Below are 56013 nucleotides of genomic sequence, written 5' to 3'. Positions count from 1 at the left end.
CACGGACGGCGGCGCGGGCATGCTCACCGCACTGGGGGCCCGGTTCCTGGACGAGGACGGTCGACCGGTCGGCCTCGGCGGCGGCGGACTCGCCCGCATCGCCGAGGCCGACCTCTCCGGACTCGACCCGCGCCTCGCCTCCGTGGACCTCGTCCTCGCCAGCGACGTCGACAACCCGCTGACCGGCCCGAAGGGCGCGCCCGCGGTGTACGGACGTCAGAAGGGGGCCACCGACGAGGACATCGCGGTCCTGGACGCCGCGCTCTCCCGTTACGCGGCGGTACTCGGCCCCGAGCGGGCGGCGCTGCCCGGCGCCGGTGCGGCCGGTGGCATCGGTTACGGCGCGCTGGTCGGGCTGGGAGCCAGGTTCCGTCCGGGTATCGAGGTGATGCTGGACGTGCTGGGGTTCGCCCCCGCGCTCGCCCGCGCCACCCTGGTCATCACCGGCGAGGGATCGCTGGACGAGCAGACTCTGCACGGAAAGGCCCCGGCCGGTGTCGCGGCCGCGGCCCGTGCGGCCGGTGTCCAGGTCGTCGCGGTGTGCGGCCGACTGGCCCTCGAACCTGAGGAGTTGGAGAAGGCGGGCATCGCGCGCGCCTATGCCCTCGCAGAGCTGGAACCCGACCCCGCCGTCTCCATGGCCCAGGCCGGGCCCCTGCTCGAACGGGCCGCGGAGGCCATTGCCCGCGACTGGCTCGGCTGACCGGCGTCGCGCCTCACGGCCTGGCGCCCACCGGCCGTTCACCGTGGCGAGGGCGCCAGCCGGAGCGCGTCCAGCGCCAGGGTCAGTTCGACCAGTTCGCGCGGCCAGGACAGCGACCTCGCGGTCAGCCGTTCCAGTCGGCGCAGCCGGTTGAGCACCGTGTTGCGGTGGCAGTACAGCCGGACCGCCGCCCGCCCGGCGGATCCGCCGCACTCCAGCCAGACCTCCAACGTCCCTACCAGCACGTCGCGTTCGGCCTCAGGAAGGGTCAGTAGCGGACCCAGTACGCCGGTTACCAGGCGGTCCGCCAGCTCCGGCTGACTCACGACCAGCGCTGCGGGCAGGCACCGTTCCAGTGCCACGACCGTGGTCCCGTCCGCCGGACAGGTCAGCAGCGCCACCTCGGCCAGCCTTCGGCCCGTGGGCAGTTCGGCCAGGCTTGCGACGGCGGAACCGACGCCGCCCCGCCCGACGCGCATGTCGTTCAACCTCCGCACCAGGGAAGCGGGTTCGCCATCCCCGAGAGCAGCGACGGCGAAGTCGCGCTCGGGCCCGGGGTACCAGAGGAGGCGGTCCGGGCCACTACCCCAGTCGCCGCCGGCTCCGGCCGGCAGCGCCACGACGGCGTACCGCCCGTCCTCGGGCAGGTCCAGGGCGGCAGCCGCCCGCCCGGCCAGATCAGGCGTCACGGGCCCCGCCAGCAGGACGCCCAGCAGCGCCCGGGCCCCCTCGTCCCCGCACCTCTGCATCGGCTCCCCCTTCCCCGCGAGCCGAGAGGCCGCGCCGTGGCGAGGATGACACCGGCCCCGCCTCTCCCGGACCGGAGCACGCCGCCTCTGTGCACGCGCACAACGCGGTGCCTTCCTCACTGGTCGCCCGCATCGAGTCCGCCGCACGCCGTGGACGCGAGGCGGGCACCGGTGCTGGTGTGTGGACCCCGGGGAACGGGTGCGCCGCACCGCGGCCACCCGGCCGGGGCGCCTCGGCGCCGGTCAGCACAGGGCCGGCCGACAAGGCGGCGCACCCCCGATCGCCACGGATCCGGCCGGAAACGGCATCGGGCGGCCCGTACGACGGCCCGGGGACACCACGACGAACAGGCGGAAGGAGGAGGACGCATGGCAACACTGGAGATCCGCTCGCTGTCCGTCGGCTACGGCCCGGTACGGGCCCTGCGGGACGTCTCGGTCGACGTGCCGGCCGGCACCATCACCGCCGTGCTCGGCGGCAACGGCGCGGGCAAGACCACGCTGCTGCGGGCCGTCTCGCGGACCCTCGGCTTCCACCGCGGAAGCGGCACCGGCACGATCCATTTCGACGGCCGTCCCCTGGACGGGCTGCGGCCCGCACAGGTGGTCGCCGCCGGAGTGGTCCAAGTACCGGAAGGGCGACAGGTGTTCGCCCGGATGACGGTGGCCGACAATCTGCGGGCCGGGGCCCTCGGAGCCCGTGGCGGACGCAAGGAAGTGGCAGCGGCACTGGCCCGCGTCCACGAGTTGTTCCCGGTGCTCGCCCAGCGCGCGCACCAGCGGGCCGGACTGCTCTCCGGCGGCGAACAGCAGATGCTGGCGATGGGGCGGGCCCTGATGGCCGGCCCGCGCCTGCTGCTGCTGGACGAGCCCTCCCTCGGCCTCGCCCCGCTGATGGCGGCGAAGATCGCCGAGACCGTCCAGGAGATCAACGCGGGCGGCACCTCCGTCATGCTGGTCGAGCAGAACGCGGCCATCGCTCTGCGCCTCGCCTCCACCGCGTACGTCCTCGACGTCGGCGAGGTCGCCCTCGGCGGACCGGCCGGTGAACTCGCCGCCTCCGACGAGGTGCGCCGCCGCTACCTCGGCGTGGTGGACGAGACGGCGGCCGAGGACGCCGGTGCGGCGGCCACCGCCTCCCGCACCCTGCGCAGGTGGTCGGCGTGACCACCGCACCCGTCCCCGCCGCCGCTCCACCGGGCACCACCTCGCCCGCCCCGCTCACCGTCCGTGACGTGACGGTCAGGTTCGCCGGCCTGACGGCCCTCGACGCGGTCTCCTTCACCGTCGAACCCGGCAGCGTGCACGCCGTCATCGGCCCCAACGGGGCAGGAAAGTCAACGACGTTCAACGTCCTCTCCGGCGTCTACCGGGCCACCTCCGGCACCGTGCACCTCGGCACCACCGAACTCACCGGCCTCCCCGCGCACCGGATCGCCGCCCTCGGCGTCGCACGCACCTTCCAGAACCTCGCGCTCCCCCCGCACGCCACCGTCGCCGAGAGCCTGCTGCTGGGGCGGCACCGGCTGATGCGCTCCGGATTCCTCGCGGCCGGACTCCGGCTGCCGTCCGCCGCCCGGGAGGAGCGCCGCCACCTCGACCGGGTCCGCGAGATCGCCGAGTTCATCGGCATCGAAGCCGAGTTGGACCGCCCGGCGGGAGATCTTCCGTACGGGGCACAGAAGTTGGTCGAACTCGGCCGGGCTCTCTGCATGGAGCCCGAAGTGCTGCTCCTGGACGAACCCGTCGCGGGAATGACCGCCGACGAACGCCGACGAACGGCCGCCGTGGTGGCCGGAGTCCGCGACAGCCTGGGCATCTCCATCGTGCTCGTCGAACACGACATGGGCGTGGTGATGCGACTCGCGGACGCGGTGACCGTACTCGACTTCGGACGCAGGATCGCCGACGGCACCCCCGCCGACGTCCAGAACGACCCGGCCGTCGTCCGCGCCTACCTGGGAGAAGAACAGGAATGACCACCTTCATCGAACTCCTCCTGGGCGGCCTCTCCATCGGATCGGTCTACGCCCTCATCGCCCTCGGATTCGTCGTCATCTTCAAGGCCACCGAGGTCGTCAACTTCGCCCACGCCTCCCTGCTGCTCGCCGGCGGATACGTGACGGCGGTACTCCACGACGACATCGGCTTCTGGCCCGCGCTCGCGGCGGGCGTCGCGGGCGCGGCCGTCGTCGGAGCCGCCGTCGAGTTCCTCGTCATGCGCCGCTACCGGGGCAGTGACCACAGCGTGCTGGCCATCGTCACCATCGGCGTGGACATCCTCCTCACCACCGAGCTCACCCGGCGCATGGGCACGGACGTACTGCCGCTCGGGGACCCCTGGGGGAGCGGAGTCGTCACCGTCGGCGGGGTCACCCTCGCGCAGACACGGATCGCCGCCTTCGTCGCCGCCGCACTGCTCATCACCGTGTTCCTGCTCGCGTTCCGCTTCACCTCCTGGGGCGTCTCGATGCGAGCCGCCGCGGAGAACCCGCAGACCGCCGCCCTCATGGGCATCAGGCTCGGCCGGGTCTCGCTCTCCGCGTGGGCGGTGGCCGGGGCGCTCGCCGCCGTCGCCGCCCTCTTCCTCACCGTGTTCCCCACCCCCGGACTCGAACGGGCCACCTCGCTCGCCGCTCTCAAAGCGTTCCCCGCGGCGATCCTCGGCGGCCTCGACTCGACCACCGGAGCCCTCGCCGGTGGACTCCTCGTCGGCGTCACCGAGTCCTTCGCCACGGGCTACCAGAGCGATCTCTCCTTCCTCGGAAGGGGAATCGGCGATCTCGCGCCCTACCTGGTGATGCTGATCGTCCTGCTGATCAGGCCCGCCGGACTCTTCGGCACGAAGGAGCTGGCCCGTGTCTGAGACCACGCCGGACGCCGCGCGCGACCGGGCACCCGTCCCGCCCACCGTGCCGGGCGCGAAGCCCCGTCCGGCCGGCGCCCTCCTCGACCGCCTCCGCGGCCCGCGCCCGTACCTCTGGTCGGCCGGATCGCTGCTGCTCCTGGCGTTCCCTTTCTACCTGGACCGTTTCTGGCTCCAGGCCGGACTGTTCGCCATGGCCGCCGCGATCGGGGCGATCGGGATCAACCTGCTGACCGGTTCGACCGGCCAACTGTCCATGGGGCACGCCTTCTTCCTCGCCGTCGGCGCGTACAGCTACTGCGTCCTGGCCGGGGAGTCGAGCGACGAGAACGGCCACAACCTGAGCGGACTCGGCCTGCCGACCTGGCTCGCGGCGATCCTGGCCGTGGCCCTGGCCGGGCTGGCGGGCGGGATCTTCAGCCCGATCGCGGGCCGGCTGCGCGGCGCCTACCTCGGCATCGCCACCCTGGCCCTCATCTTCATCGGCCAGCACGTGCTGTTCAACGCGGGCTCGCTGACCGGCGGTTTCAACGGCCGTGCCGTGCCCCCGCTGTCGGTGTTCGGGTTCACCTTCGACGACTCCGAACTCGTCGTCGCCGCCGTGCCGTTCGAGTCCTCCGAGAAGCTCTGGTACCTGGCCCTCGCCGCCCTCCTGCTCAGCGGACTGTTCGCCCGCGGCGTGCTGCGCGGCAGGCCGGGCCGTGCACTCAACGCCATCCGGGACCACCGGATCGCCGCAGGGGTGATGGGTGTCCCGGTGGCCCGGTACCGCGCCGGGGTCTTCGTCCTCTCGTCGATGTACGCGGGCCTCGCCGGCGTACTGCTCGCCCTGGTCTTCCAGCGGACCGTTCCCGAGTACTTCGGCATGGTCCTCTCGCTCGAATTCCTGGCCATGATCGTCATCGGCGGTCTCGGGACGGTCGCCGGCGCGGTGGTCGGCGCCGCCTTCGTCTCCCTGCTCCCGCAGGTGCTCACCCACTACAGCGAGTCCCTCCCGCTGGTCTCCGCCCCCGGTACGGGCGGAATCGCACCCGGCGAGGCGTCCCGCTATCTCTACGGCGCCGCGGTCGTCGCGGTGGTCCTGTTCATGCCCGGTGGCCTTACGCGTCCGAAGAAATCAGGGGAGAAGAAATGAGAAAGCGTGTTCTCGGAGCCGTCGTCGCGGCTCTCGCCCTCACCCTCGCGGGGTGCAGCGGAAAAGCCACCGAAGGGAAGGAAACCGAGGCGGACAAGGGCGGCATCAAGACCGGCCAGGGCGTCACCGACTCGGCCATCACCCTCGGCTCGCTGACCGACATGACCGGGGTGTACGCCTCGCTCGGCAAGAGCGTCACCCAGGCCCAGCAGCTCTGGGTGAAGCAGACCAACGCCGCCGGCGGCATCTGCGACCGCAAGATCGAGCTGACCGTGCGCGACCACGGCTACGACCCGCAGAAGGCCATCGCCGCCTACACCGAACTCGAACCCGAGGTCCTGGGCTTCACCCAGTTCATCGGCTCCCCGTTCGTCGCCGCCGTCGAGCAGCGCGTCGACGGTCAGGACCACGGGCTGGTGCTGCCGCAGGCGTGGTCGGCCAACCTGCTCGGCTCCCCCTACGTCCGCGTCATCGGCGCCACCTACGACGTCGAGACGATCAACCTGATCGACTACCTGCTCACCGAGAAGCGCATCGCCAAGGGCGACAAGATCGGCCAGGTGTACTTCGAGGGCGACTACGGCGAGAACGCGCTCGCCGGGGCGAAGTACGCGGCCGAGCAGTCCGGCCTCACCGTCGTCGAGCAGAAGATCAAGCCCACCGACAACGACATGACGGCGCAGGTCTCCGCGCTCAAGCAGGCCGGCGTCAAGGCGATCATCGTCAGCGCGGGCCCCCGCCAGGCGGCCTCACTCGTCGGCGTCGCCGCCGCGACCGGCTTCAAGGTCCCCGTCGTCGGTAACAACTCCGCCTTCGCACCGCAGCTGCTCGCGACCCCGGCAGGCCCCGCTCTGCTGGGCGACTACTACGTCGCCGCCTCCACCCTGCCCATCGGTGACCCGGGCGCGGGACCCTCGAAACTGGCGAAGGAGTACGCCGCCGCGTACCCGAAGGACGGCCTCGACAACGGCGTCGTCGCCGGGTGGACCGCCGCCTCCGTCTACGGCGAGGCGCTGAAGAAGGCCTGCGACGCCAAGGACCTCACCCGCGAGGGCGTCGACGAGGCGCTGCTCACCATCAAGGGCTACGGCGCCGACTTCGGTATGTCCCACGACTTCACCGACCCGAAGGCGCCCTCCACCCGGCAGAGCGTCATCATGAAGCCCGACACGAAGGTCCCGGGCGGCCTCAAGGTGATCCGTCCGGCGGCGGTCTCGCCGGCGGCCGAGTCGTACACCGTGAAGTAGCCCGCCTCGCGAAAAAGCCCGCGGCCCCCGGCCCGGCGCACGGCACGGGGCCGTGCGCGGGTCGGGGGCCGCGGGCTGCTCCGGGTGCGGCGGGGCTACCCGTTGACCTCGGCCCGCGCGGGCTTCGGGATCAGGAACGAGACCGCGAGAGCGATCACGATGAGCACGATTCCGGCGATCATCGCGGTGGAGTATCCGGACGTCGAGGTGGCCGAGGACGGGTGGACCGCGCTCTGCACGGCGTCCAGGACGACGAAGCTGAGGCCCGCGCCGAGGTTGAACGCACCCGCGTTCAGGCCCGGCAGGAAGCCCGGGTTCTCGTCGGGGGACAGGACGATCCCCAGCCCGTTGAGGATGATGTTGCCGATGCCCGCGTAGGTGATGCCGACCAGCAGGGAGCCGATCAGCAGCCAGGCGCGCGAACCGGTGTGCAGGGTGCTCGCGAGGACCGCGACCGATATCACGGAGCCGATCAGGCCGACCCGCAGGATCCGGCCGTAGCCCCAGGTGGCCGCGGCGCGGCCGGCCAGCGGGCCCATGGCGAATCCGGCGAGGGCGTAGGGGGTGAGCGTCCACCAGGCCGAACCGGTGGCGGACATCCCCAGGCCGGCCTCGGCGTTCTGGGCGAAGGCGGGCACCAGGCCGTTCATGACGGCGAAGACACCCGTCATGGTGAGCAGGGTGCAGGCCAGCAGCGACCAGGTGGCCCGGCGCCGCAGGTGGTGCAGGGCGACCAGCGGGTGGGCGGCCCGTCCCTCGTTGCGCCAGAAGAGAGCGAACGCGGCGACCGCGACGACCGCCATGATCACGGCGTAGGCCCAGTTCGCGTCGGACAGCTTGCCGGCCTCGTCGAGGGCGAGCAGCAGGGTGCCGACCGAGACCGCGAGGAACAGGGCTCCCGGCCAGTCCATGCGGGTGTTGCCCGCGGTGGCCTTCGACTCGGGGGTGAGGGTGGCGACGAGTACGGCGCCGAGCGCGGCGACCACGGCCATGGTCCAGAAGACGGAGCCGAAGCCGAAGTGGTCGGTGAGCGAACCGCCGGCCACGGAGTCGATGCCGGCGATACCGCCGTTGACCGCGGTGATGACGCCGAGCAGGGTGCCGTACAGCTTCGGCTCCCGGACCTCGTGGCGCAGCATGATCAGACACAGCGGCACGACCGGCCCGCTGACGCCCTGGAGCACACGGCCGACGAACAGCACCGGCACGTTCGTGGCCAGGGCCGAGATCACGCAGCCGATGACCATCAGCGCGAGCATGCCCGTCAGTACCCTGCGGCGGCCGATCAGGTCGCCCAGACGCGGCAGGAACAGCGAGAAGACGGCCGCGGAGGTGAAGAACGCGGTCTGGGTGCTGCCGATGGACACCGACGTGGTGTGCAGCGACTCCGCCATGTCCGTCAGGGCGGGGCTGAGCATGCTCGCGTTGAGCTGGAAGGCGAAACAGGCCACCAGCAGGGCGACCATCAGCGCGCCGACGCGCGCCGGGCGGCCGGGGACGGCGCCCTTCGCGTCGAGCGTGACGGGGTGGGCGGAGACGTTCACGCCTGCTCACCCTCCGGGGCGGAAGCGGGCTTGTCGCCGTCGGGGTCGCCGCCCTCGCCGATGCGCTCCAGCGCGTCGACGACCAGGCCCCAGAAGCGGTCGTGGTCGAGCGTCACGGCGACCTGGGTGCGGCAGTCCTCGGGGGCAGGCCGGCGGAAGTCCGCGACGGTCATGCCGAGGGTGAGCGAGCCGTGCAGTTCGATGTCGACCGGGACCCTGCGCGTGGTCATGACGTCGGGGTCGATGACGTAGGCGACGGCGCACGGGTCGTGCACGGGCGGGTGCTCGAAGCCCTGCGCCTCCAGGTACATGTCGCCGAAGAAGTCCAGCAGCTCGCCGACGAACCGGGCCGGACGGGTGCCGACGGCGGAGATCCGCTCACGGACCTGCGGGGTGGCCAGCGCCTGGTGGGTCAGGTCGAGGCCGACCATGGTGACCGGCCAGCCCGCGTTGAAGACGATGTGCGCGGCCTCGGGGTCGATGATGATGTTGAACTCGGCGACCGCGCTCCAGTTGCCCTCGTGGTAGCCGCCGCCCATCAGGACGACCTCGCGGACCCGCTCGGCGATGCGCGGCTCCTTGCGGACCGCCATGGCGATGTTGGTCAGCCCCGCGGTCGGCACGAGGGTGATCTCGCCCGGCTCGTGCGACATGACGAGGTCGATGATCAGGTCCACCGCGTGCCGTCGGTCCAGCTCGGTCCGGGGCTCGGGCAGGACAGGGCCGTCCAGGCCGGACTCACCGTGGATGTCCGGGGCCGTCTCGATCTCGCGGACCAGGGGACGGGGGTTGCCCGCCGCGAACGGCACACCGGTGATACCGGCGATCCGCGCCACCGACAGGGCGTTGCGGGTCACCTTCTCCAGCGTCTGGTTGCCGACCACCGTGGTCACGCCGACCAGCTCCACGCCCGGGCTGCCGTGGGCCAGCAGCATGGCGATCGCGTCGTCGTGTCCGGGATCGCAATCGAGAATGATCTTCCTGGTCAACATGAGCCCCTTTGCTCGGCTGTGACGGTGTGCGGATGCGCGCCGGACGGACCGACGGCAGAACCTCGGGAACGCTTCCCACCCGTCCCGGGCACCCGGCCGGCAGCGGCTCGGACGCCCGTCGCACGGCCGGCCCGTGAAGCGCCGCGCGCCCGCCGTCGTCCGTAACGGTCGAGCGGGACGAGCGGTGCGCGGCCCCTCGGCATGTCGCCGGCGCCGGGTCGGCGGATCCGCGGCGCCCATGGGAAGGACGCGGCGCGGACCCGGTTCGCAACGTCGGGAGGACGTTGGGAAAACGTTCTCCCAAGAGATTGCTCAATCCCGCCCCGGATTGTCAATGCATGAGGCACGCATCACAGTCAGTCCTGTTCAGAGCGGTGCTGAGGACATTTCAGCAGCCCTTCACCCGGGCATTTTCGAGTGATAACGTTTGCCCTCGTCAAGGATGACGGGTTCGCCGCGGGGCGGGCCGTGGCAAGCGAGGAGGCTGCCCGGTGGGCGAAGTGACCCTGAGGGACGTCGCGGCGCTGTCCGGCTGCTCGGTGGCGACGGTCTCCCGCGTCATGGCCGGTACACGGCCGGTCGGCGAGGAGATCGCGTCCCGCGTACGCGCCGCCGCCGAAACCCTCGGCTACGTGCCCAATCAGGTCGCGCGCTCCCTGCGCAGCCGGTCCACGGGCACCGTCGGCCTGGTGCTGCCGCAGATCACCAACCCGTTCTACCCCTCGCTGGTGCGGGAGCTCACGTACGCCCTGCACGGCCACGGACGGGCCGCGCTGCTCGCCGACTGCGACGACGACCCCGGGGTGGAAGCCGGCCGGATCGCCGACCTCCTGGGCCGACGGGTCGACGCCATTCTGGTGGTCCCCGTCGACGAACACCTCAGCCGGCCCGCGGTGGCCGACGCGGCCGACAGAGTGCCGCTGGTGCTGCTCGACCGCGGATGCGGACCGGGCGTCGCGGACCTGGTCGCGGTCGACAACACGGCGGGCATCGCCCTGGTCCTGGACCACCTGGCGGCCACCGGCAGGCGCCGGCCCTGTTTCATCGGCGCCGCCGGTACCGACTCGGCCGCTGCCGAGCGCCGGGCCGCCTTCGAAGCGAACGCCGGAGCGCTCTTCCCCGGCGGCGAGCGGGCCCCGGTGGAACTCGGGGACTTCTCCGTCGCCTGGGGCCGGACCGCGGTCGACCGGCTGTGGCCGTCCCGTCCGGACGCCGTGGTCTGCGCCAACGACCTGATCGCCATCGGGGCCCTGCAACGCCTGCGCGAGCTGGGCGCCGACGTGCCCGGGGAGGTCGCGGTGACGGGCTTCGACGATGTGCCGATGGCCTCCCTCACCGCCCCCGGACTGACCACCGTCCGCCAGCCGGTCCACGAACTCGCCGCCGAGGCCGTCGCGTTACTGGCCAAGAGGCTGGACACCGGACGCGCGGGCGGACCGGCCGACAGGTCGGCCATCGGTGCCCGGAAAGTGCGCACGGTGCGACTCGCACCCGAGCTGGCGGTCCGGGCCTCCAGCGTCCAGCAGGCCATCGGCACGCCCCCGGTGGCCACAGCCCGCTCGCCGCACACGCCCAGCCCCGCCGCGGCACCGGACCCACGTCCGGCGAGCCCCGTGCCCCCGCAGCGGCCCCGTGACCGCAATGCCCCAACAGCGTGAGGAACCAGCAGTGATCGCCGTCGTCGGAAGCCTGAACCTCGACCTCGTCGCCCCCGTACCGCGGCACCCCGTGCCCGGGGAGACCGTGCTGGGCGGGGACATCGCCCAGCACCCCGGTGGGAAGGGCGCCAACCAGGCCGTCGCCGTGGCCCGCCTCGGTGCCGAGGTCTCCTTCGTCGGCCGGGTCGGCGACGACGACGCCGGCCAGGTGATGACCGGCGCCGTGGGCGGCCAAGGCGTCGACATCACGCACGTGCGCACCACCGCCGGCACCGCGACAGGCAGGGCGATGATCGCCGTCTCCCCGGCCGGGGAGAACAGCATCATCGTCAGCCCCGGAGCCAACTTCCGACTGGGCGCGGCCGACTGCGAGGCCGCCGCCGACGTGCTGCGCCGGGCGGCCGTCACCGTCCTCCAGCAGGAGGTTCCCGACGAGGCCAACCACGCCGCCGCCCGCCTGGCCGGCGGGACGGTGCTGTACAACCCGGCGCCGGTGACACCGGGCACCACCCCGCCGCCCCACGTCGACCTGCTGGTGCCCAACCGCACCGAGCTGGCCGCGCTCACCGGGACGGCCGTCCCCCGCACCATCGACGAGGTCGTCGCGTCCGCCCGCCGACTGCGCGGGGCCGGCGCGGTCGTCGTCACCCTCGGCGGCGACGGCGTCCTGCTGCTGGAGGGCACCGCGCATCTGCACCTGCCCGCCTTCCGCGTCGACCCGAAGGACACCACCGCGGCCGGCGACTGCTTCTGCGGCGCGCTCGCGGTGGGGCTCTCCGAGGGCCGCTCCCTCGCGGAGGCCGCCCGTTGGGCGTCGGCCGCCGCGGCGCTGAGCACCACGCGGGCCGGAGCCCAGTCCTCCCTCCCGGTACGGGGCGAGGTCGAGGAGTTCCTCAGCCGCCAGAAGTGAATCGCCACCGATCGCAGGGGAGCCCCGACCGCCACGGGCCGGGTGCCCGGCTCCCCGCCCTGCCGTCCGGCGGACCCGGTCGTACGCTCGGCACATGGCCCTCTGCGACGATCTGGACCGGGCGAGCCGGGACACGACCCCCGCCCCTCCCGCCGACGCCTGCGCCGACTGCCTGGCCGTCGGCAGGGACGACTGGGTGCACCTGCGGCTCTGTCTGAGCTGCGGCCGGGTGGCGTGCTGCGACAGCTCGCCCCTGCGGCACGCGACCGCCCACTACGAGGCGTCCGGGCACCCCGTCATGCGCTCCCACGAGCCGGGCGAGGAGTGGCGCTGGTGCTTCCGCCACGAGGTGCTCGGCTGACCCTGCGGCCCTGCGGCCCTGCGGCCCTGCGGCCCTGCGGCCCTGCGGCCCTGCGGCCCTGCGGCCCTGCGGCCCTGCGGCCCTGCGGCCCTGCGGCCCTGCGGCCCTGCGGCCCTGCGGCCCTGCGGCAGGACACCCGGAGGCAGTCGTTCCGGGTGCGCCCGGGGTGCGCGCACCGAAGACTGGGCGCATTCCCCGAGGAGGAACCCATGGCCACGCAATTCGAGGCGATCGTGGAGATCGACCGTCCGATCGACGACGTCTACGCCTATCTCGCCGACGGCGAGAACGACCGGGACTTCAGCCCGCGCGTGCAGAAGATCGAGAAGTCTCCGGTGGGCCCCACGGTCGTCGGCACGACGTTCCGCTCGACGGTCAAGGACGCCGGAATGACCACTCAGCGGGAATTCGCCATCACGGAACTGGTGGCTCCGACCCGGGTCCGCTGGCAGGAGAAGTCGAAGAACGTGGTCACCGCGGTGGACGGCGGCTACGACCTGGAGCCGACCGGAAACGGCGGGACCCGGGTACGGATCCACAACGTCCTCGAAGGCCACGGCATCGGCAAGCTGCTGGTCGGCTTCGCCGTCAAGGCCGCTCGCAAGGACGCGCCCGCCTTCGGTCTCCGTATCAAGAAGGCCGTGGAGGCCGCCCTCCCGAGCCGCTGAGCCGCTGACGTTCCAGGGCCGGGACCGCAGGAGCCGCCCGGCGGGTGACGAGGGTCCCGGACGGTGACGGCAAGCCCGGACGTACGAGAGCCGGACGTGCGCGAGAGCCGGACGTGCGAGAGGCCCGGATGCTCATGGCATCCGGGCCTCTCGGTGTTCCGTGTACGGCGGGGCTACGGCAGCTGGGCCGCGCGAGCCTCTCGCCGGTTGCCGCGGAAGGTGTTCACGCGCCGCGCGGTCGCGAAGAGCGGGATCACCGCGCCCAGCACGACCTGGAGCGCGCAGCCGGTCTGAAGGAGCAGCTGACCGCCCGGCGCGTCGAACGCCCAGGCGACGAGGAGCCCCATCGCGGCCACGATCCAGCCGAGCATCGCCACCGCCAGCACTCCGCGCGGCTTCGGGTACTCGACCCGGCTGACCATGAGCCACGCCACCCCGACGATCGCGAGGAGGGTGGGCACGAAGGGCAGCTCCAGGAGCACGATCGAGACGACCGTCAGCGCTCCGAAGGGGCTCGGCATGCCCTGGAACATGCCGTCCTTCAGCGTCACGCAGGAGAACCGCGCGAGCCGCAGCACCACCGCCAGCAGCACCACGATCGCCGCGAGCGCCGACACCCGCTGGTGGGCGTCGTCCGCGACCATCCCGTAGACCAGGACGAAGTACGCCGGCGCGAGACCGAAGCTGATGAGGTCGGAGAGGTTGTCCAGCTCCGCGCCCATCGGCGACGAACGCAGCTTGCGGGCGACCAGGCCGTCGAAGAGATCGAAGACGGCCGCCATCAGCATCAGGATCACCGCGGTGGCCGCGGAGTGACGCGCCATGCCCGACTCGTCACTGCCCGTGAGATGCGGGATCAGAATGCCCGTGGTGGTGAAGTACACCGCCATGAACCCGCAGGTGGCGTTGCCGAGAGTGAGGGTGTCCGCTATCGACAGGCGCAGTGAGAGGGGCATGTCCTGGGCGTCGTCCCCAGCACCGTCCTCAGCCGCCTCGGGCACCCAGTCGGCCTGGGTGTCCGGATCAATCACGGTCAATTCGAGTCACCCCCGCGGTGGTGGTCTGGCCGACCTCGACCGCGACCTCGACACCTTCCGGCAGATAGATGTCCACGCGCGAGCCGAACCGGATCAGACCGATGCGCTCACCTTGCTCGACCTTCGTGCCCCGGGGGATGTAGGGCACGATGCGGCGCGCGACGGCGCCGGCGATCTGGATCATCTCGATGTCGCCGAGCTCGGTGTCGAAGTGCCAGACGACGCGCTCGTTGTTCTCGCTCTCCTTGTTGAACGCCGGGACGAACCCACCCGGAACGTGCTCGACCGACGTCACGGTACCGGCCAGCGGAGCGCGGTTGACGTGGACGTTGAGCGGGCTCATGAAGATCGCGACGCGGGTACGCCCGTCCTTCCACGGCATGATGCTCTGCACCACGCCGTCGGCCGGGGAGACGACCCGGCCCTGCGTGATCTCGCGCTCGGGGTCGCGGAAGAACCACAGCATGCCCGCCGCGAGCGCGGTGGTGGGCACGGCGACGGCCGCCCAGCGGCCGGACTTGCGCGCCCGGGCCAGGCTGAGGGCCGCGGTGGCGACGGTCGGGAGGAGCCACGGCGATGCTCCGCGAGCGATGCGGACCCCGCCGCGGTTTGCGGAGGTAGGGCTGTCGGGCATGAATGACCTTCGTAGCGGATGATGCCGCGCTGGCAACGGGGGGACGGCGGCTTTCCGCCGATGCTATCGGGTGGTGGCCACAACTGGGCAAGCCAGCAGCCGAGTCGGACCGCTGAAAGACCCCGCCCCAGGATCACTGGATGTGATCTTCTTCGCGGTCAAATCGCCCGTTAGGGGACGATCAACCCTGCAGGCGGTACTCCTCCAGGAGTCGGCGGCCAATGATCATTTTCTGGATCTCGGCGGTACCCTCACCGATCAGCAGCATCGGTGCCTCGCGGTAGAGGCGCTCGATCTCGTACTCCTTGGAGAAGCCGTAGCCGCCGTGGATGCGGAAGGCGTCCTCGACGACTTCCTTGCAGTATTCGGAGGCGAGGTACTTCGCCATCCCTGCCTCCAGGTCGTTACGTTCCCCGGAGTCCTTTTTGCGGGCCGCGTTTACCATCATCGCATGCGCCGCTTCGACCTTGGTGGCCATTTCAGCCAATTTGAACTGGATGGCCTGGTGCTGGGCGATCGGTTTTCCGAAAGTTTGACGCTGCTGGGCGTACGAAACGCCCAATTCGAATGCACGCTGAGCGACTCCGCAGCCACGTGCCGCCACGTTGACCCGTCCGACCTCGACTCCGTCCATCATTTGGTAAAACCCTCGGCCGGTGGCGCCGCCCAGGACCCGATTGGCCGGAATGCGTAGTCCGTCCATGATGAGCTCGGTGGTGTCGACGCCCTTGTAGCCCATCTTGTCGATCTTCCCCGGGATGGTGAGACCCGGCCTGACCTCCCCGAAGCCGGCCTCCTTCTCCACCAGGAAGGTCGTCATCGACTTGTGCGGCGGCGTCCCCTCGGGGTGTCCTTCGTCACTCCGGCAGAGAACGGCCACCAGGGTCGACGTCCCCCCGTTGGTGAGCCACATCTTCTGGCCGTCGAGGACGTACTCCTCACCGTCCTTCACGCCCTTGGACGTGATCGCCGACACGTCCGAACCCAGGCTTGGCTCCGACATCGAGAAGGCGCCGCGCACCTCGCCGAGCGCCATGCGCGGCAGGAAGGTGTCCTTCTGCTCCTGCGTGCCGTGCTGCTTGAGCATGTACGCCACGATGAAGTGGGTGTTGATGATCCCCGACACGCTCATCCAGCCGCGCGCGATCTCCTCCACGCAGAGCGCGTAGGTGAGGAGCGACTCGCCCAGTCCGCCGTACTCCTCCGGGATCATCAGCCCGAACAGGCCCAGTTCCTTGAGCCCTTCGACGATCTCTGTCGGGTACTCGTCGCGGTGCTCCAGGGAGGTCGCGACCGGGATGATCTCCTTGTCGACGAAGTCCCTTACGGTGGAGAGGATTTCCTCCTGGACGTCGGTCAGACCTGCGGTCCGGGCGAGTCGGCTCATGACGGCTTCTCCTGTGGCTTCGCTCTGGTTGGCGGGTCGCTCTGGGCCGTGTGTCGAAAGTGGCGCCCTCCGGACGGACGGCGCCACTTTCGACACACGCCCTAGTCGGGGGCCGGGCGGCCGGGCTGCTCGCCGCCGCGTGCCTCGATGTACTCCTGCGTGGGGACCATCACCTTGCGCCGGAAGACGCAGACGACAGTCCCGTCCTGCTTGAAGCCCCGGGTCTCGACGTACACGATGCCCCGGTCGCTCTTCGACTTCGACGGCGTCTTGTCGAGCACGGTGCTCTCGCCGTAGATCGTGTCGCCGTGGAAGGTGGGCGCGATGTGCCGCAGCGACTCCACCTCCAGGTTGGCGATGGCCTTGCCCGAGACGTCCGGCACCGACATGCCCAGCAACAGCGAGTAGACGTAGTTGCCGACGACCACGTTCTTGCCGAAGTCGGTCGTGTTCTCCGCGTAGTTGCTGTCCATGTGCAGCGGGTGGTGGTTCATGGTCAGCAGGCAGAACAGGTGGTCGTCGTACTCGGTGACCGTCTTGCCCGGCCAGTGCTTGTAGACCGCGCCGACCTCGAACTCTTCGAAGGTGCGTCCGAACTGCATGATCAGGCCTCCGGCGCTTCGAACTTCGAGGTGCGCCGCATCCCGGCAGCCCGTCCCTTGCCCGCGATGACCAGCGCCATCTTGCGGCTGGCCTCGTCGATCATCTCGTCGCCGAGCATCGCCGAGCCCTTCTTGCCGCCCTCCTCGGAGGTACACCAGTCGTAGGCGTCGAGGATCAGCTCGGCGTGGTCGTAGTCCTCCTGCGACGGCGAGAAGACCTCGTTGGCCGCGTCGACCTGGCCCGGGTGCAGCACCCACTTGCCGTCGAAGCCCAGCGCCGCCGCCCGGCCGGCCACCTCGCGGTAGGCGTCCACGTCACGGATCTGCAGGAACGGCCCGTCGATCGCCTGGAGGTCGTGCGTACGGGCCGCCATCAGGATGCGCATCAGGATGTAGTGGTACGCGTCGGCGCCGTAGCCGGGCGGCTGCTGGCCGACGACCAGGGTCTTCATGTTGATGGACGCCATGAAGTCGGCGGGTCCGAAGATCAGCGTCTCCAGCCGGGGCGAGGCCGCCGCGATGGTGTCGATGTTCACCAGGCCCTTGGCGTTCTCGATCTGCGCCTCGATGCCGATCCGGCCGACCTCGAAGCCCATCGTCTTCTCGATCTGGGTGAGCAGCAGGTCCAGCGCCACGACCTGCTCGGCGTCCTGGACCTTCGGCAGCATGATGCAGTCGAGGTTCGGCCCGGCGCCCTCGACGACCGTGATGACGTCCCGGTACGTCCAGTGCGTGGTCCAGTCGTTGACCCGCACCACCCGGGTCTTGCCCGTCCAGTCGCCGTTGTTGAGCGCGTCGACGATGGTGTGCCGCGCCCCCTCCTTGGCGAGCGGCGCGCAGGCGTCCTCCAGGTCGAGGAAGACCTGGTCCGCCGGGAGGCCCTGGGCCTTCTCCAGGAAGCGCGGGTTGGAGCCGGGCACGGCCAGACACGAGCGGCGGGGGCGCAGCCGGTTCACGGGCGTGGGCGTGGTCATGCGGGGACCTCCAGAGGGTCGAGCTTGTTGGCTTTGCGGATCTCGTCGACGATACGGCCGATGATCTCCGTGATACCGAAGTCCTTCGGCGTGAAGACGGCGGCGACCCCGGCCCGGACGAGAGCGGCGGCGTCGGCGGGCGGGATGATCCCGCCGGCGATCACCGGGACGTCGTCCGCGCCGGCCCCGCGCAGCCGGTGGAGCACGTCGGGGACGAGTTCGGCGTGGGATCCTGAGAGGATCGACAGGCCCACGCAGTGCACGTCCTCGGCCAGTGCGGCGGAGACGATCTGTTCGGGCGTCAGCCGGATGCCCTGGTAGACCACCTCGAACCCGGCGTCGCGGGCGCGTACGGCGATCTGCTCGGCGCCGTTGGAGTGCCCGTCGAGACCCGGCTTGCCGACCAGCAGCCGCAACCGTCCGCAACCGAGGTCCTCGGCGGTACGGGCCACCTTCGCGCGGACCGCGGCCAGCGGGGTGCCCGGCTCGGCGGTCACGGCCACCGGCGCCGAGGAGACCCCGGTCGGCGCCCGGAACTCGCCGAACACGTCCCGCAGCGCCCAGGACCACTCCCCGGTGGTCACCCCGGCGCGGGCGCACCCGACGGTCGCCGCCATCAGGTTCTCCGTACCGGCGGCGGCTTTCTTCAGGGCGGCCAGCGACTCGGTGGCGCGCGCCTCGTCACGGCCGTCCCGCCAGGCGTGCAGGGCGGCCACCACGCGCGCCTCGTTCTCCGGGTCCACCGTCATGACGGCGCCGTCGAGGTCCGCGGTGAGCGGGCTGGGCTCGGTCGTCTCGTGGACGTTGACGCCGATGATCTTCTCCTCGCCGCTCTCGATGCGGGCCCGTCGGGCGGCGTGCGAGGCGACCAGTTCGGACTTGAGGTAGCCGGACTCGACGGCGGCCATCGCGCCGCCCATCTGCTCGATCCGGTCCATCTCCTCCAGCGCCTCCTCCACGAGCGAGTCCACCTTCGCCTCGATCACGCGCGAGCCGGCGAAGATGTCCTCGTACTCCAGCAGGTCGCTCTCGTGCGCGAGAACCTGCTGGATGCGGAGCGACCACTGCTGGTCCCAGGGGCGCGGCAGCCCCAGCGCCTCGTTCCACGCGGGGAGTTGTACCGCGCGGGCGCGGGCGTCCTTGGAGAGGGTGACGGCGAGCATCTCCAGCACGATGCGCTGGACGTTGTTCTCCGGCTGTGCCTCGGTGAGGCCGAGGGAGTTGACCTGGACGCCGTAGCGGAACCGCCGCTGCTTGGGGTCGGTGATGCCGTACCGCTCGCGGGTGATCCGGTCCCAGATCCGTCCGAAGGCGCGCATCTTGCACATCTCCTCGACGAAGCGGACGCCCGCGTTCACGAAGAAGGAGATGCGGGCCACCACCGCGCCGAACTTCTCCTCGGGCACCTGCCCGGAGTCGCGCACCGCGTCCAGTACGGCGACGGCCGTGGACATGGCGTACGCGATCTCCTGGACGGGTGTGGCTCCCGCCTCCTGGAGGTGGTAGCTGCAGATGTTGATCGGGTTCCACTTGGGGACGCGGTTGACCGTGTACGTGATCATGTCGGTGGTCAGTCGCAGGGAGGGCCCGGGCGGGAAGACGTGCGTCCCGCGCGAGAGGTACTCCTTGACGATGTCGTTCTGCGTGGTGCCCTGGAGCTTGCCGGGGTCCGCGCCCTGTTCCTCGGCGACGACCTGGTAGAGCGCCAGTAGCCACATGGCGGTGGCGTTGATCGTCATCGAGGTGTTCATCTGCTCCAGCGGGATGTCCTGGAACAGGCGGCGCATGTCGCCGAGGTGGGAGACCGGCACGCCGACCCGCCCGACCTCGCCGCGGGCGAGGACGTGGTCGGGGTCGTAACCGGTCTGGGTGGGCAGGTCGAAGGCGACGGAGAGACCGGTCTGGCCCTTGGCGAGGTTGCGCCGGTAGAGCTCGTTGGACGCCTCGGCCGTCGAATGGCCCGCGTACGTCCGCATGAGCCAGGGACGGTCCTTGTGACGCTCGGTCATGGGGAGACCTCAGACGTTCTCGCGGGAAGGGGCGGCGGCGGGGGTGTCGCGGAAGAGGTTGATGGCGTCGATGTGCTTCGCGCGCAGCTCCTCGTCGCGCACGCCCAGACCCTCGCGCGGGGCCAGCGCGAGGACGCCGACCTTGCCCTGGTGGACGTTGCGGTGGACGTCGTGGGCGGCCTGCCCGGTCTCCTCCAGCGTGTACACGCGGGAGAGCGTCGGGTGGATCTTGCCCTTCGCCACCAGCCGGTTCGCCTCCCACGCCTCGCGGTAGTTGGCGAAGTGCGAGCCGACGATCTTCTTGAGCGACATCCACAGGTAGCGGTTGTCGTACTCGTGGGTGTACCCGGAGGTGGAGGCGCAGGTGACGATGGTGCCGCCCTTGCGCGTCACGTAGACGGAGGCGCCGAAGGTCTCGCGGCCGGGGTGCTCGAAGACGATGTCGACGTCCTCGCCGCCGGTCAGCTCGCGGATGCGCTTGCCGAACCGCTTCCACTCGCGGGGGTCCTGGTGGCTCTCGTCCTTCCAGAACTTGTAGCCCTCGGCGCTGCGGTCGATGATCGCCTCGGCGCCCATCCGCCGGCAGATGTCCGCCTTCTGGTCGTTGGAGACCACGCAGATCGGGTTGGCGCCGCCGGCCAGCGCGAACTGGGTGGCGTACGAACCGAGTCCGCCGCTCGCGCCCCAGATCAGGACGTTGTCGCCCTGCTTCATGCCCGCGCCGTTGCGCGAGACGAGCTGGCGGTACGCGGTCGAGTTGACGAGCCCGGGGGCCGCCGCCTCCTCCCAGCTGAGGTGGGCGGGCTTGGGCATCAGCTGGTTGGACTTGACGAGCGCGATCTCGGCGAGCCCGCCGAAGTTGGTCTCGAAGCCCCAGATGCGCTGCTCGGGGTCGAGCATCGTGTCGTTGTGGCCGTCGGACGACTCCAGTTCGACGGAGAGGCAGTGCGCGACGACCTCGTCGCCCGGGCGCCAGGCGTTCACGCCGGGGCCGGTGCGCAGCACGACGCCCGCCAGGTCGGAGCCGATGACGTGGTAGGGCAGGTCGTGGCGCTTGGTCAGCTCGCTGAGCCTGCCGTACCGCTCCAGGAAGCCGAAGGTGGAGACCGGCTCGAAGATCGAGGTCCAGACGGAGTTGTAGTTCACCGAGCTGGCCATGACGGCGACCAAGGCCTCGCCCGGGCCGAGTTCGGGCAGCGGGACCTCGTCGAGGTGGAGCGATTCGCGCGGGTCCTTGTCGCGGGTGGCGCGCCCCTCGAACATCCCCGCTTCGTCCTTGTGCACGGTCACCGCGCGGTAGGACTCGGGGAGGGGCAGCGCCGCGAAGTCGGCTGCGGTGCTTTCCTGCGACTGGATCGCGTCCAGGATTTCCTTCACGGTGATGCCTCCGGCGGGTGGTGTCTCCCCTGCTCGAACGGGCCGAGAGCCAGGGGAACGCTGGTGAGGAACGCTTCGGTGGTCCCTGCGGACAGGGAGCGGTGCGGTCTGGAGGTGTGCCGTCGGTTCGGCGGGTGGTGCTCGGCGTGCTCGGTGGAGCGGAAGGGTGCCTGTGACGCAGGCGTCCGGGCGCGCGGGCACGGTCGGCTCGCGGGGACAGCCGGCGTACGTCAGATCCGGTACGCCGGCCGCCCGGACACCTTCAACGTATGGCACTGCGTGACAGCTGACAAGGCACCGAGTGCCAACAATTTCTCTCAAGTGTCATCCGATGGGCACGCATGAGCAACACCATGGGCGTTCTGGCGCGGTCTGTCCCGCAGGAGAAGGGCTACGACGCGACGCGGTACACGTACGGCGTCGTGGTCGCGAGCGCCGAGAAGCCCAGCCGCGCCAGGATCGGCGCGGAGTCTGCCGACGCGTCGACCTGGAGGTACTCCACCCCGCGCGCGGCGGCCGTCCGTGCCCGGTGCGCCACCAGGGCCCGGTAGATTCCGCGCCCCCGCCACGCCGGGTGCGTACCCCCGCCCCACAGCCCCGCGAAGGAGGTGCCCGGGTACAGCTCCATCCGCGCCGAGCTCACCGGCAGCCCGTCCGCCACCGCCACCAGTCCGAAGAAGTCCTCCGGCGCCGCCGCCGCCAGCCGCGCCAGCAGGTGGTCGCGGAGCCATGAGGCGTCCCTGCCGAACGCCGCCTCGTGCGCGTCGGCCATCATCCGCACCCCGGCCTCGTCGTGCACCTCGCGCACCTCGACCCCGGCGGGCGGCCCGGCGTCGGCCGGCAGGTCGGCCACCGCCGCCACCATCAGCGTCTCCGGCGGCTCCGGGACGAACCCGGCGGCCCGCAGCCGGTCGCCGAGGTCGGCGGGGCGGTCGTGGCTGTACAGCTTCCACTCGAAGTGCGTGACACCGCGTGCCACGCGGAGTGCCTCGTAGTGCGCGACCTGCGCCGCCACGGCCGCCCCGGCGCCCTCCCCGTCGAGCGCCGGGGAAGACCACGCCACACCGTTCCAGTCGTCGGGTCCGCCGCTCCGGCGGACCACCGGCCCGTCCCGCTCCACCTGTACGCCGGGGCCGTCGGGGCAGGCGTGTTCCCGCATCTCGTCGTCGAACAGAGCCAGAAGTTCCTCGTGGGTACGCATCGGCGTACCCGACCACACCCCAAGAGGCCCGACCAGCGAATTTCGGCCGGGTCCGCGTCGATCACCCGTCCCCGGGGCAGACGCCCCCTCAGATGATCTTGTGTCTCGCAGGGCACACCGGCGGGGCAGGGACCCGGCCAGGACGAGGGGTGGAAACGGGATGCCGACAGGGATACGCGGACGTACGCGGACACGCCGCAGGGACTTCAGCCTCCGTCGCACGGCCGTGGGATTCGCCCTCGCGGCCCTCCTGCTCTGGGCCGGCGGCCTGCTCTTCCGCAGCCTCTGGGCCGGCGTGGGCGGGCATCCCGTCCTCTGGGGCGCCCTCGCCCTGCTCGGGTGCGCGGGTACGGTCCTGCCGCTGCGCCGGCGCCACCGGCGCAGGCGGGCCGCACGGCTGGCCGCTGCCGTCACCGAGGCCGCTGAGGACCTGGTGGACACCGCGCTGGCGGAGATCGACGAGGCGGCCGCGACGGTGCGGCAGGACGAGCCGGTGCCCGTGTACGAGCCGGGGTACGAACCGGAGTGCGAACCGGCTCCGGTGGACTTCGCGGCCCTCGATCCGTACGCCTTCGAGGAGGCGGTGGCGGAACTCTGCCGACGCGACGGCTGCCGGGACGCGGAGGTGGTGGGCGGTGCCGGGGACCTCGGCGCCGACGTGCTCGCCACCGCCCCGGACGGCCGGCGCCTCGTCGTCCAGTGCAAGCGGTACGGCCCGGCGAACAAGGTCGGCTCGCAGGATCTCCAGCGGTTCGGCGGGACCTGCTACGCCGTCCACGGCGCCGAGGTGGCGGTCGTGGTGAGCACGGGGGAGTTCACCACACCCGCCGCCGAGTACGCGGCGGCCTGCGGAATCGTCTGTGTCGACGCGGAGGCGCTGGCGGGCTGGAGCGAGGGCACGCTGCCGCCGCCGTGGGAACTCCCGGCCACCGTCGCCGGGCCGGGCCTGCCCGAGCCCGCCTGAGTCCGGGCCCGCGCCCCGGGGCCCGGGTTCAGCGCTCCTTCAGGGCCTGCTGGATCGTCCGCATGACCTCGTCGAGCGGGGCGTCGGTCCGCGCCACCGCGACCAGCACCTCACCGTCCGCCGTCACCGAAGCGGCGGGCGTACCCACGGACTTCGCCGGCTCGGTGCCGGCGATGCGGCCCGCGCCGATCCCGGTGCCGAAGGTCTCCCGGACGATGGCGAACGCGTGGTCCAGCTGGTCCTCCACGTCCCCCTTGCCGTCCGCCCGCAGCCAACGCCGCAGCACGTGGTTGTGGGCGGTCACCACCGCCGACGCGGCGACCTCGGCCAGCAGCGGGTCGTCGTTGCCCACATGGCTGTCGCGCTCGTCGAAGTGGCCCAGCAGGTAGCGCGTGAACAGCCGCTCGTAGCGGGCCACCGAGGCGATCTCGGCCTCACGGAGCGCCGGCACCTCGCGGGTGAGCTTGTAGCGGGCCACGGAGACTGCGGGCTTGGCCGCGTACATCTTCATGACCTCCTTGATGCCCCGGCACACCGTGTCGAGCGGGTGCTCGTGGGAGGGAGCCGCGTTCAGCACCGCCTCCGCACGCACCAGGGTGTCGTCGTGGTCCGGGAAGATCGCCTCCTCCTTCGACCGGAAGTGCCGGAAGAAGGTCCGCCGGGCCACGCCCGCGGCGCCCGCGATCTCGTCGACGGTGGTGCCCTCATAGCCCTGCGTCGCGAAGAGCTCCATGGCGGCAGCGGCCAACTCGCGGCGCATTTTGAGCCGTTGAGCTGCGGCGCGGGTGACTGCCGTGCTCTCCGGGGCGTCGGAGGCGGCGCTGGCACGGGGTGACCTGGCGGGCTGGGACATGGTGTGAACGTACTCCATGGGTGACGCGGAGTGTGCCCGAGGTGGTGTCTTGCGGATCAAGGTCCTTCATGACTGGCCGGACACGTGAGGGGCCGGCATCCGGCCACCTCCGTCCCTGTCCCGCCGGCTACCGGCCCGGGGCGACGACGGTGCCGGCGGAGGAGCCGCCGCTCGCCCTCAGCGCCGCGACCGCGGACACCGGGTCGTCCGCGTGGAAGCGGAAGGCGCGGCCCTCGGCCCGCCCGCCCATGACCCGTGTGTACCGCAGCGGCTCGGTGAGCTCCACGGTGCCGTTCCCGTCCACCGCGGCCGGCCCTCCGCGACCCTTCCCGGGCGCGCGTTCCCTGAGCGGCTCGGCGGCGCCGATGCGGTGGTAGTGCCGCACGGCGCGAGTCGGGACACCGACGGTGCCGCGGCGAGCTCTCCGATTCTCATGACCCCAGGAGAAACCTTGTCGCCGCGACCAGGTCAAGCGTCGTTTGGACAAGCCCCGTGGAGAGCGACAACGGGCCTCCCGGACGGCGGTCCGCCCGCGCGACCGGGCGGACCGCCACCGGGGGGCCGGGCTCAGCGCCGGGCGTGCTCGCGGAAGCCGCGCCCCGTCTTGCGGCCCAGGCATCCGGCCGCGACCAGGTGCTCCAGCAGCGGCGCCGGGGCCAGCCCCGGATCGCGGAACTCCTGGTGCAGCACCTTCTCGATGGCGAGGGAGACGTCCAGCCCGACCACGTCCAGCAGCTCGAACGGGCCCATCGGATAGCCGCCGCCGAGCTTCATCGCGGCGTCGATCTCGTCCAGCGTCGCGTAGTGCTCCTCGACCATCTTGATCGCGTTGTTGAGGTACGGGAAGAGCAGCGCGTTCACGATGAACCCGGCCCGGTCGCCGCAGTCCACCGGGTGCTTGCGCACCTTCGCGCAGACCTCCCGCACGGTGGCGTGCACGTCGTCGGCGGTCAGCACCGTGCGGACCACCTCGACGAGCTTCATCGCGGGCGCCGGGTTGAAGAAGTGCATCCCGATCACGTCCTCGGGGCGCGACGTCGCCCGCGCGACCGACACCACCGGCAGCGAGGAGGTGGTGGTGGCGAGCACCGCGCCCGGCTTGCAGACCTTGTCCAGCGTCGCGAAGAGCTGCTGCTTGACCAGCAAATCCTCGGCGACCGCCTCCACGGCGAGATCGACCCCGGCGAACGCGTCCAGGGAACCGGCCGGGGTGATCCGGGCCAGCGTCTCGTCCCGCGCCCCGGCGGTCAGCCGCCCCTTGGCCACGGAGCGCTCCAGGGAGTTGGCGATCCGCACCTTGGCGGTGTCCGCCTTCTCCTGGGTCCGGGCCGCGAGCACCACCGCGTACCCGGCTTTCGCGAAGACCTCCGCGATACCGGACGCCATGGTGCCCGAGCCCGCCACCCCGACCGCGGTGACCGTGCGCCCCGGGACGCCGGCCGCGTCCGCGCCCGGAGTGAGCGTGTCCGGGACCACGTCCTGGCTGCCCGGCGCCGCGTACGAGTAGAAGCCCCGGCCCGCCTTGCGGCCGGTCAGCCCGGCCGCGCTGAGCTGCCCGAGGACCGGTGCGGGCGCGTGCAGCCGGTCGTGCGAGGCGGCGTACATGGCCTCCAGCACCGTGCGGGCGGTGTCGATGCCGATCAGGTCGAGCAGCGCGAGCGGCCCCATCGGGAGGCCGCAGCCGAGCTTCATCGCGGCGTCGATGTCCTCGCGGGAGGCGTAGTTCGCCTCGTACATGGCGGCGGCCTGGTTGAGGTAGCCGAAGAGAAGGCCGTCCGCGACGAATCCCGGACGGTCCCCGACCGCGACCGGTTCCTTGCCCAGCTCACGCGCCAGCGCGGTGACGGCCTCCACCGCCGGCGGGGCGGTCAGCACCGAGGAGACCACCTCCACGAGCTTCATCGCCGGTGCCGGATTGAAGAAGTGGAGCCCGAGCACCCGCTCCGGACGCAGCGACTCGGCGGCCAGCCGGGTCACGGACAGGGCGTTGGTGCCGGTCGCCAGGATCGTGTCCGGCCCCACCACCGCGTCCAGCTCCCGGATCACCTGCTGCTTGATCTCGTACGACTCCGGCACCACCTCGACGACGAGTTCGGCGTCGGCGGCCGCCGACAGCTCGGAGGAGGTACGGAAACGGGCGAGGACGTCGTCGCGTTCCCGCTCGGTGAGGCGTTCCCGGCGCACGGCGCGGGCGGTGGAGGCCTCCAGCGAGGCGACCGCCCGACGGGCCGCCTCCGGGTCGGTGTCGATGCCGATGACCTCGCGGCCCGCGCGGGCCAGGACCTCGGCGATGCCGGTGCCCATGGTGCCGAGACCGACGACGGCGATGGTGGAGAAAGGGGTGTCCATCACGGGACTCCAGGGTGAGTGACGACTGTGAGGGAGCACGGCGCGCACGAGGGGCGAAGGAGCGCGCGCGTGCGGAAGGCGTGTCGAGGTGTACGGGCCGGGCCGCGGGAAACACGTCCCGGGCCCGAGGGGGACGGACCCTGTCCCGGGTCGCGTCACACGGGGCTTTCGCTGCTCACGAAGACCGCCGAACCGACATGCACTCCGGATGGCTGCGTCACCAGGCCACCGGAGCCTGCGGGGAGTGTGCCCCGCTCACATGAGACTAACCGGCGGGTAACGAGCGCGCCAGCCCGGAACCCTTGTGCTCTGGACCACACGTGGCCGTGTGTGCGAACGTCCGCACCCTCCGCACGGAACGTGTCCGTGGATACGCTGAGCGTCATGGACGAGGAGCCCGGACCACTCACGGCATCACCCACGAATGCGCCTACGGAATCGCCTGCCGAGTCGCTCATGGCCCGGCTGCGGGACGAGGCCGGCACGGCGGGGGAGGCGGAGTGCGCCCGGCTCGCCTCCACCACCGACCAGGAGGAACTCGCCCGGGCGCTCGTCGCACCCGGCCGCCCCCTCTGGTCCCGGGAACTCGCCGCCTACCGGCTCGGCTGCGCCGGGGACCGCCGGGCCTTCGAGGCTCTCGTGCTGCTGCTCAACCACCGGGACCCCGCGCGCTGCGCCTGCGCCGCCCACGCCCTCGCCGAGCTGCGCGACCCGCGCACGCCCCGCGCGGCGGCAGCGCTCGCCACCAACCCCCTGCGCTCCGCGTACGCCCTCCACTCCGTGCGCCTGCTGACCGCGCTGCGCGCCCCGGAGTCCGCACCCGCTCTGATCGCCACCCTGGAAGGGCTGCTCGCACCCGAGGAGCCGCACTGGCGGGTGGCGCTGGCGTGCGTGGAGGGTCTCGGGCAGCTCGGCGACGGCCGGGCCCGGTCCGTCCTGGAGTCGGCGCTGCCCCGCCCCAGGCTCTCCGGCGCCGCGGCCGAGGCCCTCAGCCTGCTGCCCGCGGGGTGAGCGACCGGACGTAGCGGACCTCGGGGACCATCAGGCCGCCCGCCTCGAAGTCCTCTTCCGCCCCGTCCCGGGTGAACCCCGCGCGCTCGTAGAAGCGGCGCGCCCCGGCGTTCTCCCGCAGCACCCAGAGCGCCAGCGTCGGGAACCCGTCCGCGACGGCCCGGGCCGTGACCTCGTCGAGAAGGGCGCGGCCCGTGCCGACCCCCGTGCGGTCGGGCCGTACGTAAAGCGTGTACAGCTCACCGCCCTCGGTCCGGCGCCCGTCGTCCTTGCGGTAGGCGCCGTAGCAGGCCCAGCCGACGACCTCCGGCGCCGGTGGACCGGGCGGCCCGGTCACCGCCACCAGGTTCACCGCGCCGCCCGCGGCGAGCCGCTCGCGCCGCAGCTCCGTCTCCCTGCCGAGGTCCATCGCGTCCAGATACGGCTGCGGCATCAGCCCGCGGTACGCGGACTGCCAGCCGCCCACCCGTATCGCGGCGACCGCCTCGCAGTCCTCGTCGGTCATCTCGCGCAGGTACGGGCCCGGGGCGGGCGCCGGGCGCGGGCCCGGGGTGTGCCGTGTCTTCATGACGGCCATCCTGGGGTACGCCCCGCCCGGGGATCCGGCCGGGCCCGCGCGCGGGTCAGCCCCGGAAGCCGAGCAGCCCGTGCAGGGTTCCGCCGCCGTTGCCCGAGGTGGTCCCGCTGTCGGTGGCGCGCAACGCCTTCTCGGCGGGCAGCGGCTTCGGGTCCGGGCGTGCCGCGCAGACCGCGTCCGGGTGCTCCCCGTCGGTCGCGGCCGGCAGCGCGCCGGTCGCGAGGTACCCCGACAGGTAGCCGTCCAGGCAGGTGTTGCCGCTCAGGGTGATGCCGTGGTTCCCGCCGCCCTGCTCCACGACCAGCCGGGAGCCCTTGAGCTTGCGGTGCATGCTCAGCCCGCCCTCGTACGGGGTGGCCGCGTCCTCGGTCGCCTGGAAGAGCAGCACCGGCGGCACCGCTTCGTTCGCGATCCGGACCGGTCCGAGCGGCTCCACCGGCCAGCTCGCGCACGGCGCGTTGTACCAGGTGTTGTTCCAGGCGATGAAGGGCGCCTTCGCGTCCACCGCCCGCGCGTCGGTGCGCCAGGCGGTCCAGTCCCGGGGCCAGGCGGCGTCGCGGCACTGGACCGCCGTGTAGACGGAGTAGCCGTTGCTGTCGTCGCCGGCCTCGCCGAACCGTTCGTACGCGGCGAGGAGCCCCTTCTCGTCGGCGTCGTTCACGTACGACGCGAACGCCTCGGCGAGGTGGGGCCAGTAGCCGTTGTAGTAGCCACCGGGCAGGAAGGTGTCCTCCAGCTCCCCGGGCCCGACCTTGCCGCCGGCCGGCTTCTCGGCGACCGCCGCCCGCATCCGGTACCAGGCCGCCTCGACGGCGTCGGGGTCCGCACCGAGGCGGTACGTCGCGTCGTTCTTCGCCACCCAGGCGGCGAAGGCCTTGTGGCGGGCGTCGAACGCGTAGTCCTGGGCGATGTTGTCCTCGTACCAGACGCCCTCGGGTTCCACGACGGAGTCGAGCACGAACCGCCGCACCCGGTCCGGGTGGAGCTGGGCGTAGACCGCGCCGAGGTAGGTGCCGTAGGAGTAGCCGAAGTAGTTGATCCGCCGGGCGCCGAGGGCTTCGCGGATCACGTCGAGATCCTGGGCCGTGCTCACGGTGTCCATGTACGGCAGCAGGTCGCCGTACTTGCTTCCGCACGCCTCGGCGAACGAGGCGGCCCGGTCGCGGAGCGCCCGCTCGGCGGTGAGGGAGGCGGGCACCGAACCGGGGCGCACCGGGTTGAAGTAGCCCGGCACGCAGTCGAGTTCCGGGGTGCTCTTTCCGACGCCGCGGCGGGTCGAAGCCGATCACGTCGTACTGGGCGGCGACCTCGGCGGGCAGGGCGGTGGACACGAATCCGGCCAGATTCAGTCCGCTGCCACCGGGGCCGCCGGGGTTGACCAGAAGCGGCCCCTGGAAGGTCTTCGCGGTGTGCGGGACGCGGGTGAGCGCGAGCGTGACCCGGCGGCCGTCGGGGTGGGCGTGGTCGAGCGGCGCCCGGACGGCGGCGCACTGGAGCGTCGGCCGGGCGTCCGTCGCGCACGAGGTCCACTTCAGGGGCGCGGGCGCGGCGCCGGTGTCGGCGGTCGCCGGAGCGGGCACGCCGGTCACCAGACCGGCGACCACCGCACTCGCGGCGACCAGGATTCCTGCACGGTTCGTCATACGGGCTCCCGGGGGCCGGTGCCGCTCCCGGCAGGCTTCGCCCCGTCGGGGGCAGACATCGCCGGTCGCGGCACTGGGGTTCGCGGCTGCGGAGGCGCAGCCTCGGCCGGATGCTCCCCGCGTTCACCCCGGGCCCGACGCGATCGGGCCGGAGTTGACCCGTACGGGCGGCCGGTCGGCGTCGTACCGGCGTCGAACCGCCCGGTGCGCGGGAGCCCCCGGGGGAGCCGCCGCCCCGTGAGCCCGGCTCAGAGAAGGGTGAGCTGGGTGGGCCCCGGCGCCTTGTCCTGACCGGACGCACCGCCCTCCGGCGGGCCGGACGTGCCGATCCGCCGGGCGGCGCCCCGGCCGGACGGGCCGATGCCGAACTCGGCGGCGATCTCGTGCACCTGACGCGTGATCCGCCGCTGGTACCAGGTCGGGGCGTACGACCCGCCCGCGTACATCCGCTCGTACCGGGCGACGAGGTGCGGGTGGTGGCGGCCCAGCCACGCCATGTACCACTCGCGGGCGCCCGGCCGCAGATGCAGCACGAGCGGGGTGACGGAGGTGGCCCCGGCTTCCGCGATCGCCCGGACCGTGGCCCGCAGCTGGTCCGGGCGGTCGCCGAGGAACGGGATCACCGGGGCCATCAGGACCGCGCACCCGATGCCCGCGTCGGTCAGGGTGCGTACGGCGGCCAGCCGGCGTCCGGGGGCGGGGGTACCGGGTTCGACGGTGCGCCACAGCTCGCGGTCGGTGAACCCCACCGAGACGGAGACGGACACCTCGGTCACCGCGGCGGCCTGCCGGAGCAGCTCCAGATCGCGCAGGATCAGCGTGCCCTTGGTCAGGATCGAGAACGGGTTCGCGCGGTCACGAAGGGCCCCGATGATCCCCGGCATGAGCCGGTAGCGGCCTTCCGCGCGCTGGTAGCAGTCGACGTTGGTGCCCATCGCGAGATGCTCCCCGCGCCAGCGCGGGGAGGCGAGTTCACGCCGGAGCAGCTCCACCGCGTTGACCTTGACCACGATCTGCGAATCGAAACCGGCCCCGGTGTCCAGGTCCAGATAACTGTGCGTCTTGCGCGCGAAGCAGTAGACGCACGCGTGACCGCACCCTCTGTACGGGTTGAGCGTCCATTCGAACGGCATCCGGGACGCTCCGGGCACCCGGTTCACGAGCGAGCGGGCGCGGATCTCGTAGAAAGTCATGCCGCGGAACTCAGGTGTGTCGAAGACACGCCTGGTCACCGCGTCCGCGGCGAAGAGCGCGCCGTCGGCGGCGCGGCTGCTCGGGGCGGTCCCGTCGTCGGCGGTGCTCTCGGGGGTCGCGGTGTTCTCGGGGGTCGCGGGTCTCTTGGGGTTCTCGGGGTTCTCGGGGTTCTCGACCAGGTGGTCCCAGCGCATCGGCACCTCCTCGGTGGCTCGATTCCGACAATAGAACATATGTTCCCTTGATCGTGCGGAGTGTCCTTCTGACGAGCTACCGCAGGACTTCCGGCCAGGTCGTGGCCGGCTATGGAGGGGAGGGTCTGGCCGGAGGTTCACCGGCCCGATTTTGAGCGGACCCTCCCGGGGTGGTTGGCTCATCCCGCCCCCCATCAACCGAGTGCTGGAGGAACAGCCATGGCGCAGGTCGAAGCCACGACGGAGCGGACCATCGCGGCGGAAGCGGAGACGGTGTTCGACGCGCTGGCCGACTACAAGGAGGTCCGGGGCAAGGTGCTGCCCGGACACTTCAGCGAGTACGAGGTCCGCGAAGGCGGCGACGGTGAAGGCACCCTCGTCCACTGGAAGCTCCAGGCCACGTCCAAGCGGGTGCGCGACTGCCTCCTGGAGGTGACCGAGCCGACCGACGGTCAGCTGGTCGAGAAGGACCGCAACTCCTCCATGGTCACCACCTGGACCGTCACCCCCGCCGGAGAGGGCCGCTCCAAGGCGGTCGTCTCCACCGTCTGGAACGGTGCGGGCGGCATCGGAGGCTTCTTCGAGCGGACCTTCGCCCCCAAGGGACTCGCCCGCATCTACGACGAGCTGCTCCAGAACCTCGCCGCCGAGGTCGAGAAGACCGGGAAGTAGGTCCCGTCGCCGGACGGTGGGCCCACCGCCACCGTCCGCGCCGGTCCCGTTCCCCCGCGCACCGCCCGCCACCCGGGGGCTCGGGCGCCTCACCGTAACGAGTGGTTTTCCAGGGCAACCTGTTGTGCGCCCCACGCCGCTCTCACCGGGGCATTTGCCTTCGCGCACGCCGTCCGGGCCCTCCGAAGTCGTTTGCCCCGCCTTGCCGCCCGATGCGAGAAATGTGCGGCGCAGTGCGACGAGGGGAGCGTTCCGTGGTGGGTGGCAGCACGCTGGTCGAGGGCGGACCGGACGGGTCGGGGGACCGGGAGGACGGAGCCGGGCACCCGTCCGTACTCCCGCCGGACGACGCCCCGACCGAGGAACTGCCCGTACAGGCCGGGCAGCCCTCCGCCCGCGCGAAGGACGCCGCACCCGGCCCGTCGGCGCGGGACGGCGAGGTGGACGCCCGTCAGGTCCGGACGGTCTTCATCGGGCTGATGCTCACCATGCTGCTCGCGGCCCTCGACCAGATGATCGTCGCCACCGCGCTGCCGAAGATCGTCGGCGAACTGCACGGACTCGACAAGATGTCCTGGGCGGTCACCGCCTATCTCCTGGCGTCCACGATCGTGCTGCCGCTCTACGGCAAACTCGGTGACCTCTTCGGACGCAAGGGCGTCTTCCAGTTCGCCATCGTCGTTTTCGTCGTCGGCTCCGCCCTCGCCGGCTGGTCGCGCACCATGGACCAGCTGATCGCCTTCCGCGCCCTCCAGGGCATCGGCGGCGGCGGACTGATGATCGGCGTCCAGGCGATCATCGCGGACATCGTCCCGCCCCGGCAGCGGGGCCGGTACATGGGGCTCATCGGCGGTGTCTTCGGACTCGCCTCCGTGGCGGGACCGCTGCTCGGCGGCTTCTTCACCGACCACGTCACCTGGCGCTGGTGCTTCTACATCAACGTGCCGTTCGGGCTGGCGACCCTCGCGGTCATCGCCGTGGTGCTGAAACTGCCCCGGCCCGGGGTCCGCCCGAAACTCGACGTGCCCGGTGCCGCGCTGCTCGCCGTCGCCTCCACCTGCCTGGTGCTGCTGACCAGCTGGGGCGGTACCGAATACGCCTGGGGATCGCCGACCATCGTGGCCCTCGCCGCCGGAGCGGTCGTCGCCGCGGTGCTCTTCGTCGCCGTCGAGGCCCGTGCCGCAGAACCGATCATTCCCTTGCGGCTCTTCCGCGACTCCGTCTTCAACGTCAGCGGACTGGTCGGTGCCGTCATCGGTGTGGCGCTGTTCGGCGCGGCGAGCTATCTGCCGACCTACCTCCAGATGGTCGACGGTGTGAGCGCCACCGAGTCGGGGCTGCTCATGCTCCCGATGATGGGCGGCATCGTCGGCGCCTCCATCCTCTCCGGGCAGATGATCTCCCGCTCCGGCCGCTACCGCGTCCACCCCATCGTCGGCAGCGCGCTCTCGGCCGTCGGCATGTGGCTGCTCTCCCGGCTGGAGCTGGGCACCTCCCGGCTGGAGTACAGCCTCGCCCAGGCCGTCCTCGGCATCGGGATCGGGCTCGTCATGCCGGTGCTGGTGCTCGCGGTGCAGAACTCCGTGCGTCCCGCCGACCTGGGCACCGCCACCAGCGCCAACAACTACTTCCGGCAGATCGGCGGCAGCGTCGGAGCGGCGATCTTCGGGACGCTGTTCGCCGGACGCCTCGCGGACGCCCTCGCCGTCCGCCTGCCCACCGGTGCCGGGCTGCCCGACGCGACGTCCGTCACCCCGCAGCTGATCCGCTCGCTGGACCCGGCGCTGCGCGACGCGTACATCCAGGCGTACGTCGACGCGATGCCGCGGATCTTCCTCTACCTGGTACCGGTCCTGCTGACCGGTCTCGCCCTCGCCTTCTTCCTCAAGGAGAAACCGCTGGTGTCCCACCACAGCCCCGAAGCAGCCGCCGAGCCCACCGAGATCCCCGCCGCCCGTACCGCTTCCGGGACCGACCCCGACGCCGTAGCCGTGCCGGTGCCCGTCCCCGCCGCCGCGCCCGTCGTGATCGCCCATGTCGCCGGGGTGCCGGTACGCGGCCGCGTCCAGCACCAGGACGGGACCACGGTGCCCCGGGCGGCTCTCACCCTCATCGACGCCCAGGGGCACCAGGTGGGCCGGGGCGCCAGCGACGGAGACGGGCGGTACGCGCTGAGCGTGCCCGGCTCCGGCAGTTACGTCCTGATCGCCGCGGCGGGAGGGCACCAGCCGCAGGCCGTCAGCGTCACCGTCGGCGAGCGGCCCGTCCAGCTCGACATCGTGCTCGGCGGCGCGGGCCGCCTCGCCGGCCGGGTCCTCACCCCGGACGGCGCGCCGGTCCGCGAGGCGACCGTCACCCTCACCGACGTGCGCGGCGAGGTGGTCGCCGCCACCCGGACCGGCCACGAGGGCGGTTACGTCATCGGGGAACTGGTCGCGGGCGAGTACACCCTCGCCGCCAGCGCCGCCGCCTTCCGGCCCGCCGCGCTCCCGGTCAGCGTGCAGGCCGCCCGTGAGACCCGCCAGGACATCGAACTGGCCGGCGGCGCGGTGCTGCGCGGAGTCGTACGCGCCTCGGGCGGCAGGCTCGTCGAGGACGCCCGGGTCACCCTGCTCGACGCGGCGGGCAACGTCGTCGACACCCTCACCACCGGCCCGGACGGCGCGTTCCGCTTCGTGGACCTCTCGACCGGCGAGTACACCGTGATCGCGGCAGGCTACCCGCCGGTGGCCACCGTGCTCCAGGTCGCCGGCGGCGGCCGTACCGAACGCGACCTCCAGCTCGGACACGAGGACTGACGGACCGCGAGGCGGGGCCCGGAGCCGTTCGGCGCCCGCCCGAGGGCCCGGACCCGGCGCCCCGCTCGGTGCGGGCCCTCAGATCCCGACCAGCTCCATCAGCGAGCGAACGGTGCTGATGACGGGGTCGCCGATCGCGCCCACGGTCGCGGCGATTTTGGCGACGGCCTCCAGCGTGCTCCGCCGTTCCGCAGGTGTCGCGGCGGGAACCGCTGAGACGGCCGGGAGCGAGGCGTCGATGCGCTGGGCGGTCGCCGGTGCCACGTGTGTCCGCAGGTCCCGCAGCAGCTCGATCAGCTCGTGGATCGCTTCCTGCAGCGCCGGATCGACGGGCTGCGGGTCCGGAGCGGGCGCGTGGTTGACCATGCCGGTGTTGTGAGAGCCACCGTGCATGTTGACCACGTTGCCGAAGTTGTAACTGTCTCCGCTCATCCCGATGCCATCCCCGTGTTGCCGGTGCCGCCGTACATGTTCACCGTGTCGCCGAAGTAGTAGTTGCTGGGGTTGCTGATGCTCAGCCGCTCGACGCGGACGTTCAGTTCGGTGTCCGGGTGCTCGATGGCATGCGCGATCTGATGAACGAGCTGGTCGAGGTGGCCGGGGTGGCCCGTGACCAAGGCCGTCGACCGGCCATTGGATTCGACGGCCAGCACGTAGTGCGAGGACGCCGTCAGCACGGCCAGCATGTCCACCAGGTAGTAGACCAAGCCGCCCACGGTGACGAACCAGATGAACCCCATGACCCCGCCGAAGCTCTCGTCGTCCCGCGCGAGAAACGTGGCGATGGTGCCGAACAGCGTGAGGGCCACCGCCACCACGACGGTCAGCGCCGTGCGCTTGAGGAAGAGGAGGACCGCCTCCTTGCGCTTCGGGTGGAGCACGAACGTGTAGACGCGGGCGACGTTCTGGAGCGGGTACGCGGCTCCCCCCACCCACAGCAGCCTCTTCGTGACGCGCAGATCGAGCGCCGGTGAACCAGGAGACTGCGCACGCACGGGTGGCGCCATCGGTGGAGGGGGCGAGGAGGCGCGAGGGCGGGCGGGCTGCGGCGACGCGGGTGCGCCCGCCGTGGTGGGTGGTCGTGACGGTGGCGGCGGAGGCCCGTTCGCTTCCATGCATCTCCTCGGAGTTGACCCGTGTTCACGCGAAGACTCATTAAGCACCCGCCCGAGCCGCGTCACAAGTCACCTTCCAGCCTCCCTGATTGACCGTCACATCTCATGCGGAGCTGCCGGGTTGGTCGAAATCCAGCAAATCGTGGCCGCAGGGCCGCCCCGTGGTCCCCGGTGGGCGCCGCAGTCGTCGTCGCGCACCCACCGGGGACCAGGGACAGCTCATGGCTTCAGGCGCGTCGGCCGACGCCGCCTACTCCTCGTCCCGCTCCCGCGCCGACGTCACCAGGGACACCAGGGCCCGCGCTCCCGGGCTCGTCGCCCGCTGCGGCGGAAGCACCACCACGCTCTCGTACCGCGCCGGCCGCGGCCCCGCCCCCGGGCCGGACGCCTCCGGCGCCACGAGGTCCAGGGCCACCAGCCGGGCCGCCTCCGGCTTGCGCGCGAAGTGGCGCGGGACCACCGCGATGCCCAGTCCCTCCTGGACCAGTTCCAGCAGGCTGTGCACGTCGTTCACCTCCAGGGCCACCGTCCGGCGCACCCCCGCCGAGGCGAAAGCCGCGTCGGCGGCCCGCCGGGGGCCCCAGTCCGGGTGGAAGTCGATGAACGACTCCTCGGGCAGCGCCCCCCACTCGACCCCGGGCAGCCCGGCGAACCTGTGCCCGGCGGCGCACAGCACCACCATCTCCTCCGTCGCCAGGGGGATCAGTTCCCCGCGCCACTCCAGCGGGGACACCGTCGCCGCGAACGCCAGGTCGAGCCGCCCGTCCGCCACCCCGTCCAGCAGGCTCATCGTGCCCTCCTGGCGGAGCCGGATCTCCATGTGCGGGTGCTCCCGGTGGAACGCCGCCAGCAGCCGGGCCGGGCTGACCCCCGCCACGCACTGCTCGACCCCCACCGTCAGTGTGCCGCGCAGCAGCCCTCGCACGGCGTCCACCGCGTCCCGCGCCGCACGGGCCCCGGCGAGCGTCCGCACCGCCTCCACCAGCAGCGCCCGTCCCGCCTCCGTGAGCCGCACCGACCGGGTCGTCCGGCTGAACAACGGCGTCCGCAGCTCCTGCTCCAGCGCCCGCACGGACGCCGACAGACCCGACTGGGACACGGCGAGGCGCTCGGCGGCCCGGGTGAAGTGCTGCTCCTCCGCGACGGTGACGAAGTGCTCCAGCTGACGCAATTCCATGATTGATGAATCTAAACGATGAATGCCAGAGCCGTTTCCCGTTGGACTGCTGGATCTTTCTCCGTCAGCCTGGAGACGGACCCCCTCAGCGGATACCCGCCGCGGAGAGAGCCCCCGGCACTCCGGACCGGAGTGCCCCGTCCGACGACCTCGCGGAGCTTTTCGTATGTACCTTCCGTCCGCCGACCGCTACTCCGCCATGCCCTACCGGCGCACCGGACGCAGCGGCCTCCTGCTGCCCGCGCTCTCCCTCGGCCTGTGGCACAACTTCGGTGGCGACCGGACGCCGGACACGCAGGCCGCCATCCTGCGCCGGGCGTTCGACCTCGGCGTCACCCACTTCGACCTGGCGAACAACTACGGGCCGCCGCCCGGCTCCGCCGAGCTCACCCTCGGACGCTCGCTGGCGACCGACTTCGCCGCACTCCGCGACGAGCTGATCATCTCCACCAAGGCCGGCTACCTGATGGGCCCGGGCCCGTACGGCGAGTGGGGCTCCCGCAAGAACCTGCTCTCCTCGCTCGACCAGAGCCTCGGACGGATGGGCCTGGAGTACGTCGACATCTTCTACTCGCACCGCCCGGACCCGGACACCCCGATGGAGGAGACGATGGGGGCGCTCGACACCGCCGTCCGCTCCGGCCGGGCGCTCTACGCCGGCATCTCCAACTACTCGCCGGAGCAGACCCGCGAGGCCGCGGCCATCCTCAAGGACCTGGGCACCCCGCTCCTCATCCACCAGCCGCGCTACTCGATGCTGGACCGGTGGGTGGAGGACGGCCTCCTGGACGTGCTGGACGAGGTCGGCGCCGGCTCCATCGCGTACTCGCCGCTCGCCCAGGGCATGCTGTCCGACCGTTACCTCGACGGCATCCCGGAGGGTTCGCGTGCGGCGGGTTCCAGCCCGTTCCTGACGGCGGACGCCGTCACCCCGGCGCTGGTGGAGAAGCTGCGGGCGCTCGACGCGGTGGCCAAGGAGCGGGGCCAGTCGCTGGCCCAGCTGGCGCTCTCCTGGGTGCTGCGCGGCGGCCGGGTCACCTCCGCGCTGGTGGGAGCCAGCAGCGTCGCCCAGCTGGAGAACAGCGTGGAGGCCAGCCGCAACCTGGACTTCGACGCCGACGAGCTCGTGCTCGTCGAGTCGATCCTCAAGGGCGCGGACGCCGCCTGAGGGGCGAAGGTGCCGCTCAGAGCCAGCCGTTGCGTCGGAAGCCCCGGTGGATCGCGTAGCACGCCAGGGCCATCAGCCCCAGTGCGAACGGGTATCCGTAGGTCCACCGGAGCTCCGGCATGTGCGAGAAGTTCATCCCGTACATCCCGCACACCATCGTCGGCACGGCGACTATCGCGGCCCATGCGGTGATCTTGCGCATGTCCTCGTTCTGCCCGACCGTCACCTGGGCGAGATGGGCCTGGAGCACGGAGTCGAGCAGCGAGTCGAAGGACGCCGTCTGCTCGGTCAGGCGCGTCAGACGGCCCGCGACATCGCGGAAGTACGGCTGTATCTCGGGGGCCAGGGCGGGCATGGACCGGGTGGCGAGGGTTCGCAGCGGGCGGTCGAGCGGGGCGACCGCCCGCCTGAACTCCATCAGCTCGCGCTTCAGTTGGTAGATCCTGCCCGCCTCGCCCCGGCCGGCGTCCACGCTGAACACGGCGGTCTCCACCGCGTCGATGTCGTGTTGCAGGGAGTCGGCGACCTCCGCGTAGGCGTCGACCACCGTGTCCGCGACGGCGTGCAGCACGGCGGCCGGACCCTGCCGCAGGCGGGCGGGCTCGGCCTCCAGGGCCTCGCGCAGCGGGCCGAGCGAACCGTGTGAGCCGTGCCGCACGGTGATGACGAAGTCCTCCCCCGTGAAGACCATCAGCTCACCGGTGTTCACCACGTCGCTGGTGGCGGTGAACTGCTCGTGGTGGACGTAGCCGCACGTCCGGAAAACCGCGAACAGCCCCTTCCCGTACGGCTCCACCTTCGGGTGCTGGTGCCCGCGCGCCGCGTTCTCGACCGCCACCGGGTGGAGGTCGAACAGCTTTGCCACGCGCGCGAGTTCCTCCTGGCCGGGCTCGTGGAGGCCGAGCCAGACGAAACCGCGCCCGGTGCGGCGGACCCGGCGCAGGGCCTCTTCGGGGGAGCCGGCCAGGGGCTGCCGCACCCCGTCCTCGTACGACACGCAGTTCACGACCGCACTGCCGAGCGGCGAACGGGCCGGGTGGCTCAGGTCCACCGTGCGGTGGACCGCACGGCTCATCGCCCGGCGGATGGAACGGATCATCGGCACGGCGGCCCCCTCGGCACGAAAACACGCGAGGCCAGTCTGCCACTCGACCGGGGCGTTCTCCCAGGCCGTCCGTGGTCCGCGGCGGGCGGGTGGCGCCCGCGTCGCGCCGACCGGCTCGCCTCACGCCGCGCAGAACTCGTTGCCCTCCGGGTCCCGCATGACCCACCAGTGCCCGGCCGGTCCCTGGTCGACCTCGCGGACCGGGGTGGCGCCGAGGCTCTTGAGCCGCTCCACCAGCCGGTCGAGACCGCCGGGTTCGCTGTGGATGTCGATGTGCAGACGGTTCTTGCCGGACTTCTCCTCGGGAACCTTCTGGAAGAGCAGCCGCCGCCCGGCGCCCACTCCACTGGCTTCGTCGAAGGGGTCGTCGGGGTGGCGGATCGCGGCGTAGCCGCGGAAGGTCGTGCGGCCGTGGTGCTCGGTGACCGCCTCCTCCCCGAGCTGTCCGGCGGCCAGCAGCCGTGTGACGAGGGGGCTCGGGTCCTCCACCTCGTAGCCCAGCGCGGCGGCCCAGAAGTCGGCCAGGGCCGGCGCGTCCCCGCTGTCGATGACGAGTTTCCAGTGCAGTGCCATGAGCCCACTCTCCCGCACCTCCGCGGTCCGCGCCGCCCGCGTGAGCCCGGCCGCCCGGGCGGAACCGGTGGTCCGGATGCCGGGGAGCGGGCGCGTCCGGGGGCGGTGCCGCCCACCTCCGGGGAGCGGCACCGCCCCCGGATCAGGAGGTCACCGACCAGGTCAGCGTGTCGGTCGCGGCGGCCTTGGCCTTCGGGTCGCGCAGTGAGGCCGTGGTGTCCGTGACGCGTGCCATGAGGGTGTGGCCGCGCCCGTCCGCCGCTACACCGAACTGCTGCGGCACTACGGTGGTCAGGCCCCGCGCCCGCGTGGCCTCGGTGCCGTCGACGTACCACCGCAGGTCGAGCCGGGAGAGGCCCGCCGCCGACGTGGCGACGTTCACGGTGACCGCCTGGCTCCGGCTCACCGTGGTGGCCGTGGTGTCCGTGGTGAGCGCGGACGCGTACCGGTAGAAGCCGTTGATCATGGCCTCCCGGCCCGGCAGGTTGAACTTGTCCGTGGAGAGCGACCGCATCAGGGAGTCGGCGGTGGGCCGGTAGACGCCCAGGGGATAGTACGAACTGCCCGTGTACGTACCGACGGTGCCGCCCGAGGGGTCGCTCTCGCCGAGCCAGCGGTACCACTTGGCCTGGGCGGACGTCAGCTGCGCGGCGGTGCGGACGGTGGAGTTGGGCTCGACGGGCTCGGCTCCGGTGTACGTGCCGTAGCTGTCGTACGTGTACTCGTCGGCGAGCAGGCCGATCGAGTGGCCTATCTCGTGCGCGGCGATCAGGCTGGACTGGCTGTTGTCGGAGGAGAGGGTGGAGACACCGGCGAAGGAGTAGGAGGAACCGAGCCCCGAGTAGCCGGCGCCGCCGTACTTCGTGGAGTTGGAGACCACGACGACGAGATCGGCCGCGGGCGCCTTGGCGGCGTACGTCTTGACCTTGGCGAGGTCCACGCAGATGAGCCGCTCGGTGCTGGAGCACCAGAAGTACGAGCCCAGCGCGGTGTTCTTGACCACGCCCGCGGTCGGGTCGCCGGAGATGCCGGATTCGGCCGAAACGGCCCCGACCGCCCACACGTTGAACAGGCCCGTGTAGCTCCGGTAGGGCTCGACGGCGGTGACCTCCGCCCACCGGGCGCGGGCGTCGGCGAGGAAGTCGGCCTGCTGGGACGCGGTGTAGCCGTCGCCGATGATCGCCACGTCCATGCGGGCGGCGCTCGGGCCGGTCTGGGAGAGGACGGTGACCGCGCCGTCCGTGGCCGTCGCGGCGTCGGCGGAGCGCGCAGCCGGGGACTGCGCCGGAGTGGAGGCCGCGTACGGCGACACCACGGGTACCTGGACGCGCCGGCCCCCGCCCGCCGGGTCGGGGAAGTACTCGGCCTGGACGGTGGAGCCCTGCTGCGCGGCGGAGGCGGGGGCGTTGCCCGCCGAGGCCGTACCGGTGGTGACGGAGAGGGCGGCGACGAGTACCAGTCCGGCGGCGATGGCGGTTCTGCGCATGCGTGGGGGCACGGGGATCTCCTGCGGGGGTGGGGCCCGCGTTCCGGCGGTGGGGCGCGGGCGGTGACGGGGAGGGGAGGCGCCGTGCGGGGTGCCGCGATCTCGCGGGGCGGACGGGGTGGACGGGGCGCGCGGCGTGAACCGGGGTGTGGTGGGCGTGCGGGTGTCGATGCGGGCCGTCGCGGACGCGTGGGGGTGGCTGTGGGGGTAACGGGGAGTAAGTACGTAGGTAAATATGATTAATCGTGCGATGAAAGTAGGGCCTCCGGATGTCTCTGGCAAGAGCCGGGACGGAAGTTGACGGTGTGCCGGATGAGCGGGGCGCCCTCGGGCCCGCCCGTCCGCGACCGCCCCGAGACGCCCCAACCGCGCCGACACGCCATCCAGGGGTTACACCCGGCACCCGGACGTGCCAGCCTTCGAAGCGGTACGCCCCCGGGGCGGCCCGCCGCCCGCCGCCCGGCGTGCGCGACCACCGCCGCACCACATCCGCACGAACCGGCTCCGCACCGGGAAGCGACGAGAGGAAGAGACGTGCCGCAAGTTTCGGGCAACCTCCTGGCCATCAGCGATCTCCACGTCAGCTACGAGGAGAACCGCAAAATCGTCGCCGGTCTCCGCCCGGAGACGGACGAGGACTGGCTGCTGGTCGCCGGGGACGTCGGCGAGATGTCCGAGGACATCGCCTGGGCCCTCGCCACCCTCGCCTCCCGCTTCGCCAAGGTCCTCTGGGCGCCCGGCAACCACGAGCTGTGGACACCCCCGAAGGACCCCCTGCGCCTGCGAGGGGTGGAGCGTTACGAGCACCTCGTGGAGCTCTGCCGGAGCCTCGGGATCGTCACACCGGAGGATCCCTATCCGGTCTGGCAGGGACCGCGGGGGCCCGTGACCGTCGCCCCGCTCTTCCTGCTGTACGACTACACCTTCACCACCCGTCCCGGGCTGGGCCGCGAGGAGGCGCTGGCCGCCGCCCACGAGGCGGGCGTGGTCTGCACCGACGAGTACCTGCTGCACCCGGACCCGTACGACGGCCGCCACGCCTGGTGCGAGGCGCGGGTGCGGCTGACCGAGGAACGGCTCGGCGCGCTCGACCCGGCGATGCCGCTCGTCCTCGTCAACCACTACCCGCTCGTCCGCACGCCCATGGACGTACTGCGCTACCCCGAATTCGCCCTCTGGTGCGGCACGGAACGGACGGCGGAGTGGCACCGCCGCTTCCCCGTCGCCGCGATGGTCTACGGGCACCTCCACATCCCCCGGTCCACGGTGTACGACGGGGTCCCCTTCGAGGAGGTCTCGGTCGGCTACCCGCGCGAGTGGCAACGGCCCGGACACCCCCGCACCGTGCCGCCCCGGCGCATCCACCCGGTCGTCCCGGCGGTGCGGGGGGAGCGGTGATGCTGCGGGTGGTCCTGCCGGACGCGGTCGCCGTGGAGGAGGCCTTCGCCGACCCGCCGGAGGCGCAGCTGTACCCGGAGGAAGCCGCGCTCGTCCGCGACGCGGTCGACAAGCGGCGCAGGGAGTTCACCACCGTCCGGCACTGCGCCCGCCGGGCGCTCGGCACACTCGGGCTGCCGCCGGGCCCGGTCCTCCCGGACCGGTACGGAGCCCCGCGCTGGCCCGCCCGGGTCGTCGGCAGCCTCACCCACTGCCACGGGTACCGGGCCGCGGCACTCGCCCACGGCACGGCCGTCACGATGCTCGGCATCGACGCCGAGCCCCACGGGCCTCTGCCGGAAGGGGTGCTGGAGGCGATAGCCCTTCCCGCCGAACGCGCCTGGACGCGGTCCGCGCCGGCCGGGACGCACTGGGACCGGCTGCTGTTCAGCGCCAAGGAATCGGTCTACAAGGCCTGGTACCCGCACACCGGCCAGCGGCTCCGCTTCGGGGACGCGGAACTCCGCTTCGACCCCGACCGGGGCACCTTCACCGCCCGGCTGCTCGCACCGCCCCCCGCACGGCCCCCCGGCCGTCCGCCGCTGCCCCGGACGCTCGACGGGCGGTGGCTGACCGGCAAGGGGCTGGTGGTGACCGCCGTCATGATGGCACCCACGGCCTGGGTGTACTGACCCGTGAGGTCGGGGACACGGCCGGACCCGCCCTCCGCGTGAGGCGGGAGCCGGCCCCCGTATCCATGACGAAACGTCGTGGGCGCCCCGGACACGCGAGGCGAGGACACGCACCGCATCGGGCGTGGCGGGGCGTCGCCGTCGACCACGCGACCGTGATCAGGCCGTACGCACGCGGAACACGCGGTTCCGCCGCCGCCACCCGTCCGGTCACCGATGCGGGACGTGCCCCCCCCCACGCCGTGGCCCGCGCGGACCGGGGCGCGTACCGTATGGCCGCATGAAGATCCTGATCAGCGCCGACATGGAGGGCGCGACCGGTGTGACCTGGCCGGCGGACGTCCTGCCGGGCACTCCCCAGTGGGAGCGCTGCCGCTCCATGTTCACCTCGGACGTGAACGCCGCGGCTCTCGGCTTCCTCGACGGGGGTGCCGACGAGGTCCTCGTCAACGAAGCCCACTGGAGCATGCGCAACCTCCTCCTGGAGCAGCTCGACGACCGCGTCCAGATGATCACCGGGCGGCACAAGACCCTCTCCATGGTCGAGGGAATCCAGCACGGGGACGTCGACGGCGTCGCCTTCGTCGGCTACCACACCGGCGCCGGCACCGAGGGCGTGCTCGCCCACACCTACCTGGCCAACTCGATCACCGGCGTCTGGCTGAACGGCGAGCGCGCCAGTGAGGGCCTGCTCAACGCGCATGTCGCCGCCGAGTACGGCGTCCCCGTGGTGCTGGTCACCGGCGACGACCTGACCTGCGTGGACGCGGAGTCGTACGCCCCCGACGCCCGCAAGGTCGCCGTCAAGGACTACGTCTCCCGGTACGCGGCGGTCTGCCGCACCCCCGCCCGTACCGCCGCCGACATCCGGGCGGCGGCGGCCGAGGCCGCGTCGCTCGCCGTGCGGCACGCCCCCGTCACCGGGGCCGGCTTCTCCGTGGAGCTGGAGTTCGACGCCGAGCACCTGGCCGGCGCCGCCACCGTCGTCCCCGGCGTGACACAGACCGACGTTCGGCGTGTCGCGTACACCAGCGCGACGATGTACGAGGGAATTCGCACGTTCAAGGCGGTCACGACGATCGTGTCCGCCGCAGTGGAGGAACAGTATGGCTGAGTCGCCCGCCCCGTCCCCTTCCGTGGACCAGCAGGCCCTCGACGAATCGGTGACGTTCACCTCGGAGCTCATCCGGATCGACACCACCAACAGCGGCGACGGCGCCTGCCAGGAACGCCCGGCCGCCGAGTACGTCGCCGAACGCCTCGCCGACATCGGCCTGGAGCCGGTCCTGCTGGAGCGCACCCCGGGCCGGACCAACGTGGTGGCCCGCATCGAGGGCACCGACCCGTCCGCCGACGCCCTCCTCGTCCACGGCCACCTCGACGTCGTCCCCGCCGAGGCCGCCGACTGGACCGTGCACCCCTTCTCCGGCGAGGTGCGCGACGGTGTCGTCTGGGGGCGTGGCGCCGTCGACATGAAGAACATGGACGCGATGATCCTCGCGGTCGTCCGGGGCTGGGCCCGCGCCGGCGTCCGACCCCGCCGCGACATCGTCATCGCCTACACCGCCGACGAGGAGGCCAGCGCCGCCGACGGCTCCGGCTTCCTCGCCGACCGGCACGCGGACCTCTTCGAAGGCTGCACCGAGGGCATCAGCGAATCCGGTGCCTTCACCTTCCACGCGGGCGACGGCCTCTCCCTCTACCCGATCGCCGCGGGCGAGCGCGGTACGGGCTGGCTGAAGCTCACCGCCCACGGCAGGGCCGGCCACGGCTCCAAGGTCAACCGCGACAACGCGGTGACCCGGCTGGCCGCCGCCGTCACCCGGATCGGCGAGTACACCTGGCCCGTCCGCCTCACCCCGACCGTGCGCGCCGGGCTCACCGAGATCGCCGCGCTGCACGGCCTCACCGTCGACGTCGACGCCCCCGGCTTCGACGTCGACGAACTCCTCGGCAAGCTCGGCCCGGCCGCCGCCCTGATCGCGCCGACCGTCCGCAACAGCAGCAACCCGACCCAGCTGGACGCCGGATACAAGGTCAACGTCATCCCCGGCCACGCCACCGCCGTCATCGACGGACGCGTGGTCCCGGGCGGCGAGGACGAGTTCCACACCACCATGGACCTGCTCACCGGGCCGGGCGTCGACTGGGAGTTCGTCCACCGCGAGGTGCCGCTGACCGCACCCGTGGACTCCCCGACCTTCGCCAAGCTGCGCGCCGCCGTCGAACTCTTCGACCCCGGCGCGCACGCCGTCCCGTACTCCATGTCGGGCGGTTCGGACGCCAAGCAGTTCTCCCGCCTCGGCATCACCGGCTACGGCTTCTCGCCGCTCAAGCTGCCGGTCGGATTCGACTACCAGGCGCTCTTCCACGGCGTCGACGAACGCGTTCCCGTGGACGCCCTGCACTACGGGGTCCGCGTCCTCGACCACTACCTGCGCAGCGCCTGACCACGACGGGGGAATCATCCATGGCGTCCACCCAGCCCAGCACGGCCCAGCCCACCACCACGCCCGCCCCGGCCCCGTACGGCACCTGGTCCACGCCCGTCGACGCGGCGCTCGCCGCCTCGCACGACGGCCGCCCGGAGTACGTCGCAACCGTCGGCGAGGAGGTCTGGTGGACCGAACCCCGCCCCGCCGAAGGAGGCCGGCGTGCCCTGGTGCGCCGGAGCGCGGAGGGCGAGATCACCACCGTGCTGCCCGCACCGTGGAACGCCCGCAGCCGGGTCATCGAGTACGGCGGACAGCCGTGGGCCGGAGTCGCCCGCGCCTCGGGAGGCCCACTCGTCGTCTTCGTCCACTTCGCCGACCAGCGGCTCTACGCGTACGCCCCGGACGGCCCGGACGCCCCGTGGCCGCTCACCCCGGTCTCCGCCACCGGCGGCGGGCTGCGCTGGGTGGACCCGCAGATCCACCCGGACCGGGGCGAGGTCTGGTGCGTCTGTGAGGAGTTCACCGGCGAAGGCGCCAGTGACGTGCGCCGGGTGGTGGCCGCCGTACCGCTGGACGGCTCCGCCGCCACCGACCGCGCCGCCGTGACCGAACTCTCCGACGACCGCCACCGCTTCGTCACCGGGCCCCGGCTCTCGCACGACGGACGCCGGGCCGCCTGGATCGCCTGGGACCACCCGCGGATGCCGTGGGACGGCACGGTCGTGATGCTCGCCGAGGTCACCGACGAGGGCACCTTCACCGGAATCCGGCCGCTCGTCGGCGACACCGACGAATCGGTCTGCCAGGTGGAGTGGGACCGGGACGGCTCCCTGCTCTTCGTCTCCGACATCAGTGACTGGTGGCAGCTCCAGCGCGTCCGGCCCGACGCGGTCTCCGGCGGAGCCGTACCGACCACCACCCTCTGCCCCGGCCGGGGCGAGGAGTTCGGAGGACCGCTCTGGAAGATCGGCCTGCGCTGGTTCCAGCCGCTCGACAACGGACTGATCGCCGTCCTCCACGGCACGGGCACCACCCGGCTCGGCGTGCTCGACCCGGAGACCGGCGAACTCGTCGACGTGGCCGGACCCTGGACCGCCTGGGCCGAGACCCTGGCCGTCCGGGGCGACCGCGTCATCGGGGTCGCCGCGAGCCCGTGCACCGGGTACGAGGTCGTCGAGCTGGACACCTCCACCGGCCACACCCGGACCATCGGCGCACCGCACACCGACGCCGTCGACCCGGCCTACTACCCCCAGCCGCAGGAACGCACCTTCTCCGGGCCGGGCGGCCGCGACGTCCACGCGCTGGTGTACCCGCCCCGCAACCCCGGCCACACCGGCCCCGAGGGCGAACTGCCGCCGTTCGTGGTCTGGGCGCACGGCGGCCCGACCAGCCGCGTCCCGCTCGCCCTCGACCTGGAGGTCGCGTACTTCACCTCGCGCGGCATCGGCGTCGTGGAGGTCAACTACGGCGGATCCACCGGCTACGGGCGCACCTACCGCGAACGGCTCCGCGAACAGTGGGGCGTCGTGGACGTCGAGGACTGCGCCGCCGTCGCCGAGGCGCTCGCGGCCGAAGGCTCGGCCGACCGGTCCCGGCTGGCGATCCGGGGCGGCAGCGCCGGCGGCTGGACCACCGCAGCCTCCCTCACCAGCACCGGTCTCTACGCCTGCGGGGCCATCAGCTACCCCATCCTGGACCTCACCGGCTGGGCGGTCGGCGAGACCCACGACTTCGAATCGCAGTACCTGGAGTCCCTGGTCGGCCCGCTCGCCGAGGTGCCCGACCGCTACCGCGAGCGCTCTCCGCTGACCCACGCCGACCGACTGCGCACCCCGTTCCTGCTGCTCCAGGGGCTGGACGACGTGATCTGCCCGCCCGTCCAGTGCGAGCGCTTCCTCGCCGCGATCGAGGGACGCGGCATCCCGCACGCCTACCTCACCTTCGCGGGGGAGAGCCACGGCTTCCGGCTGGAAGCCACCCTGATCCGCGCCCTGGAGGCCGAACTCTCCCTCTACGCGCAGACCTTCGGCATCGACGGAGTCGACGTCCCGGCCCTGGAGCTGAAGCGATGACCACCCTGCCCACCGGAACCGGCCCGGCACCGCTCGCACGGGCCGCCAGGCTGCGGCCCGGCGCCCGGGTCGCCATCGTCTCGCCCAGCGGTCCCGTGCCCGCCGAACGGATGGACGCCGGGCTGGACATCCTGCGCGGCTGGGACCTCGATCCCTTCGCCGCCCCGCACGCCCGCGACGTCCACCCCGAACTGCCCTACCTCGCCGGAACGGACGAACACCGCGCCCAGGACCTCCAGGAAGCCTGGTGCGACCCGTCCGTGGACGCGATCCTCTGCGCCCGCGGCGGCTACGGCGCACACCGCATGGTCGACCTGCTCGACTGGACCGCCATCCGTGCGGCCGGACCCAAGCCGTTCGTCGGCTACAGCGACGTCACCGTGCTCCACGAGGCCTTCGCGCTGCGCGCGGGGTTCTCCACCCTGCTCGGCCCGATGGCCGGCGCCGAGACCTTCCTCAAGGACGCGGCCACCCAGGACGCGCTTCGCGCCACCCTCTTCGCACCCGAATCGGTACGGACCCTGGGCCTGGAGACCGCGGCCTCCCTGGTACCCGGCCGGTCCCGGGGCGTCACCTACGGCGGATGCCTCAGCCTCCTCGCCGCCGACCTCGGCACCCCCGGCGCCCGCACCTCCGCCCGGGGCGGCCTCCTCCTCATCGAGGACGTCACCGAGGACCCGTACCGCGTCGACCGCTTCCTCACCCACCTGCTGCGCTCCGGCGCACTGGACGGCGTGGCCGGAGTGGTCTGCGGCTCCTGGGAGAGCTGCGGACCGTACGACCGGGTCCGCGCGGTGCTCGCCGACCGGCTCGGTTCCCTCGGGGTGCCCGTCGTCGAGGAGCTGGGATTCGGCCACGGCCCCACCACGATCACCGTCCCGCTCGGACTCCCCGCCGTGCTGGATGCCCCCTCGGACGGCGGGCCCGCGACCCTCACGGTGGAGGTGCCCGCGCTGATCTGACGGCGGGGCGGGCCGGGCGGCCGCCGCGTGCCCGGGGCTCCCCGGGCACGCGGCGGCCGCCGGGCGGGGCCGTGGTGCGGAGCCGGGACCCGGCGAGGGCCGTCCGCGACGGCCGGGGCAGAGGTGGCGGCCGGGGCTCAGGAGGCGGCCGGGGCCGAGGAGGCCCTTTCCGCCGTGCGACGGGTCACGGCGAGAGCCGCCACCGGCCCTCGGAGACCACGTCGACCTCGCCGTCCCTGACGCGGACGGCCGTGTCGTCGTCGATGAAGTAGACCGGGAAGTCCGCCCGCGCGGCGACGCGATCGGCCCAGGCGTCGTCCCGCTCGGGGAAGTCCGGCGAGTTCAGGTGGGGCTTCAGGTACCAGTCGAAGAGGCCGAACGGCGGCTCCAGGGCCGTCGCACCGAGTGCGTGGAGGTCCGCCGTGTCCCCCATGACCTCGGCGGAGTGCGCGGTGAGGTTCTGGCTGAAGATCATCGATCCGGCGCTGAGCCCCACGTAGACCCGGCTCTCCAGCGCCTCCAGGAAGCCGTCGGCCAGGCCGTTGCCCGTGATGCTGCGCGCGAGGTGGTACTGATTGCCGCCCCCGGCGTGGATGACGTCGGCGTGGAGCAGCCGGTCGAGCACCGTCCGCCGGGGCAGGCCGTTCAGTTCCAGGACGTCGAACTCACGCCAGCCGAGGCCCTGCACCCGGATCATGTCCGCGAGGAGCCACCTGTGGTCCCCGGGCTCGGCGACCGACGCCGTGGGCACATACACGACGTTCGCCGCTTCGAACGGCTTTCCCAGCATGTCCCGCAGGGCTTCCCGCAGTGTCCCGTTGCGCAGGCCGCCCGCCGTCAAGAGAAGATCCATCGCGCGAGTAAAGCACGACCGGCAGACGTGCGCGCCACCGGCCCGGGCGGGTCGGCGGACTCGCCGGCCGCTGAACTCCACGCCACGACACCGCACTTGCGGTGGCGACGCCGCGCGCCCCGAAGGCCGGGTCGTGGTTCGGCCGGCCTCCCCGCCTCGGGCCGTGCGCGTCGGAGCGGTCCGGGGGGTCCGGGAAGAGCGGTCGGCGACTCCCTCGGGGGGAATCCGCGGCCGGAGCGTTGACACCGGACCACCCCGTGTCACAGCATGAACACGATCTGTCATCATGGGGTCGGTGACCTCGCTGTTTCTCGCGCCGGACACGCCACCGGTCGCGCCGGGGGCAATGCCGGCGGTTCGCGCCGTGCGGGGCCGGGTCTGCGCGAGTCCGGCGCGTTGCGACGCTTCGGTGTTTCTGTTCGGGCGTCGGCCGGTGGTTCCGGTGCCCCGGGTGTGGAGGTCCGCGGTGTCAGCTGTCGTCGCCAGGTTCGGGAAACCGTTCGCAGCCCTCGCCGGAGCGGCACTGACCGCCCCGCTCGTCCTCGCCGCCCCCGCCCGTGCGGCACAGGAGCCGTACACCGTCACCCCGCTGAAGTTCACCGTGCAGGCCGGAGGGCGCGACTGCACCGTCGACGCCGACCTCTACCGCCCGCGCGGAGCCGACGCCGCGCATCCCGTACCGGCGGTGCTGGCGACCAACGGATTCGCGGGCAGCAAGTCGGACGGCTCCACCGACGCCCTCGGCCGGGCCTTCGCCGCCCGCGGCTACGTGGGGCTCGTCTACTCCGGCCTGGGCTTCGGCCGGTCCGGCTGCCTGATCACCCTCGACGCCCCGGAGGCCGACGGCAAGGCCGCCTCCGGGCTGGTCGACTTCCTCGCGGGCACCCGGGCGGCGGACGACGGCACCCGGGCCGACTTCGTCCGACTCGACGGGACGGGCGACCCGCGCGTCGGCATGATCGGGGGATCGTACGGCGGGGCCGTCCAACTGGCCACCGCCGCCGTCGACCACCGGGTCGACGCGCTCGTCCCGCTCATCACCTGGAACGACCTCGGCTACTCGCTCGCGCCCAACAACATCGCGGGCGGCGCAGCCGCCTCCCGCGCCCCCGGGGTTTTCAAATGGCAGTGGACCAACGGCTTCTACCTGCTGGGGGAGGGGCAGCCGCTGTTCGCCCCCAGCCTCGACCCGTCACGCTTCGGCGCCCTCGACTGCCTCCACTTCACCCCACGGGCCTGCGACACCATCAGCTTCCTCAACTCCGGCCGCTACCCGGCCGAGGAGTCCGAGGCCGTGCTCGCCTACACGCGAAGCGTCTCCCCGGCCTCCTACCTCGACCGGGTCGAGGCGCCCACCCTCCTGGTGCAGGGCCAGGCCGACACCCTGTTCAACCTGAACGAGGCCACCGCCACGTACGACGCCCTGCGCGCACGTGGCACCACCGCCAAGATGATCTGGCAGGCCTGGGGGCACAGCGGGGGCGGCGCCACACCCGGTGAACTCGACCTGTCCCAGGGCAACCTGGAGACCAGCTACGTCGGCCGCCGCATCCTCGCCTGGTTCGACCGCTACCTCCACCACCGGGCCGCGGACACCGGGCCCGCCTTCGCGTACTACCGCGACTGGACCAGCGGTTACGGTACCGCCGACGCGCTGCCCGTCCCCTCGTACGTCCTGTACCTGTCCGGCGACGGCAGACTGACCGAGCGTCGCTCGGACGTGGTCCCCGGCAGTCGGAAGTACACCAACTGGCCACTGCCCAGCAGTCATTCGGAGACCTCGCTGTCCGGACTCACCGGGCTGCCCGACATCGACCCGTACGACACCGCCGGCACCCACCTCGACTGGACCTCCGCCCCGCTGGCCGCCGGCCTCGACGTCGTCGGCGCTCCCCGTGCCCGGCTGCGGGTGTCCTCCCCGAAGGCGCAGAGCGTCCAGGACAGCCGGGACGCCGCCGACCGGCTCGTGCTCTTCGTCAAGGTGTACGACCTCGCCCCCGACGGGTCCGCCGAGCTCGTCCACCGGCTGGTCGCCCCGGTGCGCGTACCCGACGTGACCCGGTCCTTCACCGTGCGGCTGCCGGCCATCGTCCACCGGTTCGCCGCCGGCCACCGGCTCCGCCTCGTGATCGCGGGGAGCGACACCGCGTACTACGGCAACAAGGGAGCCAAGCCCGTCACCGTCGCGTCCTCGTCGGGGGACACCGGGGTACTGGAGCTGCCGGTGGTCCCGGCACGCTGAGCCCACTGTCACCCGAACGGACGCACACCACCGGTCGCGGGGCGTCCTTCGGGGGCATCCTGGTCGCCGGAGGGCGGTCGCGTCGGCCCGTGCCCTCGCGGGACAGCCCTGAGGGAAAGGCCGGACCCATGAGCCCCAAGAACGTGTCCAGCGACGGCAGCGCCAAGAACGGGCTTCTCACCCCCGGCCGCGTCGTCGTCGCCGTCATCGCCGTGCTGGCGATCGTCTTCATCTGCGTGAACACCGGGAAGGTGACCATCCGTGTCATCGTCCCCACCGTCACCATGCCACTCTGGCTCGCCCTGCTGGGCGTCTTCCTCGCGGGGCTCGTCTGCGGGGGGTACGTGTTCCGGCGGCGGAACAGGTGACGCCCGGACGGTGGCACAGCCGGTGGAGCCGGTGCGGAGGGACACGGGAGAGCTGCCGGGTGGAAACTTCCGCTTCCGTCCGGCCCGTCCTACCGTGGGACGATGCACGTATCCTGTGATCATGGCGCCGGCGCGCCGCACGCACCGGCTTCCGCCGCGTCCGAAGCCCCCGCGCAGGCCCCGTCCGCCACGCGCCCCGGCACGAACCTTCCGCAAGGGCCGCTGACCTCGCTGCGCCGCTTCACCCCGGAGGATGCCGCCGAGTTCACGGCGCGCGCGAGGGAGAGCCGCTCCTCACAGCACCCCTGGCTCTTCCCGCCCACCGAGGAAGAGGCGTACGTCGCCTACGCGGGGCGGTTGCTGGAGAGCCCCGACAAGGAGGGCTTCCTCGTCTGCGAACGGTCGGCGGGCGGCGCGATCGCCGGCTTTGTCAACATCAACAACATCGTCGGCGGAGCCTTCCGCTGCGGGGCCCTCGGATACGGCGCATTCGCCCACGCCGCGGGGCGGGGACTGATGTCCGAAGCCCTCGGGCTCGTGCTCCGTCACGCCTTCGGTCCCCTGGGACTGCACCGGCTGGAGGCCAATGTGCAGCCCCAGAACGCGAGTTCGATCGCACTGGTACGGCGGGCCGGGTTCCGACTCGAAGGGTTCTCGCCGGACTTCCTCCACATCGACGGGGCTTGGCGCGACCACGAGCGCTGGGCCATCACCTCGGAGATGCTGCCGGACCAGGGCTGAGGGAGCCTTACGGGGTGTCTCCGGTGTCTCCCGGGCCGAAAAGCCCGTACCTCAGCCGGCGTCCGCAAGCGCGAAGGGGCTCCTGCCGAGCCGGTTCAGCAGGTCCGCGACATCGCTGTACACCCCGGCTGCCCCCGACTCCACGAGGTCCTCGCGCGGGATGCCCCCGCTCAGCACTCCGACCGCCGTGACCCCCGCCCGTGCGGCGGCCCTCATGTCCCAGACGGTGTCGCCGACGAACACGGAGGTCTCCGCCGTGCTGCCGGCCAGCTCCATCGCGTGCTCCACCGGATCGGGGGCGGGCTTGCCCTCGGCGGTGTCGTCCGCGGAGGCGGTGGCCCGTACGACGTCGTCGGCGTCCAGCGCACGGCGCAGCGCACCGAGCTCGGCGCCGGTCGCAGAGGTCGCCAGCACGACGTGCCAGCCGCGCCCGGACAGTTCCCGCAGCAGGCGGCCCGCGCCGTCGAAGGCCGACAGCCGGTCGAAGTACGTCGCGTAGAGCGTCGTGTGCGCGGCGCTGATGCTGTCGTCCTCCTCCCTGCGGCGCTGCTCGCCCAGGAGCGCGGCGATCAGATCGCCGCCGCCCAGGCCCACCGCCCGGTGGATGTCGTGCATGGCGACGCGGTGTCCGGCCTGCCGGAAGGCCTCCCACCACGCGGTCACGTGCAGGTGGTTGGTGTCGACGAGGGTTCCGTCGACGTCGAAGATCGCGGCGTGCGTCATCGCTCACTCCTGGGACGAGGTGCTCAGCCGGTGGAAGCGACGAGCGCGGCCGTCGCCTCACGGACGAAGGGGCCGAGGTCGTCCGGTGTACGCGAGGTGACCAGCACCCAGTCTCCGGCGTTGTCGCTGATCACCGGCTCGTCCACCCAGGTGCCGCCGGCGTTCTGGATGTCCGTCCGCACGGAGGCGTAGGAGGTCAGTGTCCGTCCGTCGACCACTCCGGCCTCCACGAGCACCCAGGGCCCGTGGCAGATGGCGGCGACCGGCCGCCCGGTTCCGGTGAAGGACCGGAGGATCGACAGCGCGTCGTCCTGGAGCCGCAGCGAGTCCGCGTTCAGCGTCCCGCCGGGGATGAGCAGCAGGTCGTACGCGGTGGGGTCGGCGTCCGCCAGTGTCAGGTCGGGCCGCACCGTCCTGCCCGGGTCCTTGTCGCCGACCAGCGTGCGGATCTCGTCCGCGGACACGGCCGCCACGTGCACCTCGGCGCCGCTGTCCCGCAGCTGCTCGACAGGTACCACCAGCTCGTCCTGCTCGACGCCGTAGTTGGTGACGATCGCCAGAACCCGGCGGCCCGTGAGCGAGGTGTCAGCCATGTCGTGCCCTTCCGTCTCGTGTGCACGGAACCGCCCGGGGTGTGAACGGCTCCGCCCGTACCCGTACGTCTCTCCAGACTCGCACGGACCACACGTACCCGCGTCGCGGCGGGCGGGGGCATCCGATCCGGGCGAATCCGTCGGCGGGAGCCCCGCTTCGGTCGCGTCAGCCCGCCGTCCCGTCCGCCGCCGTCCCGTCCACCGCCGACGGGGGCGGCGGCAGCAGGCCGACGAGGTCCAGGAGGTCTTCCTCGGCGATCTCCTGACCGAGGAAGACCGTCCGGTACACCGCGTAACCGATCCAGCCGTCCACGACCGCGTCCACCGGCAGTTTCCGGGGCAGCCGTCCCCGCGCCACGCCGTTCCGCAGCAGCAGGGCCGCCGGTTCGGCATGGGCCCGCAGCAGGTCCCGCAGGTCGGCCCGGCCCGCTTCGCCGCGCTCGGTCAGTGCTCCGGTCACCACGCTGGGATCGCCGAGCAGGGTCAGCGTCCGCACCAGGTTCCGCAGCCACTCCAGGGCGTCCTCGCGCGGATCGCCCGTGTCCGGGGCCGGCCCCGGGGCGAGCCGGTCCGCGACCGCCTCGGTGATCACCGCCGCCTTGTTCGGCCACCAGCGGTACACCGTCATCCTCGCCACCCCCGCCCGCGAGGCGATCTTGTCCATCGTCACGCCCCGGTAGCCGACCTCGGCCACCAGCTCCCGCGTGGCCGCCAGGACCGCCTCGTGGGCGTCCGGGTCGCGGTGCGGGCCGCGCCGGGGGCGCGAGGCGGCGGGGCGGTCGTTCATGGGACCTCCGGTGACGGGGCTGAGGGCAGCCAGGAATATCTAGACTGTACGTACTGTCTAATCAAGTGCAACGGTTCAGATCTCAGTGTGGAGGTTCAGTCATGGAAGACCGATTCAGCGGCAAGGTCGTCCTCATCACCGGCGGCGGCTCCGGTCTCGGTCGCGCGGCGGCCGTGCGGGTCGCGTCCGAAGGCGCCCGGCTGGCGCTCGTCGACGTCAGTGAGCAAGGCCTCGCGGACACGGCGGCCGAGGTGGAGAAGGCCGCACCCGGCGCGGAGGTCCTGCGGATCACCGCCGACGTCAGCTCCGAGGCCGATGTGCAGCGGTACGTCTCCGCGACGGTCGAGGCCTACGGACGCGTCGACGGCTTCTTCAACAACGCCGGCATCGAGGGCAAGCAGAACCTCACCCAGGACTTCGGCACCGACGAGTTCGACCGGGTCGTCCAGGTCAACCTCCGCGGGGTCTTCCTCGGCCTGAAGCACGTGCTCCCGGTCATGAAGGACCAGGGCTCCGGCTCCGTCGTGAACACCGCCTCCGTCGGCGGCATCCGGGGCGTGGGCAACCAGTCCGGTTACGCGGCGGCCAAGCACGGGGTCGTCGGTCTCACCCGCAACTCCGGTGTGGAGTACGGGCGGTTCGGCGTGTCCGTCAAGGCGATCGCCCCCGGCGCCATCATGACCCCGATGGTCGAGGCCTCACTCAAGCAGCTCGACGCGGTCGAGTGGGAGAAGGCCGGGGAAGCCTTCGTCAGCGTCAACCCGATGAAGCGCTTCGGCAGGCCGGAGGAGGTCGGCAGCCTGGTGGCCTTCCTGCTCTCCGAGGAGTCCGGCTTCATCAACGCCACGGTCGTCCCGATCGACGGCGGCCAGTCCGAGCAGTACTGACCCACCGCGCGCCCCGACGCCGTACGCCGCCCGCGCCGCTCGCCCGCCTTCGGGGGCGGGCGGCGTCGTGGCGTCGTGGCGTCCGAAAGCGGTCGTCGCGCCGTCACGCGGCGCCGGGCCCCCGCTGCCCCTTGTAGTTGATCTTCATGGCGTCCATGTCGGTCGCCGTGGAGCGCAGCGGCCCGTGACCGTAGCCCCCGGCCGTGAGGGCGGTCTCCGCGCGTTCCTCGGCGAGGGCGGACGCCATCTCCTCGCCGTCCTCGGCGTCGGACACCACCACGTACCGGAAGCTGAAGTGCTTCAGCACGGTGTCGTAGGTGAGCGAGCCCTCCTCGGTGAACTGCA

Annotated in this window: 52 protein-coding genes and 1 pseudogene (2 of these 53 running past the window's edge); 25 read left to right on the top strand and 28 right to left on the bottom strand. The window is 72.2% G+C overall.

Features of this window, described 5'->3' with window-relative positions; genetic code table 11:
- Positions 1-703, top strand: the 3' portion of a protein-coding gene (locus tag OHT52_RS02220) for a glycerate kinase (RefSeq protein WP_328723587.1). The gene continues 413 nt to the left of window position 1, outside the view; 703 of the gene's 1116 nt are visible here — the last part of the coding sequence; its start codon lies off the left edge, out of view; the stop codon is at positions 701-703.
- Positions 704-741: 38 nt separating this feature from the next.
- Here OHT52_RS02220 and OHT52_RS02215 read toward each other — a convergent pair whose 3' ends face one another.
- The gene (locus OHT52_RS02215; protein ID WP_328718392.1) at positions 742-1452 is read right to left on the bottom strand and encodes a helix-turn-helix domain-containing protein; all 711 of its coding nucleotides are present in this window, start codon (positions 1450-1452) and stop codon (positions 742-744) included.
- A gap of 369 nt (positions 1453-1821) precedes the next feature.
- Between OHT52_RS02215 and OHT52_RS02210 the strand changes: the two genes are divergently transcribed.
- Genes OHT52_RS02210 through OHT52_RS02190 form a run of 5 tightly spaced genes read left to right on the top strand, consistent with a single transcriptional unit; the run spans position 1822 to position 6700 of the window.
- Entirely contained in the window at positions 1822-2619 is a 798-nt protein-coding gene (locus OHT52_RS02210; RefSeq protein ID WP_328718391.1) for an ABC transporter ATP-binding protein, read from the top strand.
- Positions 2607-3431, top strand: a complete 825-nt coding sequence (locus OHT52_RS02205; protein WP_443046459.1) for an ABC transporter ATP-binding protein — start codon at positions 2607-2609, stop codon at positions 3429-3431. The genes OHT52_RS02210 and OHT52_RS02205 overlap by 13 nt, the downstream gene beginning before the upstream one ends.
- Positions 3428-4318 (top strand): branched-chain amino acid ABC transporter permease, encoded by an 891-nt coding sequence (locus OHT52_RS02200; protein ID WP_328718389.1) that lies wholly within the window; start codon positions 3428-3430, stop codon positions 4316-4318. The genes OHT52_RS02205 and OHT52_RS02200 overlap by 4 nt, the downstream gene beginning before the upstream one ends.
- A 46-nt stretch (positions 4319-4364) precedes the next feature.
- On the top strand, positions 4365-5453 hold the full coding sequence (locus OHT52_RS02195; protein ID WP_328723586.1) for a branched-chain amino acid ABC transporter permease: 1089 nt from the start codon (positions 4365-4367) through the stop codon (positions 5451-5453).
- Positions 5450-6700: an ABC transporter substrate-binding protein gene (locus OHT52_RS02190; RefSeq protein ID WP_328718388.1), complete on the top strand. Its 1251-nt coding sequence runs from the start codon at positions 5450-5452 to the stop codon at positions 6698-6700. The genes OHT52_RS02195 and OHT52_RS02190 overlap by 4 nt, the downstream gene beginning before the upstream one ends.
- Positions 6701-6795: 95 nt before the next feature.
- On the opposite strand, the gene uriT is transcribed toward OHT52_RS02190, so the two are convergent.
- Both uriT and uriH read right to left on the bottom strand, forming a co-directional pair.
- Positions 6796-8244 (bottom strand): uridine transporter UriT, encoded by a 1449-nt coding sequence (gene uriT, locus OHT52_RS02185; protein ID WP_443046458.1) that lies wholly within the window; start codon positions 8242-8244, stop codon positions 6796-6798.
- The gene (uriH, locus tag OHT52_RS02180; RefSeq protein ID WP_328723584.1) at positions 8241-9233 is read right to left on the bottom strand and encodes a uridine-preferring nucleoside hydrolase UriH; all 993 of its coding nucleotides are present in this window, start codon (positions 9231-9233) and stop codon (positions 8241-8243) included. The genes uriT and uriH overlap by 4 nt, the downstream gene beginning before the upstream one ends.
- 494 nt (positions 9234-9727) lie before the next feature.
- Between uriH and OHT52_RS02175 the strand changes: the two genes are divergently transcribed.
- From OHT52_RS02175 to OHT52_RS02160, 4 genes are all read left to right on the top strand, one after another.
- Positions 9728-10894: a LacI family DNA-binding transcriptional regulator gene (locus OHT52_RS02175; RefSeq protein ID WP_328718387.1), complete on the top strand. Its 1167-nt coding sequence runs from the start codon at positions 9728-9730 to the stop codon at positions 10892-10894.
- Positions 10895-10904: 10 nt separating this feature from the next.
- Entirely contained in the window at positions 10905-11804 is a 900-nt protein-coding gene (gene rbsK / locus OHT52_RS02170) for a ribokinase (protein ID WP_328718386.1), read from the top strand.
- 94 nt (positions 11805-11898) lie between these two features.
- Positions 11899-12165: a UBP-type zinc finger domain-containing protein gene (locus tag OHT52_RS02165; protein ID WP_328718385.1), complete on the top strand. Its 267-nt coding sequence runs from the start codon at positions 11899-11901 to the stop codon at positions 12163-12165.
- 209 nt (positions 12166-12374) lie between these two features.
- A complete protein-coding gene (locus tag OHT52_RS02160; RefSeq protein ID WP_328718384.1) occupies positions 12375-12833 on the top strand; it encodes an SRPBCC family protein in 459 nt (152 codons plus the stop codon).
- Positions 12834-13006: 173 nt separating this feature from the next.
- Here OHT52_RS02160 and pssA read toward each other — a convergent pair whose 3' ends face one another.
- The 8 genes from pssA to OHT52_RS02120 form a co-directional block, all read right to left on the bottom strand.
- Complete coding sequence (pssA, locus tag OHT52_RS02155; protein WP_387372311.1) at positions 13007-13864, bottom strand: CDP-diacylglycerol--serine O-phosphatidyltransferase; 858 nt, start codon at positions 13862-13864, stop codon at positions 13007-13009.
- Positions 13857-14504 (bottom strand): phosphatidylserine decarboxylase, encoded by a 648-nt coding sequence (locus OHT52_RS02150; protein WP_328718383.1) that lies wholly within the window; start codon positions 14502-14504, stop codon positions 13857-13859. Before OHT52_RS02150 ends, pssA begins: the two co-directional genes overlap by 8 nt.
- Positions 14505-14685: 181 nt before the next feature.
- Complete coding sequence (locus OHT52_RS02145; RefSeq protein WP_328718382.1) at positions 14686-15891, bottom strand: acyl-CoA dehydrogenase family protein; 1206 nt, start codon at positions 15889-15891, stop codon at positions 14686-14688.
- Positions 15892-15992: 101 nt separating this feature from the next.
- Positions 15993-16493, bottom strand: coding sequence for a MaoC family dehydratase (locus OHT52_RS02140; RefSeq protein ID WP_328718381.1), 501 nt, complete (start codon positions 16491-16493; stop codon positions 15993-15995).
- A gap of 2 nt (positions 16494-16495) precedes the next feature.
- Positions 16496-17467, bottom strand: coding sequence for an HpcH/HpaI aldolase/citrate lyase family protein (locus OHT52_RS02135; RefSeq protein ID WP_328718380.1), 972 nt, complete (start codon positions 17465-17467; stop codon positions 16496-16498).
- Complete coding sequence (locus OHT52_RS02130) at positions 17464-19476, bottom strand: protein meaA (protein ID WP_328718379.1); 2013 nt, start codon at positions 19474-19476, stop codon at positions 17464-17466. Before OHT52_RS02130 ends, OHT52_RS02135 begins: the two co-directional genes overlap by 4 nt.
- 9 nt (positions 19477-19485) lie before the next feature.
- A complete protein-coding gene (gene ccrA / locus OHT52_RS02125; RefSeq protein WP_328718378.1) occupies positions 19486-20853 on the bottom strand; it encodes a crotonyl-CoA carboxylase/reductase in 1368 nt (455 codons plus the stop codon).
- A 391-nt stretch (positions 20854-21244) separates the two neighbouring features.
- The gene (locus tag OHT52_RS02120) at positions 21245-22054 is read right to left on the bottom strand and encodes a GNAT family N-acetyltransferase (RefSeq protein ID WP_328718377.1); all 810 of its coding nucleotides are present in this window, start codon (positions 22052-22054) and stop codon (positions 21245-21247) included.
- Between the two features lie 160 nt (positions 22055-22214).
- Here OHT52_RS02120 and OHT52_RS02115 point away from each other — a divergent pair, with 160 nt between their 5' ends.
- Positions 22215-23018 (top strand): restriction endonuclease, encoded by an 804-nt coding sequence (locus tag OHT52_RS02115; RefSeq protein ID WP_328718376.1) that lies wholly within the window; start codon positions 22215-22217, stop codon positions 23016-23018.
- A 28-nt stretch (positions 23019-23046) separates the two neighbouring features.
- Here the strand turns inward: OHT52_RS02115 and OHT52_RS02110 are convergent, their stop codons facing one another.
- The 3 genes from OHT52_RS02110 to OHT52_RS02100 form a co-directional block, all read right to left on the bottom strand.
- Positions 23047-23871 (bottom strand): TetR family transcriptional regulator, encoded by an 825-nt coding sequence (locus tag OHT52_RS02110; RefSeq protein ID WP_328718375.1) that lies wholly within the window; start codon positions 23869-23871, stop codon positions 23047-23049.
- A 127-nt stretch (positions 23872-23998) separates the two neighbouring features.
- Positions 23999-24256, bottom strand: a complete 258-nt coding sequence (locus tag OHT52_RS02105) for a hypothetical protein (RefSeq protein ID WP_328718374.1) — start codon at positions 24254-24256, stop codon at positions 23999-24001.
- A gap of 182 nt (positions 24257-24438) precedes the next feature.
- The gene (locus OHT52_RS02100; protein ID WP_328723582.1) at positions 24439-26220 is read right to left on the bottom strand and encodes a 3-hydroxyacyl-CoA dehydrogenase family protein; all 1782 of its coding nucleotides are present in this window, start codon (positions 26218-26220) and stop codon (positions 24439-24441) included.
- Between the two features lie 360 nt (positions 26221-26580).
- Here OHT52_RS02100 and OHT52_RS02095 point away from each other — a divergent pair, with 360 nt between their 5' ends.
- Positions 26581-27231, top strand: a complete 651-nt coding sequence (locus tag OHT52_RS02095) for a HEAT repeat domain-containing protein (RefSeq protein WP_443046456.1) — start codon at positions 26581-26583, stop codon at positions 27229-27231.
- Here the strand turns inward: OHT52_RS02095 and OHT52_RS02090 are convergent.
- The 3 genes and pseudogenes from OHT52_RS02090 to OHT52_RS02080 all read right to left on the bottom strand — a co-directional run bounded on the left by OHT52_RS02090 (position 27209) and on the right by OHT52_RS02080 (position 30839).
- Positions 27209-27799 carry a GNAT family N-acetyltransferase gene (locus OHT52_RS02090; protein WP_328718373.1) on the bottom strand — a complete coding sequence of 197 codons (591 nt, stop codon included), beginning with the start codon at positions 27797-27799 and terminating at the stop codon, positions 27209-27211. The genes OHT52_RS02095 and OHT52_RS02090 overlap by 23 nt on opposite strands.
- A gap of 55 nt (positions 27800-27854) precedes the next feature.
- Positions 27855-29451 (bottom strand): annotated as a pseudogene (locus tag OHT52_RS02085) (alpha/beta hydrolase).
- Positions 29452-29699: 248 nt separating this feature from the next.
- A complete protein-coding gene (locus OHT52_RS02080) occupies positions 29700-30839 on the bottom strand; it encodes an Rv2578c family radical SAM protein (RefSeq protein WP_328718372.1) in 1140 nt (379 codons plus the stop codon).
- 219 nt (positions 30840-31058) lie between these two features.
- Between OHT52_RS02080 and OHT52_RS02075 the strand changes: the two genes are divergently transcribed.
- The gene (locus OHT52_RS02075; RefSeq protein WP_328718371.1) at positions 31059-31511 is read left to right on the top strand and encodes an SRPBCC family protein; all 453 of its coding nucleotides are present in this window, start codon (positions 31059-31061) and stop codon (positions 31509-31511) included.
- 254 nt (positions 31512-31765) lie between these two features.
- Positions 31766-34309: an MFS transporter gene (locus OHT52_RS02070; protein ID WP_328718370.1), complete on the top strand. Its 2544-nt coding sequence runs from the start codon at positions 31766-31768 to the stop codon at positions 34307-34309.
- Between the two features lie 78 nt (positions 34310-34387).
- Here the strand turns inward: OHT52_RS02070 and OHT52_RS02065 are convergent, their stop codons facing one another.
- The 3 genes from OHT52_RS02065 to OHT52_RS02055 form a co-directional block, all read right to left on the bottom strand.
- Complete coding sequence (locus OHT52_RS02065; protein WP_328718369.1) at positions 34388-34741, bottom strand: hypothetical protein; 354 nt, start codon at positions 34739-34741, stop codon at positions 34388-34390.
- A complete protein-coding gene (locus OHT52_RS02060; RefSeq protein WP_328718368.1) occupies positions 34738-35304 on the bottom strand; it encodes a DUF6232 family protein in 567 nt (188 codons plus the stop codon). Before OHT52_RS02060 ends, OHT52_RS02065 begins: the two co-directional genes overlap by 4 nt.
- Before the next feature lie 370 nt (positions 35305-35674).
- Positions 35675-36601, bottom strand: a complete 927-nt coding sequence (locus tag OHT52_RS02055; protein WP_328718367.1) for a LysR family transcriptional regulator — start codon at positions 36599-36601, stop codon at positions 35675-35677.
- A gap of 166 nt (positions 36602-36767) precedes the next feature.
- Here OHT52_RS02055 and OHT52_RS02050 point away from each other — a divergent pair, with 166 nt between their 5' ends.
- Positions 36768-37769: an aldo/keto reductase gene (locus OHT52_RS02050; protein ID WP_328718366.1), complete on the top strand. Its 1002-nt coding sequence runs from the start codon at positions 36768-36770 to the stop codon at positions 37767-37769.
- A 16-nt stretch (positions 37770-37785) separates the two neighbouring features.
- Here OHT52_RS02050 and OHT52_RS02045 read toward each other — a convergent pair whose 3' ends face one another.
- The 3 genes from OHT52_RS02045 to OHT52_RS02035 all read right to left on the bottom strand — a co-directional run bounded on the left by OHT52_RS02045 (position 37786) and on the right by OHT52_RS02035 (position 40945).
- On the bottom strand, positions 37786-38868 hold the full coding sequence (locus tag OHT52_RS02045; protein WP_328718365.1) for a magnesium and cobalt transport protein CorA: 1083 nt from the start codon (positions 38866-38868) through the stop codon (positions 37786-37788).
- Between the two features lie 126 nt (positions 38869-38994).
- A complete protein-coding gene (locus tag OHT52_RS02040; protein ID WP_328718364.1) occupies positions 38995-39447 on the bottom strand; it encodes a VOC family protein in 453 nt (150 codons plus the stop codon).
- 142 nt (positions 39448-39589) lie between these two features.
- Positions 39590-40945, bottom strand: a complete 1356-nt coding sequence (locus tag OHT52_RS02035) for a M64 family metallopeptidase (protein WP_328718363.1) — start codon at positions 40943-40945, stop codon at positions 39590-39592.
- 522 nt (positions 40946-41467) lie between these two features.
- On the opposite strand from OHT52_RS02035, the gene OHT52_RS02030 reads away from it, so the two are divergent.
- The 6 genes from OHT52_RS02030 (at position 41468) to OHT52_RS02005 (ending at position 48474) form a co-directional block, all read left to right on the top strand.
- Positions 41468-42331, top strand: coding sequence for a metallophosphoesterase family protein (locus OHT52_RS02030; protein WP_328718362.1), 864 nt, complete (start codon positions 41468-41470; stop codon positions 42329-42331).
- A complete protein-coding gene (locus tag OHT52_RS02025; protein ID WP_328718361.1) occupies positions 42331-43002 on the top strand; it encodes a 4'-phosphopantetheinyl transferase family protein in 672 nt (223 codons plus the stop codon). The genes OHT52_RS02030 and OHT52_RS02025 overlap by 1 nt, the downstream gene beginning before the upstream one ends.
- A 280-nt stretch (positions 43003-43282) precedes the next feature.
- On the top strand, positions 43283-44116 hold the full coding sequence (locus tag OHT52_RS02020) for a M55 family metallopeptidase (protein ID WP_328718360.1): 834 nt from the start codon (positions 43283-43285) through the stop codon (positions 44114-44116).
- Positions 44109-45452 carry a M20/M25/M40 family metallo-hydrolase gene (locus tag OHT52_RS02015; protein WP_328718359.1) on the top strand — a complete coding sequence of 448 codons (1344 nt, stop codon included), beginning with the start codon at positions 44109-44111 and terminating at the stop codon, positions 45450-45452. The genes OHT52_RS02020 and OHT52_RS02015 overlap by 8 nt, the downstream gene beginning before the upstream one ends.
- A 20-nt stretch (positions 45453-45472) precedes the next feature.
- Complete coding sequence (locus OHT52_RS02010; protein WP_328718357.1) at positions 45473-47512, top strand: S9 family peptidase; 2040 nt, start codon at positions 45473-45475, stop codon at positions 47510-47512.
- Positions 47509-48474, top strand: a complete 966-nt coding sequence (locus OHT52_RS02005; RefSeq protein WP_328718356.1) for a S66 peptidase family protein — start codon at positions 47509-47511, stop codon at positions 48472-48474. The genes OHT52_RS02010 and OHT52_RS02005 overlap by 4 nt, the downstream gene beginning before the upstream one ends.
- Before the next feature lie 184 nt (positions 48475-48658).
- Here the strand turns inward: OHT52_RS02005 and OHT52_RS02000 are convergent, their stop codons facing one another.
- On the bottom strand, positions 48659-49327 hold the full coding sequence (locus tag OHT52_RS02000; protein WP_328718354.1) for a Type 1 glutamine amidotransferase-like domain-containing protein: 669 nt from the start codon (positions 49325-49327) through the stop codon (positions 48659-48661).
- Positions 49328-49793: 466 nt separating this feature from the next.
- On the opposite strand from OHT52_RS02000, the gene OHT52_RS01995 reads away from it, so the two are divergent.
- The 3 genes from OHT52_RS01995 (at position 49794) to OHT52_RS01985 (ending at position 52678) form a co-directional block, all read left to right on the top strand.
- Positions 49794-51569, top strand: coding sequence for a CocE/NonD family hydrolase (locus OHT52_RS01995; protein WP_328718353.1), 1776 nt, complete (start codon positions 49794-49796; stop codon positions 51567-51569).
- Positions 51570-51697: 128 nt separating this feature from the next.
- Entirely contained in the window at positions 51698-51937 is a 240-nt protein-coding gene (locus tag OHT52_RS01990) for a LapA family protein (RefSeq protein ID WP_328718352.1), read from the top strand.
- A gap of 102 nt (positions 51938-52039) precedes the next feature.
- On the top strand, positions 52040-52678 hold the full coding sequence (locus OHT52_RS01985) for a GNAT family N-acetyltransferase (RefSeq protein ID WP_328718351.1): 639 nt from the start codon (positions 52040-52042) through the stop codon (positions 52676-52678).
- Between the two features lie 51 nt (positions 52679-52729).
- Here the strand turns inward: OHT52_RS01985 and OHT52_RS01980 are convergent, their stop codons facing one another.
- From OHT52_RS01980 to OHT52_RS01970, 3 genes are all read right to left on the bottom strand, one after another.
- Entirely contained in the window at positions 52730-53401 is a 672-nt protein-coding gene (locus tag OHT52_RS01980) for an HAD family hydrolase (RefSeq protein ID WP_328718350.1), read from the bottom strand.
- A 23-nt stretch (positions 53402-53424) separates the two neighbouring features.
- Complete coding sequence (locus OHT52_RS01975) at positions 53425-53994, bottom strand: type 1 glutamine amidotransferase domain-containing protein (protein ID WP_328718349.1); 570 nt, start codon at positions 53992-53994, stop codon at positions 53425-53427.
- Between the two features lie 166 nt (positions 53995-54160).
- Positions 54161-54781 carry a TetR/AcrR family transcriptional regulator gene (locus tag OHT52_RS01970; protein ID WP_328718348.1) on the bottom strand — a complete coding sequence of 207 codons (621 nt, stop codon included), beginning with the start codon at positions 54779-54781 and terminating at the stop codon, positions 54161-54163.
- 101 nt (positions 54782-54882) lie between these two features.
- Here OHT52_RS01970 and OHT52_RS01965 point away from each other — a divergent pair, with 101 nt between their 5' ends.
- Positions 54883-55668, top strand: coding sequence for an SDR family oxidoreductase (locus OHT52_RS01965; RefSeq protein WP_328718347.1), 786 nt, complete (start codon positions 54883-54885; stop codon positions 55666-55668).
- A gap of 103 nt (positions 55669-55771) precedes the next feature.
- Here the strand turns inward: OHT52_RS01965 and OHT52_RS01960 are convergent, their stop codons facing one another.
- A protein-coding gene (locus OHT52_RS01960; RefSeq protein WP_328718346.1) for a DUF6204 family protein crosses the window boundary here: on the bottom strand, positions 55772-56013 show its 3' portion. It continues 112 nt past the right edge of the window; the window shows 242 of its 354 coding nt (coding positions 113-354); its start codon lies off the right edge, out of view — the gene reads right to left on this strand; the stop codon is at positions 55772-55774.

Source organism: Streptomyces sp. NBC_00247, assembly GCF_036188265.1.
Taxonomy (GTDB): domain Bacteria; phylum Actinomycetota; class Actinomycetes; order Streptomycetales; family Streptomycetaceae; genus Streptomyces.
This window is presented reverse-complemented; position numbering and strand designations above follow the sequence as displayed.

Bases quoted from the DNA above. Each gene is read 5' to 3' on its own strand.
- OHT52_RS02190 (WP_328718388.1), top strand. From the start codon at position 5,450: ATGAGAAAGCGTGTTCTCGGAGCCGTCGTCGCGGCTCTCGCCCTCACC.
- OHT52_RS02020 (WP_328718360.1), top strand. From the start codon at position 43,283: ATGAAGATCCTGATCAGCGCCGACATGGAGGGCGCGACCGGTGTGACC.
- OHT52_RS02025 (WP_328718361.1), top strand. From the start codon at position 42,331: ATGCTGCGGGTGGTCCTGCCGGACGCGGTCGCCGTGGAGGAGGCCTTC.
- OHT52_RS02050 (WP_328718366.1), top strand. From the start codon at position 36,768: ATGTACCTTCCGTCCGCCGACCGCTACTCCGCCATGCCCTACCGGCGC.
- OHT52_RS02015 (WP_328718359.1), top strand. From the start codon at position 44,109: ATGGCTGAGTCGCCCGCCCCGTCCCCTTCCGTGGACCAGCAGGCCCTC.
- OHT52_RS01965 (WP_328718347.1), top strand. From the start codon at position 54,883: ATGGAAGACCGATTCAGCGGCAAGGTCGTCCTCATCACCGGCGGCGGC.
- OHT52_RS02145 (WP_328718382.1), bottom strand. From the start codon at position 15,891: ATGAGCCGACTCGCCCGGACCGCAGGTCTGACCGACGTCCAGGAGGAA.
- OHT52_RS02055 (WP_328718367.1), bottom strand. From the start codon at position 36,601: ATGGAATTGCGTCAGCTGGAGCACTTCGTCACCGTCGCGGAGGAGCAG.
- OHT52_RS02200 (WP_328718389.1), top strand. From the start codon at position 3,428: ATGACCACCTTCATCGAACTCCTCCTGGGCGGCCTCTCCATCGGATCG.
- OHT52_RS02130 (WP_328718379.1), bottom strand. From the start codon at position 19,476: ATGACCGAGCGTCACAAGGACCGTCCCTGGCTCATGCGGACGTACGCG.
- OHT52_RS02115 (WP_328718376.1), top strand. From the start codon at position 22,215: ATGCCGACAGGGATACGCGGACGTACGCGGACACGCCGCAGGGACTTC.
- OHT52_RS02000 (WP_328718354.1), bottom strand. From the start codon at position 49,327: ATGGATCTTCTCTTGACGGCGGGCGGCCTGCGCAACGGGACACTGCGG.
- OHT52_RS02110 (WP_328718375.1), bottom strand. From the start codon at position 23,871: ATGTCCCAGCCCGCCAGGTCACCCCGTGCCAGCGCCGCCTCCGACGCC.
- OHT52_RS02045 (WP_328718365.1), bottom strand. From the start codon at position 38,868: ATGATCCGTTCCATCCGCCGGGCGATGAGCCGTGCGGTCCACCGCACG.
- OHT52_RS02075 (WP_328718371.1), top strand. From the start codon at position 31,059: ATGGCGCAGGTCGAAGCCACGACGGAGCGGACCATCGCGGCGGAAGCG.
- OHT52_RS02210 (WP_328718391.1), top strand. From the start codon at position 1,822: ATGGCAACACTGGAGATCCGCTCGCTGTCCGTCGGCTACGGCCCGGTA.
- OHT52_RS02005 (WP_328718356.1), top strand. From the start codon at position 47,509: ATGACCACCCTGCCCACCGGAACCGGCCCGGCACCGCTCGCACGGGCC.
- OHT52_RS01975 (WP_328718349.1), bottom strand. From the start codon at position 53,994: ATGGCTGACACCTCGCTCACGGGCCGCCGGGTTCTGGCGATCGTCACC.
- OHT52_RS02215 (WP_328718392.1), bottom strand. From the start codon at position 1,452: ATGCAGAGGTGCGGGGACGAGGGGGCCCGGGCGCTGCTGGGCGTCCTG.
- OHT52_RS02160 (WP_328718384.1), top strand. From the start codon at position 12,375: ATGGCCACGCAATTCGAGGCGATCGTGGAGATCGACCGTCCGATCGAC.
- OHT52_RS01970 (WP_328718348.1), bottom strand. From the start codon at position 54,781: ATGAACGACCGCCCCGCCGCCTCGCGCCCCCGGCGCGGCCCGCACCGC.
- OHT52_RS01990 (WP_328718352.1), top strand. From the start codon at position 51,698: ATGAGCCCCAAGAACGTGTCCAGCGACGGCAGCGCCAAGAACGGGCTT.
- OHT52_RS02165 (WP_328718385.1), top strand. From the start codon at position 11,899: ATGGCCCTCTGCGACGATCTGGACCGGGCGAGCCGGGACACGACCCCC.
- OHT52_RS02010 (WP_328718357.1), top strand. From the start codon at position 45,473: ATGGCGTCCACCCAGCCCAGCACGGCCCAGCCCACCACCACGCCCGCC.
- OHT52_RS02100 (WP_328723582.1), bottom strand. From the start codon at position 26,220: ATGGACACCCCTTTCTCCACCATCGCCGTCGTCGGTCTCGGCACCATG.
- OHT52_RS02140 (WP_328718381.1), bottom strand. From the start codon at position 16,493: ATGCAGTTCGGACGCACCTTCGAAGAGTTCGAGGTCGGCGCGGTCTAC.
- OHT52_RS02080 (WP_328718372.1), bottom strand. From the start codon at position 30,839: ATGCGCTGGGACCACCTGGTCGAGAACCCCGAGAACCCCGAGAACCCC.
- OHT52_RS02065 (WP_328718369.1), bottom strand. From the start codon at position 34,741: ATGAGCGGAGACAGTTACAACTTCGGCAACGTGGTCAACATGCACGGT.
- OHT52_RS01985 (WP_328718351.1), top strand. From the start codon at position 52,040: ATGCACGTATCCTGTGATCATGGCGCCGGCGCGCCGCACGCACCGGCT.
- OHT52_RS02150 (WP_328718383.1), bottom strand. From the start codon at position 14,504: ATGCCCGACAGCCCTACCTCCGCAAACCGCGGCGGGGTCCGCATCGCT.
- OHT52_RS02040 (WP_328718364.1), bottom strand. From the start codon at position 39,447: ATGGCACTGCACTGGAAACTCGTCATCGACAGCGGGGACGCGCCGGCC.
- OHT52_RS02090 (WP_328718373.1), bottom strand. From the start codon at position 27,799: ATGAAGACACGGCACACCCCGGGCCCGCGCCCGGCGCCCGCCCCGGGC.
- OHT52_RS02120 (WP_328718377.1), bottom strand. From the start codon at position 22,054: ATGCGTACCCACGAGGAACTTCTGGCTCTGTTCGACGACGAGATGCGG.
- OHT52_RS01980 (WP_328718350.1), bottom strand. From the start codon at position 53,401: ATGACGCACGCCGCGATCTTCGACGTCGACGGAACCCTCGTCGACACC.
- OHT52_RS02135 (WP_328718380.1), bottom strand. From the start codon at position 17,467: ATGACCACGCCCACGCCCGTGAACCGGCTGCGCCCCCGCCGCTCGTGT.